The organism is Leclercia sp. UBA5958 (assembly GCF_002430365.1).
Classification (GTDB): domain Bacteria; phylum Pseudomonadota; class Gammaproteobacteria; order Enterobacterales; family Enterobacteriaceae; genus Enterobacter; species Enterobacter pneumoniae.
Map to the genome: position 1 here is coordinate 114579 of NZ_DJCE01000005.1, position 57168 is coordinate 171746.

General features: G+C 56.6%; 52 protein-coding genes and 2 pseudogenes (2 of these 54 running past the window's edge). 23 read left to right on the forward strand and 31 right to left on the reverse strand.

Translation table 11 applies throughout. The annotated features are described in order from the left end of the window. Positions 1 to 748 carry the 5' portion of a high-affinity branched-chain amino acid ABC transporter permease LivH gene (gene livH, locus B2Q93_RS07970; protein ID WP_046886789.1) on the reverse strand. Its footprint begins 179 nt before the window's first position, so the window shows 748 of its 927 coding nt (coding positions 1-748); it begins with the start codon at positions 746 to 748; its stop codon lies off the left edge, out of view. A gap of 46 nt (positions 749 to 794) precedes the next feature. Then, entirely contained in the window at positions 795 to 1904 is a 1110-nt protein-coding gene (gene livK, locus B2Q93_RS07975; RefSeq protein ID WP_040078235.1) for a high-affinity branched-chain amino acid ABC transporter substrate-binding protein LivK, read from the reverse strand. A 423-nt stretch (positions 1905 to 2327) separates the two neighbouring features. On the opposite strand from livK, the gene panM reads away from it, so the two are divergent. Continuing rightward, the gene (gene panM / locus B2Q93_RS07980) at positions 2328 to 2711 is read left to right on the forward strand and encodes an aspartate 1-decarboxylase autocleavage activator PanM (RefSeq protein WP_040078652.1); all 384 of its coding nucleotides are present in this window, start codon (positions 2328 to 2330) and stop codon (positions 2709 to 2711) included. 230 nt (positions 2712 to 2941) lie between these two features. Here panM and livJ read toward each other — a convergent pair whose 3' ends face one another. The 6 genes from livJ to ftsY all read right to left on the reverse strand — a co-directional run bounded on the left by livJ (position 2942) and on the right by ftsY (position 10136). Further along, on the reverse strand, positions 2942 to 4042 hold the full coding sequence (gene livJ, locus B2Q93_RS07985; RefSeq protein WP_072039552.1) for a branched chain amino acid ABC transporter substrate-binding protein LivJ: 1101 nt from the start codon (positions 4040 to 4042) through the stop codon (positions 2942 to 2944). A gap of 229 nt (positions 4043 to 4271) precedes the next feature. Further along, positions 4272 to 5537 (reverse strand): 4-aminobutyrate--2-oxoglutarate transaminase, encoded by a 1266-nt coding sequence (locus B2Q93_RS07990; protein WP_046886790.1) that lies wholly within the window; start codon positions 5535 to 5537, stop codon positions 4272 to 4274. A 258-nt stretch (positions 5538 to 5795) separates the two neighbouring features. Beyond that, complete coding sequence (gene rpoH / locus B2Q93_RS07995; RefSeq protein ID WP_040078232.1) at positions 5796 to 6653, reverse strand: RNA polymerase sigma factor RpoH; 858 nt, start codon at positions 6651 to 6653, stop codon at positions 5796 to 5798. Between the two features lie 255 nt (positions 6654 to 6908). Next, positions 6909 to 7964 carry a permease-like cell division protein FtsX gene (gene ftsX, locus B2Q93_RS08000; RefSeq protein WP_040078231.1) on the reverse strand — a complete coding sequence of 352 codons (1056 nt, stop codon included), beginning with the start codon at positions 7962 to 7964 and terminating at the stop codon, positions 6909 to 6911. Next, positions 7957 to 8622 carry a cell division ATP-binding protein FtsE gene (ftsE, locus tag B2Q93_RS08005; RefSeq protein WP_040078229.1) on the reverse strand — a complete coding sequence of 222 codons (666 nt, stop codon included), beginning with the start codon at positions 8620 to 8622 and terminating at the stop codon, positions 7957 to 7959. The genes ftsX and ftsE overlap by 8 nt, the downstream gene beginning before the upstream one ends. A gap of 2 nt (positions 8623 to 8624) precedes the next feature. After that, entirely contained in the window at positions 8625 to 10136 is a 1512-nt protein-coding gene (gene ftsY, locus B2Q93_RS08010) for a signal recognition particle-docking protein FtsY (protein ID WP_040078228.1), read from the reverse strand. A gap of 137 nt (positions 10137 to 10273) precedes the next feature. Here ftsY and rsmD point away from each other — a divergent pair, with 137 nt between their 5' ends. Next, positions 10274 to 10876, forward strand: coding sequence for a 16S rRNA (guanine(966)-N(2))-methyltransferase (rsmD, locus tag B2Q93_RS08015; protein ID WP_046886836.1), 603 nt, complete (start codon positions 10274 to 10276; stop codon positions 10874 to 10876). Beyond that, entirely contained in the window at positions 10860 to 11141 is a 282-nt protein-coding gene (locus tag B2Q93_RS08020) for a DUF1145 family protein (RefSeq protein WP_040078227.1), read from the forward strand. Before rsmD ends, B2Q93_RS08020 begins: the two co-directional genes overlap by 17 nt. 60 nt (positions 11142 to 11201) lie before the next feature. Here the strand turns inward: B2Q93_RS08020 and B2Q93_RS08025 are convergent, their stop codons facing one another. Then, positions 11202 to 11558: a DUF2500 domain-containing protein gene (locus B2Q93_RS08025; RefSeq protein ID WP_286932467.1), complete on the reverse strand. Its 357-nt coding sequence runs from the start codon at positions 11556 to 11558 to the stop codon at positions 11202 to 11204. 128 nt (positions 11559 to 11686) lie between these two features. Between B2Q93_RS08025 and B2Q93_RS08030 the strand changes: the two genes are divergently transcribed. Together B2Q93_RS08030 and zntA are read left to right on the forward strand one after the other, a co-directional pair. Beyond that, positions 11687 to 12313, forward strand: coding sequence for a lysoplasmalogenase (locus B2Q93_RS08030; protein WP_040078225.1), 627 nt, complete (start codon positions 11687 to 11689; stop codon positions 12311 to 12313). A 75-nt stretch (positions 12314 to 12388) separates the two neighbouring features. Beyond that, positions 12389 to 14563: a Zn(II)/Cd(II)/Pb(II) translocating P-type ATPase ZntA gene (gene zntA / locus B2Q93_RS08035; protein ID WP_286932469.1), complete on the forward strand. Its 2175-nt coding sequence runs from the start codon at positions 12389 to 12391 to the stop codon at positions 14561 to 14563. 74 nt (positions 14564 to 14637) lie between these two features. Here the strand turns inward: zntA and B2Q93_RS08040 are convergent, their stop codons facing one another. The 4 genes from B2Q93_RS08040 to tusA form a co-directional block, all read right to left on the reverse strand. Beyond that, positions 14638 to 15924, reverse strand: a complete 1287-nt coding sequence (locus B2Q93_RS08040; RefSeq protein ID WP_046886794.1) for a TRAP transporter large permease — start codon at positions 15922 to 15924, stop codon at positions 14638 to 14640. 10 nt (positions 15925 to 15934) lie between these two features. Then, positions 15935 to 16444 (reverse strand): TRAP transporter small permease, encoded by a 510-nt coding sequence (locus tag B2Q93_RS08045; protein ID WP_046886795.1) that lies wholly within the window; start codon positions 16442 to 16444, stop codon positions 15935 to 15937. A 12-nt stretch (positions 16445 to 16456) separates the two neighbouring features. Continuing rightward, positions 16457 to 17428, reverse strand: coding sequence for a TRAP transporter substrate-binding protein (locus B2Q93_RS08050; RefSeq protein ID WP_046886796.1), 972 nt, complete (start codon positions 17426 to 17428; stop codon positions 16457 to 16459). 185 nt (positions 17429 to 17613) lie between these two features. Further along, positions 17614 to 17859 (reverse strand): sulfurtransferase TusA, encoded by a 246-nt coding sequence (gene tusA, locus B2Q93_RS08055; RefSeq protein WP_046886797.1) that lies wholly within the window; start codon positions 17857 to 17859, stop codon positions 17614 to 17616. Positions 17860 to 18028: 169 nt separating this feature from the next. On the opposite strand from tusA, the gene B2Q93_RS08060 reads away from it, so the two are divergent. Both B2Q93_RS08060 and B2Q93_RS08065 read left to right on the forward strand, forming a co-directional pair. Continuing rightward, on the forward strand, positions 18029 to 18694 hold the full coding sequence (locus B2Q93_RS08060; protein WP_286932471.1) for a 7-cyano-7-deazaguanine/7-aminomethyl-7-deazaguanine transporter: 666 nt from the start codon (positions 18029 to 18031) through the stop codon (positions 18692 to 18694). A 72-nt stretch (positions 18695 to 18766) separates the two neighbouring features. Beyond that, positions 18767 to 19324: a DcrB family lipoprotein gene (locus tag B2Q93_RS08065; protein ID WP_046886799.1), complete on the forward strand. Its 558-nt coding sequence runs from the start codon at positions 18767 to 18769 to the stop codon at positions 19322 to 19324. 4 nt (positions 19325 to 19328) lie between these two features. On the opposite strand, the pseudogene B2Q93_RS08070 reads toward B2Q93_RS08065, so the two are convergent. Next, positions 19329 to 20577, reverse strand: a pseudogene (locus B2Q93_RS08070) (MFS transporter). Positions 20578 to 20687: 110 nt separating this feature from the next. On the opposite strand from B2Q93_RS08070, the gene B2Q93_RS08075 reads away from it, so the two are divergent. Continuing rightward, positions 20688 to 21737, forward strand: coding sequence for an AI-2E family transporter (locus tag B2Q93_RS08075; RefSeq protein ID WP_046886801.1), 1050 nt, complete (start codon positions 20688 to 20690; stop codon positions 21735 to 21737). 102 nt (positions 21738 to 21839) lie between these two features. Beyond that, positions 21840 to 22460, forward strand: a complete 621-nt coding sequence (gene acpT, locus B2Q93_RS08080) for a 4'-phosphopantetheinyl transferase AcpT (protein WP_286932473.1) — start codon at positions 21840 to 21842, stop codon at positions 22458 to 22460. Here acpT and arnF read toward each other — a convergent pair. The 8 genes from arnF to B2Q93_RS08120 form a co-directional block, all read right to left on the reverse strand. After that, positions 22417 to 22797: a 4-amino-4-deoxy-L-arabinose-phosphoundecaprenol flippase subunit ArnF gene (gene arnF, locus B2Q93_RS08085; RefSeq protein WP_046886802.1), complete on the reverse strand. Its 381-nt coding sequence runs from the start codon at positions 22795 to 22797 to the stop codon at positions 22417 to 22419. The genes acpT and arnF overlap by 44 nt on opposite strands. Continuing rightward, positions 22794 to 23132 (reverse strand): 4-amino-4-deoxy-L-arabinose-phosphoundecaprenol flippase subunit ArnE, encoded by a 339-nt coding sequence (gene arnE, locus B2Q93_RS08090; RefSeq protein ID WP_046886803.1) that lies wholly within the window; start codon positions 23130 to 23132, stop codon positions 22794 to 22796. Before arnE ends, arnF begins: the two co-directional genes overlap by 4 nt. Continuing rightward, on the reverse strand, positions 23129 to 24784 hold the full coding sequence (gene arnT, locus B2Q93_RS08095; protein WP_286932474.1) for a lipid IV(A) 4-amino-4-deoxy-L-arabinosyltransferase: 1656 nt from the start codon (positions 24782 to 24784) through the stop codon (positions 23129 to 23131). Before arnT ends, arnE begins: the two co-directional genes overlap by 4 nt. After that, positions 24781 to 25683 (reverse strand): 4-deoxy-4-formamido-L-arabinose-phosphoundecaprenol deformylase, encoded by a 903-nt coding sequence (arnD, locus tag B2Q93_RS08100; protein WP_046886805.1) that lies wholly within the window; start codon positions 25681 to 25683, stop codon positions 24781 to 24783. Before arnD ends, arnT begins: the two co-directional genes overlap by 4 nt. Beyond that, positions 25680 to 27662 carry a bifunctional UDP-4-amino-4-deoxy-L-arabinose formyltransferase/UDP-glucuronic acid oxidase ArnA gene (gene arnA, locus B2Q93_RS08105; RefSeq protein ID WP_046886806.1) on the reverse strand — a complete coding sequence of 661 codons (1983 nt, stop codon included), beginning with the start codon at positions 27660 to 27662 and terminating at the stop codon, positions 25680 to 25682. The genes arnD and arnA overlap by 4 nt, the downstream gene beginning before the upstream one ends. Continuing rightward, entirely contained in the window at positions 27659 to 28642 is a 984-nt protein-coding gene (gene arnC, locus B2Q93_RS08110) for an undecaprenyl-phosphate 4-deoxy-4-formamido-L-arabinose transferase (protein WP_046886807.1), read from the reverse strand. The genes arnA and arnC overlap by 4 nt, the downstream gene beginning before the upstream one ends. 1 nt (position 28643) lies before the next feature. Then, positions 28644 to 29783, reverse strand: a complete 1140-nt coding sequence (gene arnB, locus B2Q93_RS08115; RefSeq protein ID WP_046886808.1) for a UDP-4-amino-4-deoxy-L-arabinose aminotransferase — start codon at positions 29781 to 29783, stop codon at positions 28644 to 28646. Positions 29784 to 30107: 324 nt separating this feature from the next. Further along, positions 30108 to 30614 (reverse strand): phenolic acid decarboxylase, encoded by a 507-nt coding sequence (locus B2Q93_RS08120; protein ID WP_006177976.1) that lies wholly within the window; start codon positions 30612 to 30614, stop codon positions 30108 to 30110. Between the two features lie 99 nt (positions 30615 to 30713). Between B2Q93_RS08120 and B2Q93_RS08125 the strand changes: the two genes are divergently transcribed. The 3 genes from B2Q93_RS08125 (at position 30714) to B2Q93_RS08135 (ending at position 33191) form a co-directional block, all read left to right on the forward strand. Beyond that, positions 30714 to 31574: a LysR family transcriptional regulator gene (locus tag B2Q93_RS08125; RefSeq protein ID WP_233802631.1), complete on the forward strand. Its 861-nt coding sequence runs from the start codon at positions 30714 to 30716 to the stop codon at positions 31572 to 31574. A gap of 54 nt (positions 31575 to 31628) precedes the next feature. Then, entirely contained in the window at positions 31629 to 32423 is a 795-nt protein-coding gene (locus tag B2Q93_RS08130; RefSeq protein WP_286932476.1) for an SDR family NAD(P)-dependent oxidoreductase, read from the forward strand. 105 nt (positions 32424 to 32528) lie between these two features. After that, entirely contained in the window at positions 32529 to 33191 is a 663-nt protein-coding gene (locus tag B2Q93_RS08135) for an HAD family hydrolase (RefSeq protein ID WP_080346650.1), read from the forward strand. A gap of 52 nt (positions 33192 to 33243) precedes the next feature. On the opposite strand, the gene B2Q93_RS08140 is transcribed toward B2Q93_RS08135, so the two are convergent. Continuing rightward, positions 33244 to 34272: a TerC/Alx family metal homeostasis membrane protein gene (locus B2Q93_RS08140; protein WP_040078198.1), complete on the reverse strand. Its 1029-nt coding sequence runs from the start codon at positions 34270 to 34272 to the stop codon at positions 33244 to 33246. Positions 34273 to 34534: 262 nt separating this feature from the next. Further along, entirely contained in the window at positions 34535 to 35728 is a 1194-nt protein-coding gene (locus tag B2Q93_RS08145) for an NAD(P)/FAD-dependent oxidoreductase (protein ID WP_286932478.1), read from the reverse strand. 230 nt (positions 35729 to 35958) lie between these two features. Between B2Q93_RS08145 and pitA the strand changes: the two genes are divergently transcribed. Next, positions 35959 to 37458, forward strand: coding sequence for an inorganic phosphate transporter PitA (gene pitA, locus B2Q93_RS08150; RefSeq protein WP_040078196.1), 1500 nt, complete (start codon positions 35959 to 35961; stop codon positions 37456 to 37458). 53 nt (positions 37459 to 37511) lie between these two features. Here the strand turns inward: pitA and uspB are convergent, their stop codons facing one another. Further along, the gene (gene uspB, locus B2Q93_RS08155; protein WP_003861224.1) at positions 37512 to 37847 is read right to left on the reverse strand and encodes a universal stress protein UspB; all 336 of its coding nucleotides are present in this window, start codon (positions 37845 to 37847) and stop codon (positions 37512 to 37514) included. A 285-nt stretch (positions 37848 to 38132) separates the two neighbouring features. On the opposite strand from uspB, the gene uspA reads away from it, so the two are divergent. Continuing rightward, entirely contained in the window at positions 38133 to 38570 is a 438-nt protein-coding gene (gene uspA, locus B2Q93_RS08160; protein ID WP_003861223.1) for a universal stress protein UspA, read from the forward strand. 90 nt (positions 38571 to 38660) lie between these two features. Here the strand turns inward: uspA and rsmJ are convergent, their stop codons facing one another. Both rsmJ and prlC read right to left on the reverse strand, forming a co-directional pair. Beyond that, positions 38661 to 39416 (reverse strand): 16S rRNA (guanine(1516)-N(2))-methyltransferase RsmJ, encoded by a 756-nt coding sequence (rsmJ, locus tag B2Q93_RS08165; RefSeq protein ID WP_286932481.1) that lies wholly within the window; start codon positions 39414 to 39416, stop codon positions 38661 to 38663. 8 nt (positions 39417 to 39424) lie between these two features. Then, positions 39425 to 41467, reverse strand: coding sequence for an oligopeptidase A (prlC, locus tag B2Q93_RS08170; RefSeq protein ID WP_286932483.1), 2043 nt, complete (start codon positions 41465 to 41467; stop codon positions 39425 to 39427). Between the two features lie 178 nt (positions 41468 to 41645). Here prlC and B2Q93_RS08175 point away from each other — a divergent pair, with 178 nt between their 5' ends. The 4 genes and pseudogenes from B2Q93_RS08175 to B2Q93_RS08190 all read left to right on the forward strand — a co-directional run bounded on the left by B2Q93_RS08175 (position 41646) and on the right by B2Q93_RS08190 (position 46398). Beyond that, positions 41646 to 42488: a 23S rRNA (adenine(2030)-N(6))-methyltransferase RlmJ gene (locus B2Q93_RS08175; RefSeq protein ID WP_040078190.1), complete on the forward strand. Its 843-nt coding sequence runs from the start codon at positions 41646 to 41648 to the stop codon at positions 42486 to 42488. 71 nt (positions 42489 to 42559) lie between these two features. Next, positions 42560 to 43912, forward strand: a complete 1353-nt coding sequence (gorA, locus tag B2Q93_RS08180) for a glutathione-disulfide reductase (protein WP_046886813.1) — start codon at positions 42560 to 42562, stop codon at positions 43910 to 43912. Positions 43913 to 44262: 350 nt separating this feature from the next. Further along, positions 44263 to 44457, forward strand: a pseudogene (locus tag B2Q93_RS08185) (monooxygenase); the annotation flags it as partial. A 291-nt stretch (positions 44458 to 44748) separates the two neighbouring features. Further along, on the forward strand, positions 44749 to 46398 hold the full coding sequence (locus tag B2Q93_RS08190) for an alpha,alpha-trehalase (RefSeq protein WP_040078186.1): 1650 nt from the start codon (positions 44749 to 44751) through the stop codon (positions 46396 to 46398). 14 nt (positions 46399 to 46412) lie between these two features. Here B2Q93_RS08190 and B2Q93_RS08195 read toward each other — a convergent pair whose 3' ends face one another. Beyond that, positions 46413 to 48002, reverse strand: a complete 1590-nt coding sequence (locus B2Q93_RS08195; RefSeq protein WP_286932499.1) for an STY4199 family HEPN domain-containing protein — start codon at positions 48000 to 48002, stop codon at positions 46413 to 46415. 149 nt (positions 48003 to 48151) lie between these two features. Between B2Q93_RS08195 and B2Q93_RS08200 the strand changes: the two genes are divergently transcribed. Beyond that, the gene (locus B2Q93_RS08200) at positions 48152 to 48685 is read left to right on the forward strand and encodes a GNAT family N-acetyltransferase (RefSeq protein ID WP_046886815.1); all 534 of its coding nucleotides are present in this window, start codon (positions 48152 to 48154) and stop codon (positions 48683 to 48685) included. Between the two features lie 5 nt (positions 48686 to 48690). Here B2Q93_RS08200 and B2Q93_RS08205 read toward each other — a convergent pair whose 3' ends face one another. After that, positions 48691 to 49449 (reverse strand): SDR family NAD(P)-dependent oxidoreductase, encoded by a 759-nt coding sequence (locus tag B2Q93_RS08205; RefSeq protein WP_286932485.1) that lies wholly within the window; start codon positions 49447 to 49449, stop codon positions 48691 to 48693. A 119-nt stretch (positions 49450 to 49568) separates the two neighbouring features. On the opposite strand from B2Q93_RS08205, the gene B2Q93_RS08210 reads away from it, so the two are divergent. The 3 genes from B2Q93_RS08210 (at position 49569) to B2Q93_RS08220 (ending at position 53269) form a co-directional block, all read left to right on the forward strand. Beyond that, complete coding sequence (locus B2Q93_RS08210; RefSeq protein WP_040078179.1) at positions 49569 to 50468, forward strand: LysR family transcriptional regulator; 900 nt, start codon at positions 49569 to 49571, stop codon at positions 50466 to 50468. A 156-nt stretch (positions 50469 to 50624) separates the two neighbouring features. Then, a complete protein-coding gene (yhjD, locus tag B2Q93_RS08215; RefSeq protein WP_046886817.1) occupies positions 50625 to 51674 on the forward strand; it encodes an inner membrane protein YhjD in 1050 nt (349 codons plus the stop codon). Between the two features lie 272 nt (positions 51675 to 51946). Next, entirely contained in the window at positions 51947 to 53269 is a 1323-nt protein-coding gene (locus B2Q93_RS08220; RefSeq protein ID WP_212478370.1) for an MFS transporter, read from the forward strand. A 48-nt stretch (positions 53270 to 53317) separates the two neighbouring features. On the opposite strand, the gene B2Q93_RS08225 is transcribed toward B2Q93_RS08220, so the two are convergent. Further along, on the reverse strand, positions 53318 to 55375 hold the full coding sequence (locus B2Q93_RS08225) for an AsmA family protein (protein WP_212478369.1): 2058 nt from the start codon (positions 55373 to 55375) through the stop codon (positions 53318 to 53320). Between the two features lie 115 nt (positions 55376 to 55490). Further along, the gene (gene pdeH / locus B2Q93_RS08230; protein WP_046886820.1) at positions 55491 to 56261 is read right to left on the reverse strand and encodes a cyclic-guanylate-specific phosphodiesterase; all 771 of its coding nucleotides are present in this window, start codon (positions 56259 to 56261) and stop codon (positions 55491 to 55493) included. A 231-nt stretch (positions 56262 to 56492) separates the two neighbouring features. Between pdeH and B2Q93_RS08235 the strand changes: the two genes are divergently transcribed. Next, positions 56493 to 57168, forward strand: partial view of a sugar kinase gene (locus B2Q93_RS08235; RefSeq protein WP_286932488.1) — the 5' portion only. The gene runs 254 nt beyond the window's last position; only the first 676 of its 930 coding nucleotides appear in the window; it begins with the start codon at positions 56493 to 56495; its stop codon lies beyond the right edge, outside the window.

Here is a 57168-nt window from a genome sequence, read left to right on the forward strand (position 1 = left end):
CGCCCAGTACCGCTGCGGTGAAGGCCTTCATCCCGGCCATAAAGCCGATGTAAGGGTTGATTACGCCGTAGAACTGGCCGAGCAGGACACCTGCCACGGCAGCCATCGCCGCGCCGATCACGAAGGTCAGGGCGATCACGCGGTCGGTGTTAATCCCAAGCAGGCTCGCCATTTTCAAATCTTCCGCGCAGGCGCGGCAGGCGCGTCCCATGCGGGAGTAGCGGATAAAAATAGTCAGGGCGAGCATCGCCAGGAAGGTCACGATCCAGATCACCAGCTGCATGGTGGTGATAGAGGCAGAGAAGTTCTCGCTGGCCCCCACAATCCACTGGCCGTTGAACAGGCTTGGCAGCGCCACATCGCGCGAACCTTCGGTCAGGCTGACGTAGTTTTGCAGGAAAATGGACATCCCGATGGCGGAGATCAGCGCAATCAGGCGTTTGGAGCTGCGCACCGGCCGGTAGGCGACGCGCTCGATGCTCCAGCCGTAGGCGCTGGCGATCACAATCGCGCCGACAAACCCGGTGGCGACCAGCAGCCAGCTGCTGTCGATGCCCATCATCATTAGCGCGGCGATGATCATAAAGGAGACGTAACTACCAATCATGTACACCTCGCCGTGGGCGAAGTTGATCATGCCGATAATGCCGTAAACCATGGTGTAGCCGATAGCGATCAGCGCGTAGGTGCTTCCCAGCGTGACGCCGTTAAACATCTGCTGCAGGAAATAGAGAAACTGCTCGGACATATGCAAACCTTTTTATACCCGCCCGGAGAGCCGGGCGGTGGGATAATTATTTGGCGGCCGAAGACGAACCATCGGCGTGCCACTTAAAGACACCAAACTCAAATCCCTTCAGATCGCCTTTCTCATCCCAGTTCAGCGGCCCAATCACGGTGTTCGCCCCGTGTGCTTTTAAATCTTTCACCAGATCCAGCGGCTCTTTGCTGCCGGTACGCTCCAGCGCCGTGGCCAGAGACTGCACGGCGGCATAGGTGATCCAGACATACGGACCACTTGGATCTTTTTTCTGCGCCTTGAGCGCATCCACGATAGCTTTGTTTGCCGGATCCTGGTCATAGCGTTTTGGCATCGTGACCAGCATGCCTTCGCCCGCATCGCCCGCGATGTTAGAGAGGGAGGCGTTGCCCACCCCCTCTGGCCCCATAAACTGGGTTTTCAGGCCGGTAGCGCGCGCCTGGCGCAGCATCTGACCCATTTCCGGGTAGTAGCCGCCGTAATAGACGAAGTCGATGTTCTCTTTCTGCAGGCGGGCAATCAGCGCGGAGAAGTCTTTCTCACCGGCGGTAATGCCATCGAAGAAGACCACGTTCGCATTGCCTTTTTTCAGGCCGTCCTGCACGGAGCGCGCCAGCCCTTCGCCATACTGCTGCTTATCGTGAATGATGGCGATGCGCTTTGGCTTAACGGTCTCGAGAATGTATTTGGCGGCGGTCGGCCCCTGAGAGGAGTCGAGCCCGGCGGTACGCATAATGTGCTCATAGCCACGCTGGGTCAGCTCCGGGTTGGTGGCGCCCGGGGTGATCATCAGAATGCCTTCATCTTCGTAGATATCAGACGCCGGCTGAGTTGAAGAGGAGCAGAGGTGACCAATCACGTACTGGATACCATCGTTAACCACTTTGTTGGCTACGGCGACGGCCTGTTTAGGGTCGCAGGCATCGTCATATTCGACGGCAACCAGTTTGTCGCCTTTGATACCGCCTTTAGCGTTGATATCCTGGATAGCCTGACGCGCGCCGTTAAACTCCATATCACCCCACTGGGCAACAGGACCGGACAGCGCGCCTACCACGGCAACTTTAATCTCTTCCGCTATCGCTGCCTGCGAAATTGCCAGTGCAACCATCCCCGCGATTAATGCTTTCGCGTTCCTTTTCATCTGTGAATCCCCATTCGTGACGTGATGTTTATATTTTGTTTTATTATGGTTAAAAAGCATTCTGTACTTTTAATGAACAACGCTATTTTTACCAGTGCCTTTAATGGTTTAGCGCAGTTTTTTGGCAAAAACCAGACTAAAATCTCTATTTTTCAGGCGATTAAGCAAAGATAATATTCTGAAATCAGTCGGAGATAAACAAATAAAAGTGGAGTTTGCAGCATAAAATAACGGTACAAAGCGCGGAATAAAACGCTGCCTTACAGGGTAATATTCTGCTTATTTTTCGATCCCTGCGTTTTATCCCTACCCATGCGACTGCTAAAAAAGTAATCACCTGGATAATGGATTAAAAAAGAGGACGCCGGTCAGGATATAAATTGAGTACACTGCCCCTACTTTTTAAATGTGGACATGCTGCTAATGAAACTGACTATCATTCGTCTGGTGACCTTTAGCGACCAGGATCATATCGACCTGGGCAAAATCTGGCCGGAATACTCCCCCTCTTCTCTGAACGTTGATGACACCCATCGTATTTACGCTGCCCGTTTTAACGAACGTCTGCTGGCCGCCGTTCGCGTGACCCTGAGCGGTACGCAGGGCGCGCTGGACTCGCTGCGCGTGCGTGACGTGACCCGCCGTCGTGGCGTGGGGCAGTATTTGATTGAAGAGGTGATCCGCGATAACCCGAGCGTGACGTCATGGTGGATGGCGGATGTCGGTGTGGAGGACCGCGGCGTGATGGCGGCATTTATGCAGGCTTTAGGGTTTACGGCGCAGACCAATGGGTGGGAGAAGCGCTAGATTTTTGCGGTTAGGTATGTGCGGCCTGATGCCCTCACCCCGGCCCTCTCCCACAGGGAGAGGGAGAAAGGCGGTTCCGGCACTCCCTCTCAGCGAGCGGGAAAAAAGCCCCCACCGAACAGTTCCCTCTCCCCATGGGAGAGGGTTAGGGTAAGGGCATCAAACTCCACCGAACAGTCCCCTCTCCCCGTGGGAGAGGGTTAGGGTGAGGGCATCAAACCGCACCAGTCTTACTTAGCGTCGGTCGCCGTACCGTTAGCATGCCAGTCAAACACGCCGAACTCGAAGCCCTTCAGGTCGCCCTTCTCATCCCATGACAGCGGCCCCATCACGGTTTCAACAGAGTTCGCTTTCAGCCAGGTGGCAATCTCAGCCGGATCGGCGGACTGGTTCAGACCCGCCTGCAGAGACTGCAGCGCCGCGTAGGTAGTCCAGACGAACGCGCCGCTTGGATCCTGTTTCTTCGCCTTGATCGCATCTACGATCGGTTTGTTCGCAGGCACCTGGTCGTAGTTCTTCGGCTTGGTCACCAGAAGACCTTCGGCAGACTCACCCGCAATGTTAGACAGGGAGACGTTCGCAACCCCTTCCGGACCCATAAACTGGGTTTTCAGACCGGCAGCGCGTGCCTGACGCAGGATCTGGCCCATCTCCGGGTGATAACCACCGTAGTAGACGAAATCGATATTCTCTTTCTTCAGACGCGCCACCAGCGTAGAGAAGTCTTTCTCACCGGCGGTAATACCGTCAAAGAAGACCACATTGGCGTTGGCTTTTTTCAGGTTATCCTGCACCGCGCGCGCCAGGCCTTCACCGTACTGCTGTTTGTCGTGAACGATAGCGATACGCTGTGGCTTCACTTTTTCCAGAATGTATTTCGCCGCGGTTGGCCCCTGGTCGGAGTCCAGACCGGTGGTACGCAGGGTCAGTTTGTAACCACGTGAAGTCAGCTCCGGTGCGGTAGCTGCCGGGGTAATCATCAGAATGCCTTCGTCTTCGTAGATATCAGACGCAGGCTGCGTGGATGAGGAGCACAGGTGGCCGATAACGTATTTAATCCCATCGTTTACCACTTTGTTCGCTACCGCGACCGCTTGTTTCGGGTCACAGGCGTCATCATATTTTACGATCTGCAGTTTTTCGCCTTTGATGCCGCCTTTGGCATTAATGTCTGCAACCGCCTGCTCTGCGCCCGTAAACTCCTGATCGCCGTACTGTGCTACCGGGCCGGACATGGCGCCCACAACCGCCACTTTGATATCTGCCTGGGCCATGGTGCTGAATGCCAGCGCGATACATCCTGCCAGTAACGCTTTACCCTTCATGTTCATCCTGAGAATCCCCATTGTTATGGTTTTTGCAATTGTTGTGATGTTGTTGTGCGGCACATTATTTTTCTTATCGGCATAAGAAAAGCATATGATAGTTATATTTTGGTATGCTGCCGGCGCCAAAGCAGCATACTCTGCTAAAACATACCCCATTTTCATGGATATGGAATAGCTAATTTGAAATGAATATATGATAAACCCGGCAGTTTTTTCTGCCGGGTAAAAGGCTTTAACGTGTCAGCGCCGCAGAAATAATATCCAGCGCTTTACGGAACTGAGCTTCGGGAAGGGTAAGCGGATAGAGGAAACGAATCACGTTGCCATACACGCCGCAACTTAGCAGCAGTAGCCCCTCTTTCAGGGCGCGCTCCTGGACCTGCCGCGTAAATTCCGGCGAGGGCTGTCCGGTTTGCGGGTCGTTGAACTCCACCGCCACCATTGAGCCCTGAGCACGGATATCAGCGATATAAGGGCAACTCTCTTTGGCGTTGTTCAGCACTTCCACCAGATGATGGCCGAGATGCGCCGCACGTGCGCAGAGATCCTCTTCATCGATCACGTCCAGCACCGCATGGGCTGCAGCAATCGCCAGCGGATTACCCGCATAGGTGCCGCCCAGCCCACCGGGCGCGGGGGCGTCCATCACCTCTGCGCGCCCCGAGACCGCCGAGAGCGGCATCCCGCCCGCCAGGCTTTTCGCCATGGTGATGAGATCCGCCTTCACGCGGTGATGTTCCATTGAGAAGAGTTTGCCGGTACGGGCAAAGCCCGTTTGGACTTCATCGGCAATCAGCAAAATGCCGTGGTTATCGCAGATGGCGCGCAGCCCCAGCATAAAATCTTCGGGGGCCACGTTGAACCCGCCTTCGCCCTGCACCGGTTCAATGATGATGGCTGCCACCTGATCCGGGGCGATGTCGGTTTTAAACAGGCGTTCCACGCTTTGCAGCGCCTCAGCGGTGCTTACCCCGTGCAGTTCGTTGGGAAATTGCGCATGGTAGACCGAGCCGGGGAAAGGACCGAATCCCAGTTTATAGGGTGCCACTTTGCCCGTGAGGGCCATGGTCATAAAGGTGCGGCCATGGAAGGCACCGCCAAAGGTGATAAGGCCTGGACGACGGGTCCAGGCGCGGGCGATCTTCACCGCATTTTCAACCGCTTCTGCGCCGGTTGAGAAGAAGGCCGTTTTGGCCGGCCCGTCGATCGGCACGCGGGCATTAATGCGCTCTGCGAGGGCGACATAGCCTTCGTACGGGATAATCTGGTAGGCGGTATGCGTAAAGGCGTGAAGCTGTTTTTCGATGGCGGCGATGACTTTTGGATGACGATGGCCAGTGTTCAGCACCGCGATCCCGGCGGCGAAGTCGATGTATTCGTTGCCTTCCACGTCCCACACCGTGGCGTTTTCGGCTTTATCGGCATAGAAGTTACACATCACCCCAATGCCGCGCGGCGTTGCCTGCAAGCGCCGGTCATTCAGTTCTTTGTTGTTCACCTTATCCCCCTGAGGATCGCATGCGTAGCGCATCAGTAAGTGTTTGCCAGGGGGTAAAATTTCGCCAGAGCGGGCGTTAAAAAAACAGAACCCCCGGATTCACATCCAGGGGCTTTTATCCTTCATATTTCAAGCCGCAGGTACGTTGGCTGCTCTCGTTCACCCGAATCACTTACTCATGTAAGCTCATCGGGATTCACTCATTTGCCGCCTTCCTGCAGCCTGACCTATTTCGGCTAAACGGGGACTTCGCGGAAATTACGCTTCAATAGCGGCGCGAAGTTTTTTCATGGCGTTCTTTTCAAGCTGACGCACACGTTCAGCGGAGACGCCGTAGCGATCGGCCAGCTCCTGCAGGGTGGACTTGTTGTCTTCATCCAGCCAGCGGGCACGGATAATATCCTGGCTACGCTCGTCGAGGCCTTCCATCGCAAAGCTCAGCTTGTTGGCGGCCTGATCTTCCCAGTTGTCCTCTTCAATGCCGTCAGCAAAGTTAGAGGTTTTATCCTGTAGATACAGAACCGGTGCCATCGGCTGGCTGTCGGACGCATCGTCGTCGGAAGACATGTCAAAGGTCATGTCCTGGGCGGCCATACGGGATTCCATCTCACGCACGTCTTTACTGGTTACACCCAGCTCGCGCGCCACCATTTCCACTTCATCCTGATTAAACCAGCCCAGACGCTGCTTGGTTTTACGCAGGTTAAAGAAGAGTTTGCGTTGCGCTTTCGTCGTGGCGACCTTCACGATACGCCAGTTACGCAGTACGTATTCGTGAATTTCCGCTTTGATCCAGTGCACGGCGAAGGAGACCAGTCGCACACCCACTTCCGGGTTAAAGCGACGTACAGCCTTCATCAGGCCAATGTTACCTTCCTGAATCAAGTCCGCCTGCGGCAGGCCGTAGCCCGAGTAATTACGAGCAACGTGAACAACAAAGCGCAGGTGAGACAGGATCAGCGTCTTAGCTGCTTCCAGATCGCCCTGGTAATGCAGCTTTTCAGCAAGCTCCTTTTCTTCCTCGGCCGTTAACATCGGCCAGGTGTTCGCAGCCCGGATATAAGACTCCAGGTTACCAACAGGGGCTAAAGCTAAAGTTTGCATTTCTTTGGTCATTCATTCCTCTCAATATGATCTCTTCTGGTCCAGGTTATCCCCATCAGGCAATAACCATGCCAAAGCGTTTGAGCAACGAGAATAGCATCCACTCTTGTATCAGACAGTGATTTTATCCACAAGTTCCAGGTGCAACGGTGAATAAATTACGCACAAATTGTGACATGGAGATGATACTGCGGGGAAGAGACAACAGGGAGCTCTTTCCCTGCAGAGCGACAACTCGGTGCAGGGAAAGATTATATCACGCTTTTATTATTCCGGAGTAAAGCGACGTAAATGTTGGACGGTAGCAAGCCAGGCTGCGACCCACCCAATCATTGAGCAAACCAGCAGTAATAACAGGCACTCATCGAACCCTAACCCACTGATATCAAACTTAGTTCCGAAAACCTGCGCCACTTCAGTAACGGCAGAAGAGAGCCGCATCACCAAAATTTCTGACAATATCAGTGAAAGAAATGCGCCGGTAAAACCGAGCAACGCCCCGCCGTAGAGGAATGGACGCAGGATAAAGCCATCCGTTGCGCCGATCAGCTTTTGCACGTTGATGGTATCGCGACGGGCAAAGATGCTCAGACGGACGCTGTTACCAATGACGAGGAACACCGCCGCGACCATTAGCACGCCAATCATCGCCGCCACGCGCCCCACCAGCCCGGTAAGCGCCGCCAGGCGCGCGAACCAGCTATCGTCCATGCGCACTTCATCGATACCGTTAATGCGAGAAACCCGGTCACGCAGCGTGTTCAACGAATCCGTGCCCTGGAAATCGATTTTCGGGATCACCACCGCCACGGCGGGTAACGGGTTCTCTTCCAGCATATCCAGCGCGCCGCCAAAGCCAGACCAGTTACGGAACTCCCCCAGCGCTTCTTCACGCGAAAGGTAGTTAACCTTCTCTACCCCCTGCTCGGCCTGGATCTGCCCCACAACCTGCGCCGCAGCGTTGTCGTCGAGCGCTTTATCAAGGTAGACGGTGATTTGCGGCGATGGGTAATACTGCGACGCCGCCTGGTTTACGTTTTTGTAGACCATGTAGCAGACGCTGGGCAGCGTCAGGGAGATGGCAATCACCATCACCGTGAGGAAGGTCGCCAGCGGCTTGCTCTTCAGATCCTGCAGTGCGCCCTGGAAGGCGTAGCGGACCTGCTCGTTAAAGACGTTAGTTTTTCGCGAGTTTGGTTTCGGGGCGGCTTTCGCACGTCTCGGTTGATTGCGATTGCCGTCACCTCCGCTATGCGGTTTGCGGAAACGGTCGAATTTGCTGCCAAACTGGCGGATCTGGTTGATTGCGTCGCGCTTATTCACCAAGGCCTCCGTGCAGGTGCCCGTCGCTGAGCGTCAGCATGCGGTACGAACGACGGGAGATAAGGCCCAAATCGTGCGTCGCCATCAATACCGTCACCCCAACGCGGTTAAACTCCTCAAACAGACGCAAAATCCCTTCGGAGAGGGCTTCGTCCAGGTTTCCGGTCGGTTCATCCGCCAGCAGAACGGCAGGTTTGTTCACCACCGCCCGGGCGATGCCCACGCGCTGCTGCTCACCGCCGGAAAGCTGAATCGGAAAGTTCTTCGCTTTGTCCAGCAGCCCAACCTTGTCCAGCGCCGCAGAGACGCGACGACGGATATCATCATAGCTGGCCCCGGCAATAATCAGCGGGATCGCCACGTTATCGAAAACGGTGCGATCCATCAGCAGATGGTGATCCTGGAAAATCATGCCGATCTGACGACGCAGAAACGGCACTTCACGGTTTTTCAGACGGCTAATATCGTGGCCGCTAAACCAGATTTTCCCGGCGCTTGGCCGTTCGATCCCACAGATCAGCTTGAGCAGGGTACTTTTCCCCGCGCCGGAATGGCCGGTCAGGAATGCCATCTCGCCCGGCTGCAGGTGGAAGGTAACTCCCTGCAGCGCTTGTCTCCCACCGAGATAGGCCTTGCTGACGTGTTCAAAGCGAATCATTGTTAATCCTCTCGGGCAAATAGTGCCTCAATAAAGTCGTCCGATTTAAACGGACGCAAATCCTCGATACGTTCGCCAACACCAATGTAGCGGATAGGAATACCGAACTGATCTGCCACGGAGAAAATTACCCCGCCTTTTGCGGTGCCGTCCAGTTTTGTCAGCGTAATACCGGTCAACCCTACCGCTTCATGGAACAATTTCGCCTGACTAATGGCGTTCTGTCCGGTGCTGGCGTCAATGGTCAGCATAATTTCATGCGGTGCGTCTTCATCCAGCTTCTTCATGACGCGAACAATCTTCTTCAGCTCTTCCATCAGGTGCGATTTGTTCTGCAAGCGCCCGGCGGTATCGGCAATCAGCACATCCACGTTACGCGCCTTCGCGGCCTGGATGGCGTCGAAGATCACGGAGGCGGAGTCTGCGCCGGTATGCTGAGCAATGACCGGAATGTTGTTGCGCTGGCCCCACACCTGCAGCTGCTCAACCGCGGCCGCACGGAAGGTATCGCCCGCCGCCAGCATCACCGATTTGCCCTGCTGCTCGAACTGACGCGCCAGCTTACCGATGGTGGTGGTTTTCCCTACGCCGTTAACGCCAACCATCAGAATAACAAAGGGCATTTTGCCTTCAATATTAAGCGGTTCGTCAACTTTTGCGAGGATTTCACCCATCTCGTCTTTCAGCAGACCGTACAGCGCTTCAGCATCGCGCAGCTGTTTGCGGTTTGCGCCTTCGGTGAGACTGGCGATGATTTTTCGCGTGGTCTCAACACCGACGTCAGCAATCAGCAGCTGTTCTTCCAGCTCTTCAAACAGATCATCGTCGATTTTTTTGCCGCGGAACAGGCTGATAAATCCGGAACCGAGGTTTTCTTTAGTTTTAAGCAAGCTGCGCTTCAGACGGGCGAAGAACCCCTCTTTCGTCGGTTTTTCTTGCTCCTGCACGGCCTCATCTTCTGGCTGCGCTTCCACTGGCACGACCATGACCGCTTCTTCAGCGGCCTCGGCTGCCAGCGCCTGGGCTTCCAGCTCTTCGTCGGTGAGTTCCGGTTCGCGTTCTGCTTCCTCTTCCACCGCGTCGACAATCTCGACAGTTTCCGCTTCGGCCTGCCACTCTTCGGCTGAGACCGCTTCGGCTTTCACCTCTTCCGGCAGCGGCAGCGCTTCGTGTTCGATAACCGCCTGCGGGGTTGGCTCAACCTTCTTCTCGGTTACCGGCTCTGGTTGTTCGACAGGCTCAACGTCAGGGAGAGGCTCAGGCTCAACCGGCTGCGGTTTTTCGCTCTCCTGTACCTGCTCCGTGACCTCGACAACCTCTTCGGCAAAGGCCTCTGTCTCTTCTTTCGAATGAGCGTGCTCTTCCGCTGCGGGTTCAGCAATCGCTTCTACTGGCGTTTCAGGCTCGGGCTGCGCGTCAACAGCCTGCTGCTCTTCAACCTGCTGTTCGGTTTCCTGCTCTTTCTGCCCAAAGCCCAGCCAGGAAAAGAAGCCACGTTTTTTCTCTTTTGCCATTTGCGACTACACCCCTCGCGGTTAATTTCCGGCGCTATATACATGGAAGCTAAAAAAATGATGAAATAGTTTATCACTTAACTTAACGCACATCACCGCCTGCAAGCGCAGGCCCAATGAGTGACCTGAGCAAAGATATGAAGAAACCCAACCGTGCTGCGGCCGGTCAGATACGTATCATCGGCGGCCAGTGGCGAGGCCGTAAACTTCCGGTGCCGGATAGTCCCGGCCTGCGCCCCACCACCGACCGCGTGCGTGAGACGCTGTTTAACTGGCTGGCACCGTCGATGGCCGATGCCCGTTGCCTGGATTGCTTTGCCGGCAGCGGCGCGCTGGGGCTGGAAGCCCTCTCCCGCTATGCCTCCAGCGCCATTCTGCTGGAGATGGAGCGCGGCGTAGCGCAGCAGCTACAGCAAAACCTTGCAACCCTGAAGGCGAGCCATGCCAAAGTGGTGAATACCAACACGCTCACCTTCCTCGCGCAACCCGGCACGCCGCACGATGTGGTCTTTGTCGATCCGCCGTTTCGTAAAGGGTTGCTGGAAGAGACATTAGCATTACTGGAAAACAACGGCTGGCTGGCAGATAACGCGCTAATCTACGTAGAGAGTGAAGTGGAAAACGGCCTGCCGCCGGTGCCCGTACACTGGGATCTGCACCGGGAAAAAGTGGCCGGTCAGGTGGCTTATCGTCTTTATCACCGACAATCACAAGGAGAGACCGATGCCGGTTCTGATTAATCTGGGGCGTTTGCTGATGCTGGGGGTCTGGGCATTTTTGATTCTCAATCTGGTGCACCCTTTCCCGCGTCCAATGAACATCTTTGTTAACGTAGCGCTGATTTTCACTTCGTTTATGCACGCCCTGCAGATGGTGATGCTGAAAAACGGCCTGCCAAAAGATGGCCCACAAATGACTGCCTGGCAGCAGGTACGGGTCTTTATTTTCGGCGTGTTTGAACTGCTGGTGTGGATGAAGAAGTTTAAGGCGCAGGTGAAGAAGTAAGGTGCGGCCTGATGCCCTCACCCTAACCCTCTCCCACAGGGAGAGGGGACCGATCGAGCATTACTCAGCCCTGAATCCTTCAAACCGCGATCCTTTGTAGCTCAACACCCCTTTCTCCCCCACCGTCAGCTGATGATACTGCTGCGCCTCCAGGCGGAAGGTCATCTCCAGCCCTCCGGTCTGCGGCCTGAAGCTCGCTTCATAGCGCACGGCGGTTCCGGCAGGCGTCACCTGCTGCTGGCGTGAACGGCGATCGTTAATGGGTTTCTCACGTTTATTGCTCACCACCACGCGCTTTTGCAGCAGTGACGCAGCATCATTATCCGCCTTCTCGCGGCGCTGCTGCACGAAGCGAAACGAGGCGGCAATGACAATAATCGCCACCACGATAATGAAAAAAAGCGGGATCTTGCTCATCAACGCATTCCATCAGATTAGACGGAATTGAGGATACCTTGCCTTCCCCGCATTGCCAAACGCCCGCCCGCGTCACTACACTAAATCAGAAACTGATTATTCAGCCGTAACAGATACAGGGAGTTAATATGCTTTGGTCATTTATCGCTGTCTGTTTTTCCGCATGGCTTTACGTCGATGCGTCTTACCGTGGCCCAGCCTGGCAGCGCTGGTTGTTTAAACCCGTCACGCTGCTGCTGTTATTACTCCTTGCCTGGCAGGCGCCTATGTTCAACGCCGTCAGCTATCTGGTGCTCGCCGGACTGTGCGCCTCGCTGGTGGGTGATGCGTTAACACTTCTTCCGCGCCAGCGGCTGCTCTATGCCGTAGGGGCGTTTTTCCTGTCGCATCTGCTCTATACCATCTATTTCGCCAGCCAGATGACGCTCTCCTTCTTCTGGCCGCTACCGCTGGCGCTGCTGGTTATTGGGGCGCTGTTGATTGCGGTGATCTGGACGCGGCTGGAGGAGATGCGCTGGCCCGTTTGCACCTTTATTGCCATGACGCTGGTGATGGTCTGGCTGGCGGGTGAACTGTGGTTCTTCCGTCCAACGGCCCCGGCAATGTCAGCCTTCTTCGGTGCGACCCTGCTGCTTATCGGGAATATCGTCTGGCTGGGCAGCCACTATCGTCGCCGTTTCCGGGCTGATAACGCGATTGCTGCCGCCTGCTACTTCGCCGGGCACTTCCTGATCGTGCGTTCGCTCTATATTTAAAAACGCTTGACTCTGGAGTCGACTCCAGAGTGTATGCTGCGGTTAATGAGAAAATTATCATTACCGGAGAGTGCCATGTCGACTCCAGAAACGTCAAAAAAAGTGCCACAATTCTCGGCACTTAAGCTTACGCCCGCCCAGCCCGAAGCGCCCTGCTGTTGCGATAGCGCCTGCAAAACAGAAGCGCTAACCCCGCAGACTGAAAGCGGAAAACGTTATAGCTGGGTCGTTAACGGCATGGATTGTGCCGCCTGCGCGCGCAAAGTCGAAAATGCGGTGAAACAGGTGCAGGGGGTTAATCACGTCCAGGTGCTGTTCGCCACGGAAAAGTTGCTGGTCAGCGCCGACAGCGATGTCACTTCCCGGGTTGAGGCCGCCGTCGTCAACGCCGGTTACTCCCTGCGCAGTGAATCCGCCCCGGTCGTACACACCTCCTTCCTGCGGGAAAATCTGCCGCTTATCACGCTGATTGTGCTGATGGCGCTGAGCTGGACGCTGGAGCAGTTTAACCACCCTCTCGGTAACCTGGTCTTTATCGCTACCACGCTGGTGGGGCTATATCCCATTGCCCGTCAGGCGCTACGCCTGATGAAAAGCGGAAGCTGGTTTGCCATCGAAACCCTGATGAGCGTGGCGGCCATAGGTGCTCTGTTTATCGGCGCGACGGCAGAGGCCGCCATGGTGCTGCTGCTATTTCTGGTGGGTGAACGCCTGGAAGGATGGGCAGCGAGCCGGGCGCGCAAAGGGGTAAGCGCGTTGATGGCGCTCCGCCCTGAAACCGCCACTCAGGTCGTTAATCACGAACGTAAAACCGTGGCCATCAGTGCGCTACGTCCGGGCGATGTCATCGAAGTGGCCGCAGGCGGGCGCCTGCCCGCCGATGGCACCCTGCTAAATGCAATGGCAAGTTTCGATGAAAGCGCCCTGACCGGTGAGTCGATTCCGGTAGAACGCAAGACCGGAGAACGAGTTCCGGCAGGGGCCACCAGCGTGGATCGTCTGGTACAGCTTACCGTTCTCTCAGAACCCGGCGACAGCGCCATCGACCGCATTCTGAAGCTCATTGAGGAAGCCGAAGAGCGCCGCGCCCCGGTTGAGCGATTTATCGATCGCTTCAGCCGGATTTATACCCCGGCCATCATGCTGGTCGCCCTGCTGGTGGCCCTTATTCCGCCGCTGTTCTTTGGCGCGCCGTGGCAAGCGTGGATCTACAAGGGGTTAACGCTGCTGCTGATTGGCTGCCCCTGCGCACTGGTGATCTCCACGCCTGCGGCTATTACCTCTGGCCTTGCCGCTGCCGCGCGTCACGGGGCGCTGATTAAAGGCGGTGCCGCGCTGGAACAGCTGAGTCAGGTACAGCACGTCGCCTTCGATAAAACCGGCACGCTGACCGTCGGAAAGCCGCAGGTGACCGGTATCTATCCGCAGGAGAGCAGTGAGAACGAACTGCTTGCGCTGGCGGCGGCCGTTGAGCAAGGTTCCACGCACCCGCTGGCGCAGGCCATTGTTCGTGAAGCTCAATCCCGCGGGCTGACGATCCCGGCGGCAACCGCGCAGCGTGCGCTGCCAGGATCGGGCATTGAAGCCGAGGTCGAAGGTAAAAAGGTCGTGATTATCGCGGCGGGCGGCACCCCTGACGCACAGGCTCAGGCTTTAGAGGAGGCCGGGCAAACGGTTGTGGTTGTGCTGCAGGATGGCGTGACCAAAGGGGTTCTGGCGCTACGCGATACCCTGCGCGAGGATGCGAAACAGGCGGTCGCCGCACTGCATCAGATGGGCATTCAGGGCGTCATCCTCACCGGGGATAACCCTCGCGCCGCCGCAGCCATCGCGGACGAACTGGGGCTGGCCTACAGGGCCGGATTACTGCCTGCCGATAAAGTGCGTGCCGTGGCGAAGCTGAAAGAAGATGCCCCTCTGGCGATGGTGGGAGATGGCATTAATGATGCCCCGGCGATGAAAGCCGCGACGCTGGGCATCGCGATGGGTAGCGGCACCGACGTGGCGCTGGAGACCGCCGATGCAGCCTTGACCCACAATCGCCTGACCGGGCTGGCGCAGATGATCGCCCTTGCCCGCGCCACCCGCGCCAATATTCGTCAGAACGTCGCTATCGCGCTGGGGCTGAAGGCTATTTTTCTGGTCACAACGCTACTCGGCATAACCGGTCTGTGGCTGGCGGTGCTGGCAGATACCGGAGCGACGGTGCTGGTCACCGCGAACGCATTGCGACTTTTGCGTCGTCGGTAAAACATCCAAATGGCGGCTGGGGTGGGTTTGCTGCCCCACCCCAGTCCTCACCCACGATGCTGGGGGAAACGGCATCAATGCATCCCCAACACTCCCGGTAACCACAATGAGATGGCCGGGATATAGGTCACCATCCCCAGTACGATCACTAACATGGCGTAGAAGGGCAGCATGGCGCGGACCACGCTTTCGATCTTCTGTTTGCTCACCGCGCTGGCAACGAACAGCACGGATCCTACCGGCGGCGTAATCAGCCCGATCCCGAGATTCACCATCATGATCATGCCGAAGTGCACCGGATCAATCCCCAGAGAGTTGGTGACCGGCAGCAGCACCGGCGTCAGGATCAGGATGATCGGTGCCATGTCCATGAGGGTGCCGATCAGCAGCAACATGATATTGAGGTACATCAAAATCACGTATTTGTTGTCCGAGAGCGCGGTAAAGAACTCGGTGATGCGCATCGGCAACTGCATGTAGGTCATCACCGCGCCAAATGCCGCGGCAAAGCCAATCAGGATCATCACAATGGTGACCGTCTTGACCGTGCGGCACATCAGCTTCGGCAGCTCGCTCCATTTATAATCGCGGTAGATAAACATGGTGACGAAGAAGGCCCAGAGACAGGCCACCGCCGCTGATTCGGTCGCGGTAAAGATCCCGGACAAGATCCCGCCAAGGATAATCACCACCGTCATCAGCCCCCACAGGGCATCGACAAAAATCTTCAGTGCCTGTTTAAAGGGGATTTTTTCCCCTTTTGGATAGCCGCGTTTATGGGCAAATCCGAGGCAGAGGATCATCAGACTTAATCCCAATAGCAACCCCGGCAAAACGCCTGCGATAAACAGGGTGGCGATAGAAACCGTGCCGCCAGCCGCCAGCGAATAGATCACCGAGTTATGGCTGGGCGGGATTAAAATCGCCTGCACCGATCCGCTGGCCGTGACCGCCGCCGCGTATTCTCGCGGATAGCCCTTCTTTTCCATCTCCGGGATCATCACGCTGCCGATAGAGGCGGTATCCGCCACCGACGACCCCGAAATAGCGCCGAAGAAGGTCGAGGCCACAATATTTACCAGCGACAATCCGCCGCGAATAAACCCGACAAAAATATAGGCAAAGTTCACCAGCCGCCGCGCAATGCCCCCTTCCGCCATGATCGCCCCGGCGAGGATAAAGAACGGGATCGCCAGCAGGGTAAATTTGTTTACCCCGCTGGTGATCTGAATCATCAGCGCCTCCAGCGGCAAATCAATCCACAGCGCCCCGGCAACGGCGCTTAACCCTACGGCAAAGGCCACCGGCATCCCCAGTGCCAGCAAAATGGCGAGGGTGAATAACAAAACAAAAGCGTCCATCGTTCACCCCTTAACTGTGGTTACCGATCATCACGACCGGGCGGTTTTCCTGGGAGCCAAAGAACAGCCGCTCCAGCACAAAGAGAATCAACATTGCCGATCCCACCGGCAGCGGCAGGTAGCTTTCGCCGGAGGTCAGTAAAGGAAATTCCGCCACGGGCTGTTCCCACAGTTCCATGCACAGCAGGTAGCTGTACCAGAAGATGATGAGCGAAATCAGCAGCATCAGAAGATCCACCACCCTGGCGCAGAGCATTTTAAGCCCGGCGGGAAGGCGGTCGGTGAGCATGTTGACCGCGATGTGGGAACCGGCGCGGTAACCCACCGCCGCGCCGATAAAGGTGAACGTCACCATGCAGATAATGGCAACCGGCTCGGGCCAGGATTCACCGCGATTGAGCACATAGCGAGAGAAGATGCCGATCGGAATAACAATGGTCATGACCAGCAGCGACAGCCCGGCAATCGCCATCGCCAGCAGGTAGAGACGGTCCATCCACTTCAGGTAGATTTCGGACATACATACTCCGGTTTACTGAACGTCAGCGATGGCTTTCATCAGATCCTGGTGCTTGTCACCGTACTGGGCGCGCACCGGCTCTGTCGCTTTCACAAAGACCGCTTTATCGATATCGTGGAACTGCACGCCGCCCGCTTTCATTTTCGCCAGCGCCTGATCGTTATATTCTTTCCACAACTTGCGCTGTTCCATCTGAGCTTCGCGGGCCAGGGTCAAAATCTTCTGCTGCTCGTCGGCGCTGAGCTTGTCCCACTTCACTTTCGAGTAGAGCAGCATTTCCGGGGTGATGAAGTGACCGCTCAGGGTGTAGTTCTTGGCGACCGGCATGTAGTTGTGGGCGATATAGGTCGGTGGGTTGTTCTCTGCGCCGTCGATGACGCCGGTCTGCATACCGCTGTAAACCTCACTCACCCCCATCGCGACCGCGTTAGCGCCCATATCTTTCAGCGTGGCCAGCGCGACAGGGCTCCCCTGCACGCGAATCTTCAGCCCTTTCAGATCTTCAGGTTTCGCTACCGGGGCCTTGGTGATCAGGTTGCGGGTACCGGAGTCCATCCAGCCGAGGAAGACCAGACGCGATTTCGGATTAGCCGTGAGCTTATCGCCAATCTGCTTGCCGATATCGCCATCAATGACCTTGTGCATATGGTCTTCATCGCGGAAGACGTACGGCAGGGTAAAGACTTCGATATCCGGCAGGATGGCGGCAACCGGCGCCATAGAGACGCGAATCATATCAATGGCCCCCATTTGCGCCTGCTCAATCATCTGCTTTTCATCGCCCAGTACGCCTCCGGGGAAGACTTTAATCTCCAGTTTGCCGTCGGTTTGTTGTTTGAGTTTTTCGCCCATGTGCTGAACCGCCACCACGTTCGGGTAGCCCTCGGGATGCACATCGGCAGCTTTGATAGTTTGAGCAGAGACGGATGCAGCAACGGCAGACAGACACAGCGCGGCCAGCAACGGCTTGAGGGTCGTTTTCATCGAGTCAACTCCAGGGTAGTGAGGTAAGCGTTAAAACGTTGTTTTAGTTTTCCGCTTAAAAACTAGACTACGCCCTGAAAAGCGAAGGTGAAGCGCCTCACAAAAACGCTTAATTTTGAAACGATGGTTTGAAAATGTGATGGGCGTTCTGCCGGGAGGCAGTCACGCCCTGTCGGGCGAGAGGACTACTGGCCTTTACGGATGAGGTAGCGGTACGGCAGCGCGCCGGTATCTTGTGCTACCAGCTGGTGTTCCATAAAGGTGCAAAAGCCAGGAATATCGCGGGTTGTCGCCGGGTCGTCAGCGATGATCAGCAACGTTTCGCCGGTCTGCATGTTACGCACGGTTTTGCGCACCATCATTACCGGCTCCGGACAACGCAGGCCCTGGGCATCAAGGGTGTGGTCTGGGGTAGAAAACAGATCGGTCATCTTCATCTCGTTCACAGAAAAACGGCAGTAGTTTACGCCGCGTTTCAGGCAAAGCAAACCAGGTTAACGATTGCGTGAAAATTAGCCATTGCAAACGCCTGTCAAAGCAGTATCATGCGGCGGCTTTATTGGGTTCCCTCACCCCAAATATTAATCAAAAAGGTACAATATGAACTCCTTTACACAATCGCAGCGCGTAAAAGCGTTGTTCTGGCTTTCGCTTTTTCATTTGCTGGTGATTACCTCCAGTAACTACCTGGTGCAGCTCCCCATCTCCATTTTTGGTTTCCACACCACCTGGGGCGCATTCAGTTTCCCGTTTATCTTCCTGGCAACCGACCTTACCGTGCGGATCTTTGGCGCGCCGCTGGCTCGTCGCATTATTTTCGCGGTAATGCTGCCTGCGCTGTTTATCTCATATGTGATCTCCTCCCTGTTTTATATGGGAAGCTGGCAGGGATTTGGCGCGCTGGCGCACTTTAACCTGTTTGTGGCGCGTATCGCCGCCGCCAGCTTTATGGCCTATGCGCTGGGGCAGATCCTCGATGTGCACGTCTTTAACCGCCTGCGGCAGAGTCGTCGCTGGTGGCTGGCTCCCACCGCCTCCACGCTGTTTGGCAATGTGAGCGATACTCTGGCCTTCTTCTTTATCGCCTTCTGGCGTAGCCCGGATGCGTTTATGGCGCAGCACTGGATGGAAATCGCGCTGGTGGATTACGCCTTTAAGGTGCTTATCAGCCTGGCATTCTTCCTGCCGATGTATGGTGTATTGCTGAATATGTGTATGAAAAAGCTGGCAGATAAATCTGAAATCTCGGCATTGCAGGCAGGGTAAAGGTTCCCCAGAGCAGTTGTGATAAGATGGAAGAATGAGCCGTTATGGCCGTTTATCGAAAGGAAGAAGTTAATGCGCAATCTGGTTAAATATGTCGGGATTGGCCTGCTGGTAATGGGGCTTGCAGCTTGTGACAACAGCGATACCAAATCTGCCGCTCAGGCCGCGTCTGCTGAAAGCAACGCAACGAGCCAGCCGATCAGCCTGATGGATGGCAAACTCAGTTTCTCTCTGCCGGCGGACATGACCGATCAGAGCGGTAAACTGGGCACCCAGAGCAACAATATGCACGTTTATTCCGACGCGACGGGGCAAAAAGCCGTGATCGTGATTGTCGGCGACGACACCTCAGAAGATCTGGGCGTGCTGGCGAAGCGCCTTGAAGATCAACAGCGTACCCGTGACCCGCAGCTGCAGGTGGTGACCAACAAGTCCATTGAACTGAAAGGCCACAAGCTGCAGCAGCTGGATAGCATTATCTCGGCCAAAGGCCAGACCGCGTACTCATCCGTGGTGCTCGGCAAGGTCGATAACAAACTGCTGACTCTGCAGATTACGCTGCCTGCCGACGATCAGCAGAAAGCGCAAACTGCCGCTGAAAATATCATTAACACTCTCGTGATTCAGTAATCCATCACGTTGAAGTGGCCTCCGGCGCTGGCGTCGGGGGCCTTTTTTTTAGCCGCCAGGTCAATAACAACGCCACCGTGACCAGCCCCGCCGCCGCAAGATAAATCACTGGCACCCCTGCCCATGCCATCACCAGTCCGGCCAGCGGCCCGGTGATCCCGAGCGACATATCCATAAACACCGTATAGGTCGCCAGCGCTGCGCCCTGATTTTGCTGCGGCACGGCCTTCACCGCCACCACGCCCAGCGCCGGGAAGACCAGCGAAAAACCAGCCCCCGCCAGGAAAACGCCAATTTTCGCGACCCACGGCTCGTTAGCGATCCCGGTCAGCAGCAGGCCGATAATTTCCACGGCAAAGCAGATCATCGCCACGTTCAGCCCGCCCAGGCGGTTAATGCCGTTGGGGAACAACAGGCGGGTGCCGACAAACGCACAGCTAAACAGCGTTAAGGCAAAGGCGGCACCGTCCCAGCCTTTAGCATCGTAAAACAGGGTGATAAAGGTGGCGATGACGCCAAACCCTGCCGAGGCCAGCGCCAGCGCCATGCCGTAAAGCCAGACGCGTCCCAGCACCGCCCGAAACGGCATCGGTTTTCCTTTGCTGGCTTTCACTTTCGGGCGCGGCAGCGCGAAGAGAATGGCGAGTAACGCCACTCCCATAATCGTGAGTGCCAGCCCCTGCAGGCCAATATAGCGATAGCAGAGCACGCCAAGCGGCGCACCTATCGCCATCGCACCGTAAGTGACAATCCCGTTCCATGAAATCACCCGGCCAATGTGCGGCGCGCCGACGACGCCAACGCCCCACAGCGTTGAGCCGGTTCCCGCCAGGCTCTGGCCGATACCGAGAATCACGCGCCCCAGGCAGAGCAGCGCCAGGCTTGCCATCGGCCAGGCGTGGGTCCAGTCGGCCAGCAGGTAGCTCACGCCACTGAGAAAACAGCCGCACAGCCCCAATACCACAATGCTCTTTGGCCCGAAAAGATCGGCGTAGCGGCCCGCGTGCGGGCGGCTCATCAGGGTGGCAAAGTATTGCAAGCTGATCACCAGCCCCGCCCAGAATGCGCTAAAGCCCATGGTTTCATGGACATAACCTGGCAGTACCGCAAGCGGCAGGCCGATGGTGAGATAGCTGGCAAAGTTAAAAATAACGACAGAGACAATACGCAGATTGAGGCGCAATCCGCTCAGCGCCAGTTCGGCGGCAGGTTCGGGCATGGATATCACCAGGATTTTTACAACAGTGTTTCACTATTACCACGTCAGGGGCAGAAAATCAGCAGCGACTTTTCAGAATATCAGCGTCTAACGAAGCGTCTGCCGCGCACTACACTCTATATGCATACAACAAAAGGAATCGTCATGACGCCCACGCCTCCCGATAAAGCAGGACTTCACATTTTACTCAAGCTGGCCTGCCTGGTGGTGATACTGGCCGGGATCCACGCCGCGGCGGATATCCTTGTCCAGCTCTTGCTGGCGCTCTTCTTCGCAATTGTCCTTAACCCTCTGGTGACCTGGTTTTTACGGCGCGGGGTCAGTCGCCCAATCGCCATTACCATTGTGGTGGTGGTAATGCTGATTGTCCTCATCGCCCTCTTCGGCGTACTGGCGGCCTCGATGAATGAATTTGTCGCAATGCTGCCAAAATACAACCGGGAATTGACGCGCAAACTGGTGGATTTACAGCAGATGATGCCTTTTCTTAACCTGCACATTTCGCCAGAACGCATGCTGCAGCGAATGGATTCCGAGAAGGTGATGACCTTCGCCACCGCATTCATGACCCAACTTTCCGGGGCGATGGCGAGCATTGTGCTGCTGGTGATGACGGTCGTCTTTATGCTTTTCGAGGTGCGCCACGTCCCCTATAAAATGCGCTTTGCCCTGCACAATCCGCAGATCCACATCGCCGGCCTGCACCGCGCCCTGAAGGGGGTGTCGCACTATCTGGCGCTGAAAACGTTACTGAGCCTGTGGACGGGAGCCATCGTCTGGCTGGGGCTCGCGCTACTGGATGTCCAGTTTGCACTGATGTGGGGTGTGCTGGCCTTTCTGCTTAACTATGTTCCCAATATTGGCGCGGTCCTCTCCGCCGGGCCGCCCATGATCCAGGCCTTTTTGTTCAATGGTTTTTACGAATGCATGATGGTCGGTGCACTTTTCCTGGTCGTGCACATGGTGCTGGGAAATATTGTCGAACCCCGCATGATGGGCCACCGTCTGGGGATGTCGACGATGGTGGTCTTCTTGTCGTTATTAGTCTGGGGCTGGCTGCTGGGGCCGGTCGGCATGTTGCTTTCCGTACCGCTCACCAGCGTCTGTAAAATCTGGATGGAGACGACTCAGGGCGGCAGCAAGCTGGCGATACTGCTCGGACCAGGGCGGCCAAAAAGTCGATTGCCGGGGTAATCCGCTTCCCGGTTAGCTATTGTGAGCAGCAATAGATTATAGTAATGGTTTCGCCGCGCAACTGTGCGGATATCTCTATTTCGACTGAAGGCCAGACCTCTTATGTACCAGGTTTTTCTGGGAAAAATCTCCTCGCTCAGTACCGATAACTGGGCCGAAGCCCTTACCCGTTATGCCCCTGAGGGCGCACAGCGCGCCCGCTGGCTGGCGGGCCGCGGGCTGCTCTCGCGCCTGTTTGCGCCAGAGCCGTTGCCGGAGATTATTTACAGTGATCAGGGAAAACCGGGCTTTGCCGACCACTACCCGCTGTGGTTCAGCGTCAGCCACTGTGAGGATGATATTGCCCTGATCGTCAGCGATGAAGGTGACGTGGGCTGCTCGCTGGAACATATTCGTGCGCAGGATAACTGGCGGACGCTCGCCAACGCCGTGTTCAGCAGTGCCGAACATGCCGAACTGGAAAATGAAGCGCCGGATAACCAGCTTGCGGCGTTCTGGCGCATCTGGACGCGAAAAGGTGCCATCGTTAAACAGCGCGGCGCGCACTCGTGGCAAATTGTCAGCATCGACAGCGCGGCCCACGCGCTGCATTCGGTCAGTCAGTGTCAGATTGCGTCGCTGAGCCTTGCCGTCTGCACCGCCACCCCTTTTGCGCTTACCGCGGCGGCGGTCCATTCTGTTAACGACGCGTCGGGCGAAAAATTGTCAGCACACCCGCAATAATCAACCCGACGCCAGCCAGCCCGTGCCAGGAAAATGGTTCGTCCCAGCCGGGGAGCACAATGGCTGCGCCCCACACCAGCACATAGCTGAGGCTCAGCAGGGCATAAGCTTTGCTGAGCGCCAGACGGTGCAGCGCCAGATACCAGCAGCCCATTGATACCACATAGCCCATCAGGCCCAGCACCAGCGAACCGGTTCCCGGCGCACGGTACCAGAGCGCCAGCATAAATACCGCGAGATCGCTGACGGGGGGCAAGGCCACCATCGCCGCGCGCAGCAACAGCTGCGCCGCGCTGACCAGAATCACGCTGCATAATGCCCATAACACGCCCTTCACAGGCTTCCTCCCAGCACAATAATCCCGACGATAATCAAGCCCACGCCCAGCCAGTGGCGCGGCGAAATGTGCTCACGCCAGAGGGTTTTTGCCGCCAGCGTCACCCAGACAAAATTGAGGCTCAGCATTGGGTAGGCAATCCCGACCGGCAGATGCTGTAACACCACCAGCCAGACCAGCATCCCGCTGCCCAGCGCCAGCAGCGCAAGGCCAAGCCAGAGCGCACGGTGCGCGCCGCGCCGCCCGGTTGTTGCCGGACGGGTCGCCTGTTTCTGGCAAAGCTGGCCTGCGCAGCTCAGCAGGCTCGCCAATATCAGCCCGATCCAGGTCATCATTGCGGGAAATACTGCAAATAAGCCAGGCGGCCCTGAACGTACAGGCTGTCCGGTTCAGGCAGCTTCGCGCGAACAAGATCGTCATTTTTAGACAGCAGAAGCACCAGCGACACCGGACCCTGCTGGCGATGCTCCTCCAGCCACTGGGCGATCGCCTCTTTGCTCACGAAGCGCCCCTGTGCGTCGGGGTAGTTCAGACCGTAGCGGAGTTCCCCTGCCTGACCGTAAAGAATGATGTCGTTACGCTTAAGCTCCCAGGCCAGTCCGGACGCCACACCCACGTTGTTTGCAAGCACGAACCGGCTCTCCTGCAGCGGCACGCGCACGGTCTCGATTAGCAACTGAGGCTGCTTTGAATCCTCCACCTTGCTGGGGATGGCGAACCCAACCAGCAGCGCCAGCCCGGCCGGACAGAGCGCCGCCAGCCACCAGCGCCGCGGGCTGTCGCGCAGGGTGTACTTGCCCACCGCCGCCCAGACGAGGAACGCCATGACCGCACAGAAAATTTTATACAGCTCAACGGGAGCCCAGACGGGATGCGCTGTCGGCCCCCACGGTGACACTACCAGCGCGGCCACCACGCCAAGCGCGCCGAATGCCAGGTTAATGCCCGCGTTGACGCGCAGCACCCGGACGCTTTTTTCCGCCACGGTGCAGGCATAGCGTGCCATCAGGATCGCCAGAGGCGCAAAGCACGGCAGAATGTAGGTCGGCAGCTTGCCTTTGGCGATGCTGAAGAACAGCAGCGGCATCACTACCCAGCCCAGTAAATACCACCCCTGCCCCGCCTCTTGCCTGTCGCGCCAGCCCAGACGCAGCGCCCCGGGCAGCAGCGCCAGCCACGGCAGGCTACCGGCAATCAGGAACGGCAGGTAATACCAGAACGGCGCTTTATGCTGGGCATCGCTCTGTGCAAAGCGCTGGATATGTTCCACCCAGAAGAAGTAGCGCCAGAAGTCAGGTTCACGGTGCGCAATCGCCAGTCCCCAGGGCAGGACAATCAGCACGCAGCTCAGGACAGCGAGCCAGCCAAACAGCAGCACCTCTTTCCAGCGTTTTTGCACAATCACCCACGGCAGCACGCCGATGACCGGTACCGCCAGGGCGAGAAAGCCCTTGGTCATCACGCCCATGCCGCAGGCCAGCCCCAGCAGCAGATAGCCCGCCGCTTTCCCGCCAGGGCTTTTTGCCTGCGCGGCCAGCCAGAAGCTACACATCGCGGCCACCAGCCAGAGGGTAATCATCGGGTCCAGCACGGCATAGGTCCCGATACCGTAGACCAGCAGCAGGGTTAAAAAAATCACGCCGGATAACAAGGCGACGCGCTTATCGCGCCAGAGATGCCAGGCCAGCCACATCACCAGCAGCGACGTCAGCCCGGTGGAGAAAATCGATCCGGCGCGAACGGCAAAGTTGCCGTCGCCAAACAGCCACTGCCCGATGCTATTGATCCAGTATCCGGCAATCGGTTTTTCGAAGTAGCGAAGCCCCAGAAAATGCGGCACCACCCAGTCGCCCGAGGCCAGCATTTCGCGGCTGATTTCCGCGTAGCGCGTTTCGTCTGGTTGCCACAGCAGGCGCAGATCGACCGGAATGAGGTAGTAAACGATAAACAGAGCGAGAAGCGCTGCGCCATAACGGGCTGTTTTCATAGTCCCGAACTCACGGTTTGTTGATAGCCAAGCCAGCCTTCCCGGCCAGCCATTTCACGACGAACGATTTTGCCGGGCGGCAGGCTCTGGAGGTCGTCCGGTAACAGCGCGCTCAGCGGGCAAAACTGAATGCCCTCCCGCGCCGCCATCGTCAGGAGCGCATCGAAATCCTGCTGATACGCAATGCCTTCGACCTCGGCGTGGATGGTGTAGACCGGCGTCCCGGCATCGCGATGCATGGCGTCCAGAATGAAGCGATTAAAGCCGTCGGCACTGACCTCGCACCCGACCACCTCGTCCCAGGTGGGAAGCGTGACCGGGATTTGCACGGTGCCGAAGCGGTTCTCGCCTAACAGCGGCAAAAACGGACCGGTACCCCGGCAGTCGCTGTTGTAGTGAAAGGCGAACGGCTCTTTGGCTTTCACCACCCGCTGATCGGCCCGCCACCCGGCCACCGCCGAGCAGCGAACAGGCTGGCCGGTAATCGCTTCCAGCTCCAGCATGCCGCGATCCACCTCGCGCGTCAGACGCGGTATGTCCCAGACCCCGGCCCATGCCTGCCAGGCGTGGTGATCCCAGGCGTGAAGCCCCACCTCATGATCGCGCGCGGCGTCGCGGATAACCGCTTCATTGCCTGCCCCGATACGTCTGCCGGGCCAGGCGGTGCCAGCCAGTAAAATATCCCAGCCGTAGAGAGAGGCCGCGCGCGAACGCAGCATTTTGAACAGAAAGGCCGGTTTAACCAGGCGCCACAGGTGACGCCCCATGTTGTCTGGCCCGACGCTGAAGAAAAAGCTGGCCTGCACGCCGTGCTTGCTCAACAGCGCCAGCAGCCGTGGCACGCCGTCACGCGTGCCGCGAAAGGTGTCGACATCAATGCGTAAACCGACTTTTTTCATGAGGCCTGTTCCGATAGCTCCACGGTGCGCAGGAAGAAATCGAGCGTTTCATCAATGGTTTGTTCCATCTGAATGGTCGGCGTCCAGTTCAGACAACGCTTCGCATTGCGGATGCTGGGCTTGCGGTGCTCAACGTCCTGATAGCCTTTGCCGTAATAGCTGCTGCTTTCCACTTCGCGGAAGCCCGCAAACGGCGGGAAGCGATCGCGCAGCGGGTGGCGCTCAAAGCTCGCCAGCAGCATCTCGGCCAGCTCACGAACGCTCGCTTCGTTATCCGGATTACCGATGTTGATGATCTCGCCGTTGCAACGGTTATCTTTGTTTTCAATGATGCGGAACAGCGCCTCGATGCCATCGCTGATATCGGTGAAGCAGCGCTTCTGCCTACCGCCTTCAATCAGCTTGATAGGCGACCCTTCCACCAGGTTAAGGATCAGCTGGGTGATGGCGCGCGAGCTGCCGATGCGCGCCGCGTTGAGGTTGTCCAGCCGCGGCCCCATCCAGTTAAACGGACGGAACAGGGTAAAGCGCAGCCCCGCTTTTTCGCCGTAGGCCCAGATCACGCGGTCCAGCAGCTGTTTGGACACGGAGTAGATCCAGCGCTGCTTGTTGATCGGCCCGACCACGAGGTTCGAGGTGTCTTCGTCGAAGTTGTTGTCGGTGCACATGCCGTACACTTCCGAGGTCGACGGGAAGATGATGCGTTTATCGTATTTCACGCAGTCGCGGATAATCTTCAGGTTTTCTTCGAAGTCCAACTCGAACACGCGCAGCGGGTTACGGGTGTACTCGATCGGGGTCGCAATCGCCACCAGCGGCAGCACTACGTCGCATTTCTTAATGTGATATTCGATCCACTCGGAGTGGATACTGATATCCCCCTCGACGAAGTGAAAACGCGGGTTGTCGAGGAAGCGGCCGATCGCATCGGATCCAATGTCCAGACCGTAGATCTCGTAGTTGTCGTCCCTGAGCAGGCGCTCGGTCAGGTGGTTGCCGATAAAACCGTTCACCCCAAGGATTAACACGCGCGTGCGGCGCTTAATAGCGACAACCGGCGCGCTGGTGATCAGTGCCCCGGCAACCAGACCGAGAGACTGCGCCAGCTGCGCGCCCTGCACGTACAGGCCGCTGTCAGTTTGCCCGGTGACGATCTCCAGGGACTGCTCACCGCAGCTGATGATCAGCGGTGAGGCGGAGACAACGGTGCCCGGCCTGGCGGCAGGTATGTCGTCACGCACCCGGGATTTCCAGACGATAAATTTGCTGACCCCGGCGAAGCTGTACGCCCCCGGCCACGGGTCGGTCACGGCGCGCACCAGGTTGTGCAGCTGTCGCGCCGGTTTATGCCAGTCCAGACGCCCGTCTTCCGGGGTGCGGCGGCCAAAGCAGCTGGCCTTGCTCTCGTCCTGGGCGATTTCGCTGAAGGAGCCGTTCAGAAGCGTCGGCAACGTATCACGCAACAGCGTTTGCGCCGCAGCACAGAGCTTATGATGGAGTTCCAGGGCGGTATCGTCAGGGCCGATGGCCACACGCTGCTGCGCGACGATCGCCCCGGCATCGGCGCGGTTGACCATGCGGTGCAGGGTTACGCCGGTTTCCGTTTCGCCGTTGACCAGCACCCAGTTCAGCGGTGCGCGGCCGCGATAGGCGGGCAGCAGGGAGCCGTGAAGATTAAACGCCCCGTTTGTCGCCACGCTCAGGATCTCGTCGCACAGCAGGCTGCGGTAGTAGAACGAGAAGATCATCTCCGGGGCGATCTTGCGGATGCGGTCAACCCACAGCGGATGGTTTACGTCATCCGGGGCGTAAACCGGGATGCCGCGCTCGGCCGCAATACGCGCCACCGACCCGAAGAAGGTGTTTTCACCGACGGTATCCGGATGCGTAAAAATGGCAGCAATGTCATAGCCTGCTTCCAGCAGGGCCAGTGTGCCCGTGCACCCCATATCGTGATAGGCAAAGACGACAGCTTTCATGGGTGTTTTTCCTCTTGAGACGCTTCGTGTTCCTGACGGACAACACGTTGAATAAAGTAGCGCGGACGCGCGCGAACATCGTTGTAGATTCGGCCGATATACTCCCCCAGCAGCCCCATACCGATAAACTGGGCGCCGATGAACGTAAACAGCACGGCAAATAGCATAAAGACCCCTTCCGCCGCCCACTGCGGGCCAAAGACCAGACGCAGAACGACCAGCAACACGGAAAGCGCAAACCCGGCGAGCGCGATCACGCTGCCGAAGACGCTCAGCAGACGCAGCGGCGTGGTGGTCAGGCAGGTGATCAGGTCGTACATCAGGTTGATCAGACGCATGAAGCTGTACTTCGACTCGCCGTGCTCGCGCTCGGCGTGCAGCACCGGGATCTCCGTGGCCTTACGGGCAAAGGTGTTCGCCAGAATGGGAATGAACGTACTGCGCTCGTGGCAGTGCAGCATGGCGTCGACAATATGGCGGCGATAGGCGCGCAGCATACAGCCGTAATCGCCCATCGCCTTGCCGGTGGTGCGCTGGATCAGGCGGTTGATGGTGCGTGATGCCAGCTTGCGTAAAAGACTGTCCTGGCGGTTCTGCCGCACGGTGCCAACCACGTCATAACCTTCATCGGCTTTGGCAACCAGGCGCGGGATCTCCTCCGGCGGGTTTTGCAGGTCGGCATCCAGAGTGATGACCAGATCGCCCGTCACGTGGCTGAAACCGGCCATGATCGCCGAGTGCTGGCCGTAGTTACGGTTCAGCAGCACGGCGACAATGTGGCTCCCCGGCTCGTTCGCGGCGTCGGTGAGCATGTGGGCGGAGTCGTCGCTGCTGCCGTCATCCACCAGCAAAATTTCGTATGCCTTGCCCAGCGTCTCGCAGGCAGCCGTGGTGCGGCGCAGAAGCTCAGGCAGGCTCTCCTGTTCGTTATAGACCGGGATCACCACGGAAACTTTCTGTATGGTCGGGGCGCTGAACATATCAATGTCCTGCAAGCTGATGGAGCGCGGTAATGACGCGGGTTGTGTCGTCATGGGTCATGTCCGGGAAAAGAGGGAGGGAACAAATGCGCGCGCTATTCCATTCGGCGTTCGGCAGTGAGACATCCGGGAAACGCTCGCGGTAGTATTTTTGCGTGTGTGCCGCGCGAAAGTGCAGGCCGGTGCCAATGCTCTTCTCTTTCAGCCCGGCCATCAGGCCATCGCGGGATATCCCACAGCGCGCTTCATCCACGCGAATGATAAACAGGTGCCAGGCATGCAAGTGCGGCCATTCCGGAATACGCAGCGGCTGAAATGGCGTATCAGAGAGTTCATGCAGGTAGCGGTCGGCAATGTCGCGGCGACGCCGGTTGGCCTCCCCGAGCTTGCCCAGCTGCACCAGCGCCAGCGCGGCGTTGATATCCGCCAGGTTGTATTTGAAGCCGGGGGTAATGACCTCCGCCTGCGGCGCGCGGCCATGGGTCTGCCGGTCATAGGCATCCACGCCCAGGCCGTGAAACTTCAGGCTGCGAATGCTCTGCGCCAGCTGTTCATCGTCCGTGACCACCAGCCCGCCCTCGGCGCAGGTCATGTTTTTGATGGCGTGGAAGGAGAAGATCGCCGTGCCCTGATGGCCGACGTGCTGGCTTTTGTAGTAGGTTCCTGCGGCGTGTGCGGCGTCTTCCACCACCGGAATACCGTGGCGTTCAGCGATGGCACGGATCCCGTCGATATCACACGGCGCGCCGGCATAATGGACCGGCACAATCGCTTTGGTACGGGGCGTTATCGCCGCCTCGATCGCCTGGGGCGTGACCATCAGCGTATCCCGGTCGACATCGATCATCACTGGCGTCGCGCCCAGCAGAACGATCATGTTCAGCGTCGACACCCAGGTCAGGGAAGGGGTGATCACCTCGTCGCCGGGGCCAATGCCCAGCGCCATCAGCGTGACGTGCATCCCGGCGGTGGCGGAGCTGACGGCAATAGCGTGGCGGTTGCCCGTCAGCGTGCAAAATGCCTCTTCAAGCGCCTGGTTTTTGGGGCCTGTGGTGATCCAGCCAGAGGTTAATACCTCCTGCAGCGCCGCTAATTCCTCCGGCCCCATCGACGGGCGGGAAAAAGGCAAGAAATCACTCATCTTTAATTTCCTTGAGATGTGAAAAGCTTTTTTTGGATATTAACCAAAAGCCGGTCCGTTTATTTCAACGAACCATAAACTCATCTCAAGGTAATGCTGATTTGTTAGGAAAAAATTAAGAAGGGAATTATTTAAAGACAGTAATTCAATTTAAACCCTTATCAAACAATAAGTTATTATTAATATGAATTATTTAATTTGTGCGCTGCGTTAACATTAGAAAATATTTTCCTAAACCGAAGGTCAACCAATAAAAGAAAATCCCGGCCATTTGAATAAATAACAAATGCGCCGGGAACTTTTCATTTACGTTAATTGTCGCGCTTAGTTTAAATTAGCGGGAAAGTTTTCTGGCAGCTCGCTGGCCGCGCAGGCAATAACGCTGTCATCATTTGGACCACAGTCTCGCACAAAGGTGATGGTCGCAAATTCATCGATAACCTCTGTCGGATAGGCCGGGCCGGCATCGCGATAGGCATTCATCTCTGGTATGTGATCGTTCTGGAAGCAGACGGTTTTTTCCGGATTGTTCATCACCCAACGCGGGAAGAAGATGGTGCCGTGGAACAGTTTGTCGCCCAGGTTCGCAATCAGGCTGACGTCGGTACCGGTAGGTTCGGTCCAGGAGATTTTGTAGATGCTTTCCCCAACACGGACGATATACGCCTGCTGATCTTTAACCCAGCGGTTGCCCACCAGACCGCTGTGGATACGGTAGTCGAGGGTATTTTCGTTTTTGACGTAAATTTCGTAGTTCCAGCCGTTATCGTAGGTATAGACCAGGTGTTTACCCACAAAGCCGCTTAAGTCGTGTTTGTCGAAGTTGCTCATAATGTGTCTCCTTTGTTTTGATGAACGTATCGTACCCCTTCAAAAATTAAATGAATAACGCTATGTTTGAATCAAATTAATTCAAAATTTAGATGAGTTATGCACAAGACAACGCTTGAACAGTGGTCATTACTGGAAAAAGTGGTGGAGGCTGGCAGCTTTGCCAAAGCGGCAGAGCTGACAAACCGCAGCCAGTCATCCGTCAGCTACAACCTCTCTTTACTGCAAGAGCGCATCGGCGTGGCGCTGCTGGTGGCGGAAGGGAGACGGGCCGTACTGACGCCCGCCGGGGAGCAACTGCTGAGCCAGGTGAAACCCCTGCTTAAAGGCTTTACCTACCTTGAGACGCGCGCGGCCACCCTGCGTAGCGGAATGCGCACCCGCATCGACTTAATGGTAGACAGTATTTTCCCCCGCCGTCGCCTGTTTGCCATTTTGCGTCAGTTCCAGCAGCGCTATCCGCACACGCAGGTCCGGCTGACCGAGGTGCTGGAAAACGCCAGCATTGACGTGGCCGCCAGTGAAGCCGACATCATGGTGTTAACACGTCGTCAGGACATCACCGGGCTGGGCGAATGGCTGATGAACATCGATTTTGTCGCCGTCGCCCATCGTGACCATCCGCTGTTTACCCTCGACGCACCGCTTAACGATGACATGCTGCGCCCGTGGCCGCTGATCCAGATTGCCGATAGCCACACAGCGGCGCGGGACACGGGCGGCTCCTGGACCTTCTCCACTATCGATGCCGCCATCGAAGCGGTGATTTCACAGGTGGGCTACGGCTGGCTGCCGGATGAGCGCATCCAGACCCAGCTTGAACAGGGGGTGCTTAAAACGCTGCCGCTTAGCCACGGCTTACGTCGCGCCACGCCGCTGCATCTGATAGTGAAACGCACCCTCACCCCGCTCGATGAACAGGTCGATACCTTACTGCGCCTCTTCAGCCAGCCGTCATAACGCTGAACTGCTACGCTTATGGGTCTGAACTTCAATCATGACAAGGAGCAGACCGTGAAAATTGATCTTACGGGGAAAGTGGCGCTGGTAACGGCTTCTACCGGTGGAATTGGCTTCGCCATTGCCAGAGGACTGGCCGAAAGCGGTGCCGAAGTGATCATCAATGGCCGCAGTACCGAATCAGTCAACGAGGGGATTCAGCAGTTACAGCAGGTGATCCCCGGCGTAACGGTACGTGCGGCGGTTGCCGATCTGAGCACCCAGGAAGGGGTAGAGGCGGTTCTGCGGACGGCATCGAACGTTGATATTCTGGTCAATAACGCCGGCATTTACGGCCCGCAGGATTTCTATGCAACCGACGATGAAACCTGGGATCGCTACTGGCAGACCAACGTGATGTCTGGCGTGCGTCTTTCACGCGCCCTGCTGCCCGGCATGGTGCGCAAGGGCTGGGGCCGGGTGGTGTTTATCTCCTCCGAGTCCGCCTGCAATATTCCGGCAGATATGATCCATTACGGGGTGAGCAAAACGGCGCAGCTGTCGCTGGCGCGCGGGCTAGCGAAATTTGTGGCCGGTAGCGGCGTAACGGTCAACAGCGTGCTGCCAGGGCCGACGCTCTCTGACGGCTTTGCCGACATGATGAAAGATGAGATCGAGAAGACAGGCAAATCGCTCGAAACGCTGGCGAAAGAGTTTGTAATGGCCAACCGCCCCAGCTCCGTGATTCAGCGTGCCGCCACGGTAGAGGAAGTGGCGAACATGGTGGTGTATGTCTGCTCGCAGCAGGCTTCAGCCACCTCCGGCGCGGCGCTGCGCGTGGACGGCGGCGTAGTGGATGACATTATCTGATCCTGAGCGCAATCGGGCTGTAAAAAACGCCCGTCGGTTTAAGAAATAGTCGGTTAAAACAGGTAAACTGACGGGCAGAAACTTTTCTATCGCTAAGACGTAGTTATGACCAATATGATTGCCGACGAGACCACGGCAAAGTCCACCGTGCTCTCTGTCTTCGACTTTGATGGAACATTAACCCATCACGACAGCTTTATTCCCTTCCTGCGCTTTGCTTTTGGCAAACGCTATTTTGCGGGTCGCCTGGTGCGCATGGCGTTGCCTACGCTCCACTGTGTGCGCCGCAAACTGACCCGCGACGAACTGAAAGAGGTGTTAATCAAAACCTTCCTCACCGGGGTAGATGAACACTGGTTACGTCAGCAGGCGGAAGCATTTTGTGAAAAGTACTGGAAAAAGCTGATGCGTCCGCAGGGCGTGCTGGCGGTTGCCGCGGAAGTGAACGCTGGCGCTGAAGTGACGATCTGCTCTGCCTCTCCGGCGCTGGTATTGCAGCCGTGGGCCGACAAACTCGGTATCAAATTGATTGGCACCCAGCTGGAAGTGAAAGAGGGTAAGCTGACCGGGAAGATTACCGGCCACAATTGCCGCTGTGCACAGAAGGTCGCCAGACTGGAGAAGGTATATGGCGATCTCACCCAGTACCATCTGCGCGCCTGGGGCGATACCCGTGGCGATCACGAGCTGCTGGCTGCGGCACAAGATCCGCACTGGCGGCACTTCCATCCGGCGCGCGCGCGCAGGAATTCGCCCATCAAAAATTAAGCTCCTTTTGGGCAGAGACGAAAACGGCAACCCAGAGGTTGCCGTTTTGCGTTTAACTTGCGTTCCGTTTCCCGGGGAACAACAGACTCGCCACAATACCGAGCGCCAGTACCCCCAGTACCACAAACAGGCTGGCGGTTGCCCCAATGCCATAGCCGTGATGCCAGAAATGGTCGGTGGCGTTAAGCCCCAGCTTAAAGGCCACAAAGAACAGCAGCAGCACCACCGCTTTTTCCAGGTGCACCAGATACTGCTTCAACGCTTCCAGCACAAAGTAGAGCGTACGCAGGCCGAGGATGGCAAACATCATGGCGCTGTAGATAATCAGCGGTTCGCGGCTTACGGCGATAATGGCCGGCACCGAATCGAACGCAAACATCACATCGGAAAGCTCAACAACTGCCACACAAAGCAGCAGCGGCGTGGCATAGCGCTTCGCCTTCTTCACGCGTCCGACCATCACCTCCTGGTTTTCCGGTTTTTCCAGTTCAGCATCCACCTCTTTCTGCGTCAGAAGAAACTTGTGGCTGCTGATCTTTGGCCAGACGGGATAGAAGCGTTTCACCAGACGGTAGGCCAGATGGTTGGAATAATCTTCCACTTCATCCTGCTCTTCGCCACGTTTAAGCATCATCACCGCCGTCCAGGCAACGATGAGCGCAAAAACCACCTCCACGTAGGGCCCCAGGCTCAACAGGCTGGTGCCGATTGCCACGAAGATCCCACGGAACACGATCGCCCCTAACACGCCCCAGTAGAGCACGCGGTGGCGATACTTATCCGGCACGCCGAACCAGGCGAAGATCGCCATCATCACAAACAGGTTATCGACCGAGAGGACCTCCTCGAGCGCATAACCGGTGAGGAACAGACTGGCCATCTCCGCGCCGTGGTGAACATAGAGAAAACCGGCGAAGGCCATCGCCATCATGACCCAGAAGATGGACCACATCGCGGCGCTTTTTAACGAGATCGGTTTGTCGTGACGGTGCATGAAGAGGTCGATAAACATCGCCCCGACAGCCATCACAACAAAGACAACAACGGTTTCCGTAGGGAAACCGAGATGAGCAGATGCCATATACAACCCTTTTTGAGAACCAGACACACCATGCAGCAAAGAAAAGGGCGGACCGTTAAATGGTCTCTTTACCCTTAATAAAATAAAAATCCCGCTCGGGGGCGGGAATTCACTACCCTGCATCATTCAAGCTGCGGACTAAAACGCTTGTGCTGGCCTTAAAAGACAAGCTCCGGGGAGGAGCAGGGTAACAAAGCCAACGCAGCTGCAGCTTGAAGGATAACGGGTATATTTTATCTCACAACGGGGCGTCTGGCAGGTTTTACTTTTCCGCCAGCGCCTGCGCGCAGGCCCAGGCGCTGGCCCATGCCCACTGGAAATTGTAACCGCCCAGCCAGCCGGTAACGTCCATCACTTCGCCAATAAAGTAGAGGCCTGGCACATTACGGGCTTCCATCGTTCTGGAAGAGAGTTCATGGGTATCTACGCCGCCGAGGGTAACTTCTGCGGTGCGATAGCCTTCGGTGCCGTTAGGCTGCACTCGCCACTGCGTAAGGGTATCGACAAGCGTCTGTTGATCGCGACTGTTGAGCTGTTTTAACGTGATATCAGGAATCTGGCCCAACAAGATCAGGCACTCCACCAGCCGTTTCGGCAAGTGAATGGCAAGGGTATTTTTGAGGCTCTGATTCGGATGCGCCGCACGCTGCTCATCGAGAAACGCCGCCAGGTCGCACTCCGGCAGCAGGTTCACCGTTACGAACTCACCGGGCAGCCAGTAGCTGGAAATTTGTAATACCGCCGGACCGGAAAGGCCACGGTGGGTAAAGAGCAGATTTTCACGAAAAACGGTACCGTCTTCGGCGGTGATCACCGACGGCACCGAAACGCCAGAGAGGGTTTGCAACTGCTCGAGCAGCGGCTTATGGAGAGTAAACGGCACCAGCCCGGCGCGGGTCGGTAAAACTTTCAGGCCAAACTGCTCGGCGATTTTGTAACCAAATGGCGACGCCCCCAGCCCTGGCATCGACAGGCCGCCGCTGGCAATGACCAGACTCGCCGCCTGAACGGTTTCACCGTTCAGTTGCAGGGTGTAGCCCTGCTCATCGCGGGTTACTTCTAACACTTCGGCGCGTAAACGGAGAGTAACGCCGCCTTTATTACACTCAGCGACGAGCATATCGACAATTTGCTGCGCAGAATCGTCGCAAAACAGTTGACCGAGCGTCTTTTCATGCCAGGCGATATTATGTTTACCCACAAGGTCGATAAAGTCCCATTGGGTGTAGCGCGCCAGGGCAGATTTGCAAAAATGACGGTTTTGGCTGAGATAGGCAGCAGGCTCAACATAAAGGTTAGTAAAATTGCAGCGCCCACCGCCTGACATCAGGATTTTACGCCCAGGTTTTTTGCCATTGTCCAGCAGCAAAATGCGACGCCCTGCCTGTCCGGCCATTGCCGCACAGAACATTCCCGCCGCACCGGCACCAATAATGATGGCATCAAACCTTTCCACGTCTTAATCCTCCAGATTCACAGGGCGCGAATTGTAAAGTTTCGTCGGTGGCCCTACCAGCGTTAATAACCTGATTTTTATTCATTTCGTTGAAATGTAATAAAATATTGTTTTAGTGCTACGCTTAATTCAGTCAGTAAATCAAAAAAAAGCTATATTTCACTTTGCCCGTTGCGCATTTGTCCTGGATAATGCGCCGCGTTCATGTCCCCAAGATGGCGTAACGTCCTATGCTACATTTGTTTGCTGGCCTGGATCTGCATACCGGGCTTTTATTATTGCTTGCTCTGGCATTTGTTTTGTTCTACGAAGCGATTAACGGCTTCCATGACACGGCGAACGCAGTGGCAACGGTTATCTATACACGTGCTATGCGCTCGCAGGTTGCGGTTGTCATGGCGGCGGTGGCTAACTTCTTTGGCGTTCTGCTTGGAGGTCTGAGTGTAGCTTACGCAATCGTGCATATGCTGCCAACAGATCTCCTGTTGAACGTCAGCTCCGGCCATGGCCTTGCCATGGTATTCTCCCTGCTGTTTGCCGCAATTATCTGGAACCTCGGTACCTGGTATTTTGGCCTGCCAGCCTCCAGTTCACATACCCTGATTGGCGCGATTATCGGTATTGGTTTAACCAATGCACTGATGACGGGCACCTCGGTGGTGGACGCGCTGAACATCCCCAAAGTCGTGGGTATTTTCGGCTCCCTGATTATCTCTCCTATCGTTGGTCTGGTGGTCGCAGGTGGCTTGATTTTCCTGCTGCGTCGTTACTGGAGCGGCACCAAAAAACGGGCCCGTATCCACCTGACGCCGGCCGAGCGTGAAAAGAAAGATGGCAAGAAAAAGCCACCATTCTGGACACGTATCGCCCTGATCATTTCTGCCATCGGCGTTGCGTTCTCTCACGGCGCTAACGACGGTCAGAAAGGCATTGGTCTGGTGATGCTGGTCCTGATTGGCGTGGCACCGGCGGGCTTTGTGGTGAATATGAACGCCACGGGCTACGAAATCACCCGTACGCGCGATGCGGTCAACAACGTGGAAACCTTCTTCCAGCAGCGTCCTGAGCTGCTGAAACAAGCGACCGGCGTGGATCAGTTAATCCCTTCTCCGGACGCGGGGGCAACTACGGCACCGGGTGAGTTCCACTGTCACCCGGCTAACGCGGTAAGCGCGCTGGAACGGGCGAAAGGCATGCTGACGGATGTCGAAAGCTACGACAAACTCTCTGTCGAGCAACGTAGCCAGCTGCGCCGCATTATGCTGTGCATCTCCGACGTGACCGACAAAGTGGGCAAGCTGCCTGACGTGAACGCTGACGATAAACGTCTGCTGAAGAAACTGAAAGGCGACATGCTGAACACCATCGAATACGCGCCAATCTGGATCATCATGGCGGTCGCGTTAGCGTTGGGCGTGGGTACGATGATTGGCTGGCGCCGCGTGGCAACCACCATCGGCGAGAAGATCGGTAAGAAAGGCATGACCTATGCGCAAGGGATGTCGGCGCAGATGACCGCCGCCGTTTCTATCGGTCTGGCGAGTTATACTGGTATGCCGGTCTCTACAACCCACGTACTCTCTTCGTCCGTGGCAGGTACCATGATCGTTGATGGCGGCGGTTTGCAGCGCAAAACCGTGACCAACATCCTGATGGCCTGGGTGTTTACCCTTCCGGCGTCTATCCTGCTCTCTGGCGGTCTGTACTGGATCTCCCTGCAGTTCCTCTAATCGCAGGCAGAGACAAAAAAAGCGGGTCAGGAAACTGACCCGCTTTTTTTTGTTCAGTGCCAGATCATCAACGCAATCATACTCACCACAACCAGGCCACACAGCGCACTGGTTAAAATGAACTGACGACGCAGGCGCTCGCAGCGCCGGATGAACTCTTCATCATGATGATCGCGGTAACGCTGGTAGTAGATATACCCCACCAGACGCATCTGTTTGCTGGGCTGTCCATGCGAGGTGAAGAACCCTCCACCGTCCACATACTGATAAAGCAATGGATCGCAACCACGAAGAACGACCAGTAGCGCGCGTAGCGATGAGAAGTAGCGCGCCATATTTACGATGCAAACTACACATAACGCCCAAAATAATGCGACGGTGCTAATCATACCTCCTCCCCGGCGACACGCCCACGAAGCAACGCTTCGGGACTACCGCTCCCCGATACCCTGACAGACCGCTCAGTGAAAGAGTCACACGAAACCGGACGGGTTAACGTTTTAATATCCGACCGGCTTAATCAATAGTGTAGGAGATCCGTTAATTTTTTTGCCACAAGGTTAATCGTTATCAACACCAATGCTTGAAAAATTTGTTCAACTGGGCCGTAATGAGAGCAGGTAGACAGCGGCTGAATGCGCTGGTCATCGATCACTTAAGGAAGGAGTAACACTATGGCTTACAAACATATTCTTATCGCAGTCGATCTCTCCCCGGAGAGCAAAGTGCTGGTCGATAAAGCCGTATCCATGGCACGTCCGTATAATGCGAAAGTTTCCCTGATTCACGTCGACGTTAACTACTCCGATCTCTATACCGGCCTTATCGATGTCAATCTTGGGGATATGCAGAAGCGTATTTCTGAAGAGACTCACCACGCCCTGAGCGAGCTTTCAACGAATGCGGGTTACCCGATTACCGAGACCCTGAGCGGTAGCGGCGACCTCGGTCAGGTGCTGGTTGATGCGATTAAGAAATACGATATGGACCTGGTGGTTTGCGGTCATCATCAGGACTTCTGGAGCAAGCTGATGTCTTCCGCGCGCCAGCTGATCAATACCGTGCACGTGGATATGCTGATTGTTCCGCTGCGTGACGAAGAAGACGAGTAAATAAAACGTTTGCCCCTCTCCCACAGGAGAGGGAATGATCGAGCCCCTCTCCCCGTGGGAGAGGGGTTGGGGTGAGGGCATCAGACCGCACTATACGTCCGGCGTACCAGAATAAATATCAAACCGATGCCCTTTCGTGGTCACCGCGTTGGTGGTCGCCACATCCGCCAGCGGCGGTGCGTAGTCCGGACGTTTCACCACCACACGCTTTGTCGCCAGCAGCCGGGCAGGTGCCAACAGCCCATCCGCATCCAGATCCGGACCCACCAGCGACTGAAACACCCGCATCTCTTTCTTCACCAGCGCACTTTTCTGCTTATGCGGGAACATGGGGTCGAGATAGACCACCTGTGGGCGTGGTGTGATGTCGGTCAACGCCGTCAGGCTGGAGGCGTGGATCAATTGCAGGCGCTCTTGCAGCCACGGACCAATCTCCGGGTCCGCATAGCCGCGCGCTAATCCATCGTCCAGCAATGCTGCCACTACCGGGTTACGCTCCAGCATTCGCACTCGACAGCCCACCGAGGCCAGTACAAACGCATCGCGCCCTAACCCTGCCGTGGCATCCACCACGTCCGGCAGATAACTGCCTTTGATGCCGACCGCTTTGGCAACCGCTTCGCCGCGACCGCCGCCAAACTTGCGCCGGTGCGCCATCGCCCCGCCGACAAAATCGACAAAAATGCCGCCGAGCTTCGGTTCGTCGCGCTTGCGCAGTTCCAGATGCGTTGTCGTCATTACCAGCGCCATCGGGTTTTCATCATCGTGCTCCAGCCCCCAGCGGGCGGCCAGAACAGATAAGGCGCCGTCTCCGGCGCCTGTTTCATCAAACAAACAAATTTTCACTGCGGCAATTAACCCTTAATACCGTAATGCTCCAGCATCGCATCCAGCTGCGGCTCACGGCCACGGAAGCGTTTGAACAGCGCCATCGGCTCTTCAGACCCGCCGCGCGTCAGGATGTTATCGAGGAACGACTGACCGGTTTCGCGGTTAAAAATGCCTTCCTCTTCGAAGCGAGAGTATGCGTCTGCAGCCAGCACGTCGGCCCACAGGTAGCTGTAGTAACCCGCTGCGTAGCCGCCCGCAAAGATGTGGCTGAACGCGTGCGGGAAGCGACCCCAGGTTGGCCCCGGAATAACGGCGACCTGCTTTTTAATCTCGGCCAGCGTTTCAAGGATTTTCGCCCCCTGCTCCGGGCTGAACTCGGCGTGCAGACGGAAATCGAACAGGCCGAACTCCAGCTGGCGCAGAATAAACATCGCCGCCTGATAGTTTTTCGCCGCCAGCATTTTATCCAGCAGTTCTTTCGGCAGCGGTTCGCCGGTCTCATAATGGCCGGAGATAAACGCCAGCGCGTCCGGCTCCCAGCACCAGTTTTCCATAAACTGGCTCGGCAGCTCGACCGCATCCCACGGCACACCGCTGATACCGGCGACACCCGCGGTTTCGATGCGGGTCAGCATGTGGTGCAGACCGTGACCGAACTCGTGGAACAGGGTGATCACTTCATCGTGGGTAAAGAGCGCCGGTTTGCCGCTCACCGGACGGTTGAAGTTACAGGTCAGGTAGGCAACCGGCTTCTGCAGAGTACCGTCCGCTTTACGCATCTGGCCCACGCAGTCATCCATCCACGCCCCGCCGCGCTTGTTTTCACGCGCATAGAGATCGAGGTAGAAGCTGCCGCGCAATTCATTTTTCTCGTCATACAGCTCGAAGAAACGCACATCCGGATGCCAGACGTCGATATCTTTGCGCTCTTTGGCGGTGATGCCGTAGATACGCTGCACCACTTCGAACAGGCCATTCACGGCTTTGTTTTCCGGGAAGTACGGGCGCAGCTGCTCATCGCTGATGCTGTAGAGGTGCTGTTTCTGTTTTTCGCTGTAGTAAGCAATGTCCCACGGCTGCAGTTCGTCCACGCCGAACTCCGCTTTCGCGAAGGCGCGCAGCTGGGCCAGCTCTTTCTCACCCTGCGGACGGGCGCGTTTGGCGAGATCGGTCAGGAAGTCCAGCACCTGCTGCGGGTTCTCCGCCATTTTGGTGGCGAGAGATTTGTCGGCATAGTTTTCAAAGCCCAGCAGCTGCGCCAGCTCGTGACGCAGGGCAAGGATTTCGGCCATCACCGGGCTGTTATCCCATTTACCGGCATTCGGCCCCTGATCGGACGCACGCGTGCTGTAGGCGCGGTACATCTCTTCACGCAGAGCCTGGTTGTCGCAGTAGGTCATCACTGGCAGGTAGCTCGGGATATCCAGCGTCAGCAGGAACCCTTCCTGCTCTTTCGCTTCGGCCTGGGCTTTTGCTGCAGCCAGCGCGCTTTCCGGCATCCCCGCCAGCTCCGCTTCGTCGGTAATCAGCTTCGTCCAGCCCATGGTGGCATCGAGCACGTTGTTGCTGTACTGGTTACCCAGCTCGGACAGACGGGCGGCGATTTCGCCATAGCGTTGTTGTTTCTCTTTTGGCAGCCCGATACCGGACAGTTCAAAATCACGCAGGGCATTATCGACCGATTTTTTCTGGGCAGTATTCATGGCGGCGTAATGGTCGCCGTCGCGCAGGTCGCGGTAGGCTTTATACAGTCCTTCGTGCTGACCAACCCAGGTGCTGTACTCGGAGAGCAGCGGCAGGGTTTGTTCATAGGCTTCGCGCAGTTCCGGGCTGTTTTTCACCGAGTTCAGGTGGCTCACCGGCGAGAAAATGCGCCCCAGCACGTCGTCCACCTCGGCCAGCGGCTGACACAGATTTTCCCAGGTGTACGGCCCGCCCTGCGCCACCACGCTCTCTACCGCTGCGCGGCAGTTGCCCAGCGCTTCGGTAACGGCAGGCACCACATGCTCAGGGAGAATTTTAGAAAATGGCGGCAGGGAAAAAGGCGTCAGTAATGGATTGGTCATAAACGCTGTCCTGTTAAATAGGGTAAGTGAAGCGCGCATCCGGCGCTGTGCATATGGGTCAGTAATGGGGGTAAGTGTAGAGGATTTCAATACCGGGCGTTGCGCTTTCGCGGCGGTGGCGACTTTTCTGTATACTGTGGCGATACGCTTTTTTTTACCTGATGGAACACCTTTACCCATGCTCAGTTATCGCCATAGCTTCCACGCGGGCAACCACGCCGACGTCCTTAAACACACTGTTCAGAGCTTGATCATTGAAGCGCTGAAAGAGAAAGATAAACCCTTTCTCTATCTGGACACCCATGCCGGCGCGGGCCGCTATCAACTGAGCGGCGAACATGCCGAGCGCACCGGTGAATATCTGGAAGGTATTGCCCGCATCTGGCAGCAGGACGACCTGCCTGCCGAGCTGGAGCCCTATATCGGCGTGGTTAATCATTTCAACCGCAACGGCCAGCTGCGCTACTACCCCGGTTCCCCGCTGATTGCCCGCCAGTTGCTGCGCGAGCAGGACAGCCTGCAGTTGACTGAGCTGCACCCGAGCGACTTCCCGCTGCTGCGCTCTGAATTCCAGAAAGACAACCGCGCCCGGGTAGATAAGGCTGATGGCTATCAGCAACTGAAGGCTAAACTGCCGCCGGTCTCCCGTCGCGGTCTGGTACTGATCGACCCGCCGTACGAAATTAAAACCGATTATCAGGCGGTGGTAACCGGCATCAACGAAGGTTACAAACGCTTTGCCACTGGCACCTACGCCCTGTGGTATCCGGTGGTATTGCGCGCGCAAATTAAACGCATGATCAAAGACCTCGAAGCGACCGGCATCCGCAAAATCCTGCAAATTGAGCTGGCCGTCCGTCCGGACAGCGATCAACGCGGTATGACCGCCTCCGGCATGATTGTCATTAACCCGCCGTGGAAGCTCGAAGCGCAGATGAACAATGTGCTGCCGTGGCTGCACAAAACCCTGGTGCCAGCGGGAACCGGCCACGCCACCGTCAGTTGGATCGTGCCGGAGTAATTGCAGGCATCGGTGGAAACTATTGATTTCAGGTATACAATCGCGCCAACCAGATATTAAGGATAAGACTCATGAGCAAGCATTATGACTACATCGCCATTGGCGGCGGCAGCGGCGGCATCGCCTCTATTAACCGTGCGGCCATGTATGGCCAGAAGTGTGCGCTGATTGAAGCCAAAGAGTTAGGCGGCACCTGCGTAAACGTGGGTTGTGTACCGAAGAAAGTGATGTGGCACGCGGCGCAGATCCGCGAAGCTATCCATATGTATGGCCCGGATTATGGCTTTGACACGACCCTTAACCACTTCGACTGGGATAAGTTGATCGCCAGCCGTACCGCCTACATCGACCGTATTCACACCTCGTACGATAACGTGCTGGGCAAGAACAACGTTGACGTAATCCGCGGTTTCGCCCGCTTTGTAGATGCAAAAACGATCGAAGTGAACGGCGAGACGATCACCGCCGATCATATCCTGATCGCCACCGGCGGCCGTCCGAGCCACCCGAACATTCCGGGCGTGGAGTACGGTATCGACTCCGACGGCTTCTTCGAGCTGCCTGCTCTGCCTAAGCGCGTTGCCGTTGTCGGTGCGGGCTACATCGCCGTTGAGCTGGCTGGCGTAATTAACGGCCTGGGCGCAGAAGCGCACCTGTTCGTGCGTAAACATGCGCCGCTGCGCAGCTTCGACCCGCTGATCGTTGAGACCCTGGTCGAAGTGATGAACGCGGAAGGGCCAACCCTGCACACCAATGCCGTACCGAAAGCGGTAGTGAAAAATGCCGACGGTAGCCTGACGCTGGAGCTTGAAGATGGCCGTAGCCAGACCGTAGATTGCCTGATCTGGGCAATTGGTCGCGAACCCGCCAATGACAACTTCAACCTGGCGGTAACTGGCGTTAAAACCGATGAAAAAGGTTACATCGTTGTCGATAAATTCCAGAACACCAGCGTATCGGGCATCTACGCCGTTGGCGATAACACCGGCGCGGTTGAGCTGACGCCGGTTGCCGTTGCAGCGGGCCGTCGCCTCTCTGAGCGTCTGTTTAACAACAAGCCGGACGAGCATCTGGATTACAGCAATATCCCGACCGTGGTCTTCAGCCATCCGCCTATCGGCACCGTTGGCTTAACCGAGCCGCAGGCGCGCGAGCAGTATGGTGACGAGCAGGTCAAAGTCTACAAATCGTCGTTTACTGCCATGTACACGGCGGTCACCTCTCATCGCCAGCCTTGCCGTATGAAGCTGGTTTGTGTTGGTCCGGAAGAGAAAATCGTCGGCATTCACGGTATTGGCTTCGGCATGGACGAGATCCTGCAGGGCTTCGCGGTGGCGCTGAAGATGGGCGCAACCAAGAAAGACTTTGATAACACCGTTGCGATTCACCCGACGGCGGCGGAAGAGTTCGTTACCATGCGCTGATTGTTTGCGCAGGAGAGTCCTTTACCCAAACTGGCCGCGCAACGGCCAGTTTTTTTTTGGCGTGATGAAATAAAAGACAACGCATCATCCTTGTGGGCTGCCACAGGGGATGGGGAGATCACGCCCCCTCCTTCGCCCCGTCTTCTCCACCCGCTGCCAGGTTGCTAACAGCGTTAATCCACTTTCCCTCCGGGTAAAGCGGGTGACGTTAGCGGCAAAGGCACGCCTCATGGACTTATGTACAAACGGTAACAAAATAGCCCGTTGCCGGCCAGGGAGTTGGCTAATCTTAAAAGGCGCTAAGCCGTGCCCTTCAGAAAATAATTTAAGACTGAGTAGAGAACATGCATCTGAAAATTACCGCGACGTTTATGTCGAAGATACACCTCGTCCTGGCCCTCGCCTGGACCATACTGACGATACCTACCCTGCTGTGGTGGAAAAACAGCATCCTGTGGGTGTCACTAATGAGTATCTACGCGATTGTGATTTCGCATCTCGCCGCGTACAGTGCCGCACATGCAGAAAAAGCGGCCAGTAAGGCGCTGGGCGAGAGCGCTAACGCGAACCAGAAAGCCAGTCACACCGCAGCCACGGTTCATGAGAATGCGCGACAACGAATGCTCTGATTTTTCATTCCCCGCTTAACGTCCTTAAAATACCTTTTAACGTTGTAAATTCATTGGGTTAATGTGTTTTTTGCGCGTCGTTAGCGGGGAAAAAAGCGTGATCAACCGCACACTTCGCACCGCATTCACCGAAGCGAATGTCTACGCTTAAAAGACGACCGGGAAAAACCCGTATTTGTTACGACAAAACCGGAGGTCCACACCACCATGTTCAACCAGAAATTACAGGCAGCAGAGGTTATCGAGTTCGAGATTGCGGAAGAGATTCGCTACGAAACCGATCCCTGCGAGTTAAAACTGGATGAGATGATTGAGGCGGAGCCGGAACCGGAAATGATCGAGGGGTTGCCCGCATCTGATGCGCTGACCCCGGCCGATCGTTACCTTGAATTGTTTGAGCACGTTCAGTCGACGCGACTCTTTGCAGACAGCAAAACGTTCCCCGACTGCGCGCCAAAGATGGATCCGCTGGATATCCTTATCCGCTACCGTAAAGTCAGACGCCACCGGGACTTTAACTTGCGCCAGTTTGTGGAGAACCACTTCTGGCTGCCGGAAGACTACAGCAAAGAGTACATCTCTGACCCTGGTCTATCCCTGAAAGAGCACATTGATAACCTGTGGCCGGTGCTGACGCGCGAGCCGCAGGATCATATCCCGTGGTCATCACTGCTGGTATTGCCGCAGGCCTATATCGTGCCGGGCGGCCGTTTCAGCGAAACCTACTACTGGGACTCCTATTTCTCCATGCTGGGGCTGGCCGAGAGCGGCCGCAACGATCTGCTGAAATGTATGGCGGATAATTTTGCGTGGTTGATTGAGCGCTACGGTCACATTCCGAACGGCAACCGTACTTACTACTTGAGCCGCTCCCAGCCGCCGGTCTTCGCCCTGATGGTCGAGCTGTTCGAAGAGGACGGCGTGCGCGGCGCGAAGCGCTATCTGGACCACCTGAAGATGGAATACGCGTTCTGGATGGACGGCGCCGAGTCGCTGCTGCTCAACCAGGCTTATCGTAGCGCAGTGCGTATGCCAGACGGCTCTCTGCTCAACCGCTACTGGGATGACCGTGACACTCCGCGCGATGAATCCTGGATCGAAGACGTGGAAACGGCCCGCCACTCTGGCCGTCCGCCAAACGAAGTTTATCGCGACTTGCGCGCCGGGGCGGCCTCGGGCTGGGACTACTCCTCCCGCTGGCTGCGCGATCCGTCACGGCTGGCGAGCATCCGCACGACGCAGTTTATCCCTATCGATCTGAACGCGTTCCTCTTCAAGCTGGAGAGCGCCATCGCTAATATTTCGGCGTCGAAAGGGGATAAAGAGACCGCAGAGATTTTCCATCAGAAGGCGAGCGATCGTCGCGCGGCGGTGAACCGTTATCTGTGGGATGAAGAGACGGGCTGCTATCGTGACTACGACTGGCGACGCGAGGAGATGGCCCTGTTCTCTGCAGCCAGCATCGTGCCGCTGTACGTAGGAATGTCGACGCATGAGCAGGCCGAACGTTTGTCCGATGCCGTAAAAGCGCGTCTGTTGACGCCAGGCGGCATCATGGCCACGGAGTATGAGACCGGCGAACAGTGGGATAAACCCAACGGCTGGGCCCCGCTGCAATGGATGGCGATCCAGGGGTTCAAACAGTATGGCAACGACTCGCTCGGCGATGAAATTGCCTGGAGCTGGCTGCAAACGGTGAACCACTATTACAAGGAGCACCACAAGCTGATCGAGAAGTACCACATCGCCAGCAGTACGCCTCGTGAAGGTGGCGGGGGGGAGTACCCGCTGCAGGATGGCTTTGGCTGGACAAACGGCGTGATTCGTCGCCTGATTGGGCTATATGGGGAGCCGTAGCTCCCCTCAGCGCGCTAGCGAATCACTTCATAAATTTCCGTCTGGATACCCTGCCACTTTTTGCTGCTGGCATCCGGCTGCGCCTGCGCCCGGCGGGTGGCCTGCTCAACCTCGTAACGTTGACGCGCCACTACCGCCGGCACGGTGCAAAAGGCCTGTAGCCAGGTTTTGCGCGTGCTCGTGAGCTTCTCGCCGGATGACATGGCATGGCTCAGGGTAGTGATAAATCGCCGACAGGGCTTCTGCTCCGTCATTTGCAGGCGATAGCGCATCAACATCTCCAGTACGGCAACGTTACCCGCCGAGTGCGCCTGCTCAGTCCAGGAGACTTTCCAGTCCATCCCCCCTTTCAGAAAGAGCTGCACCACGCGGGCATCATTACGATCGATGGCCGAACGGAAGTTGTTCTCATCCCAGGTGATGCCCATCCGCGTCAGCGTGTCCCGCGATGAAGGGGTGTCACGCATATCTTCGGGCTGCTGGGTCTGAACGACCACTTCCGCGGCCCGGGGCTGCGAATCGCCAACGAAGAGCCAGACGCCCCCTGCCAGCATCGCCAGCACCATAACCCCTACTGCCCCCCAGAGTAGCCCGGAGATAAGCTGATCGCGCTGCTCCGGCGTGCGCTCCGCCCGTCGCTGCGGTTTATCGATATTCTCACCAATTTCATCGCTATCGCCGCCGGCCGCCTTGTTTTTCTGCTGCGCATGCTCCCAGAAGCGGTGCAGGTCGTTGGTCTCCACCGCCAGCAAGGCTGCCGGATTAACCCGGGTACGCCCCTGCTCAAAGGCACGCTGCACCGGGCTGGCAATCTGGTCGTAGTAGCTGTCCATTAAGACAATCTGTGCCGGGGTCAAGGCCTCTCCGGCCAGCAGCGTATTACGGATCTGGCGTATATCGTCGAGGAAGGTTTGCAGCGTTTTTCGCGGCTCCACCAGCAGGGTGAGATGGTGCTGATCGCTGAAAAGCGCAGCGTAATAGCGGGAAAACTCCTTTTTATCCACGACCATCAGCGCCAGCTCGCTGAATTTCATGCCGCTCAGCACATCGTTGCGTTCGCCCTGTCGTAGCCAGCGTCGAACCTGATCGGCGCTGAACAGGGTTTTCAGGTGATTGTTCAGACGCGTAGGATCGGGCCAGGCTTTCAGCACCAGCGCTTTCAGCATCATCTCGACTGCGCGCACCTGCTTTTGCGCCTGCAGCTGTTGCGCCTCATCCGCCGGGGCAAGCTCGGTACTGTAGGTCAGCAGGGGCTGTTGCTGGCGCACATGCTCAAGGGCCGTGACAAAACGCGTCGCCGCAATCAGCTGGTTGTCGCTGACATCCTGTCCACTCTCATACTGTGGTACACGCTGTTGCAGCAGACGCAGCTGGAGCGTGAAGTTCGACATTTCAGCGTCGTTCAGGTGTAGCCGCTTCGCCAACGCCGCCCAACCTCCCAGGCCGAGGCGCGCGTTATCCAGCTGTTCCAGAAACCAGCGGGGATCCTTGCCTTCCGATACATGCACTTTCAGGAGCAGCAGGATCTCCACCGACGCCTGACGAATGATACCCAGACAGTGTTCAAACTGTTCCCGGACGTGATGCGTTTTGCTGAGGGTCATCATTTTCCTTTCCGTAAAATGAAAACAGATATGGGGTCGTCTCTATGCGACTTTTTTCTTTTATTTATACAGGCTTAACCATACCTGAGAATCTATGGTATTACAGTGACAGCCGTATAATCATTAACACAATTTATGGGATAAGCCTGATGCCGGTACTGCATACCCCGCGTTTAACCTGCTCGCCGCTGGGCGAAGCGGATTGGTCCTTTTTCCTGGCGCTTCAGCAAGACCCGGACGTGATGCGCTACGTTGCAGATAACCGCCCGGAAACGGCGATCCGGGAGGCCTTTGAATCCCGCCTGCCCGAGTGGACGCCTGGCAGCGCGCACTGGTTATGCTTGCTGGTTCGGGACACCCTCAGCCAGACGCCACTGGGCGTAACGGGATATCTGCATCATGAAGAGGATATTGCCGAGGTGGGATTCTTATTCGCCCCGCAGGCGCAGGGTCTGGGATATGGCTTTGAATCGTTAAAAGCGGTGTGTGATTTTGCCTTTAACGAGGGGGGAATTCGCCGGTTAACTGCCACCGTGACGGCCGGAAACCTGCCCTCCAGGCGGCTGCTGGAGAAGCAGGGTTTTGTGCTGGAAGGCGAGCTGCGAGAAAATTATCAGTTGGCTGGCCGGTGGCATAATGACTGGCTGTTTGGCCTGCTGAAAAAAGAGTATCAGCAGGCGTAACCGGCTTACAGGAACATACCGCCCGAGACTTCAATGCGCTGGGCGTTCATCCAGCCCAGCTCATCGCTGAGCAGCGCGGCGATAGCATCACCAATATCATCCGGCAGACCTACGCGCCCCAGCGCGGTTTGCGCGGCGATCTGCTGATTAAGCTCGGCATTATCACGTACCATGCCGCCACCGAAATCAGTTTCAATCGCCCCTGGCGCGATGATATTGGCGCTAATGCCGCGTTCCCCCAGCTCTTTCGCCTGATAGCGGGTTAACACCTCCATCGCCCCTTTCATCGCTGCATAGGTGCTGGACCCGGGGAGCGCAAAGCGTGCCAGCCCGGAAGAGACGTTCAAAATCCGTCCCCCGTCTCTCATCAGCGGCAGGAGACGCTGCGTCAGGAAAAACGGACCTTTTAAATGGATGTTCATGACGTTATCAAATTGCGCTTCGCTGGTTTCAACATAGGGGGCATATAAACCCACCCCAGCATTGTTCAATAAATAGTCGAAGCTGTCGCGCTGCCAGTACTGCCTGAGGGTCTCCCCGACCTGCTGAGCAAAATGTTCGAAGCCGGCAACTTCGCCGACGTTCAGCTGTAACGCTGCGGCTTTCACCCCTTTTTGCTCAATTTCGCGAACAACATCGAGCGCTTCCTGTTGGCTGCTATTCCAGGTGAGGATAATTCCGACACCTTTCGCAGCCAGCTTCAGCGCCGCGTTTTTCCCCAATCCCCGGCTGCCGCCAGTCACAATGGCTATACGTTCACTCATAAGAAACCTCGTTTCGGCTGTTGTGGTCGTTGAGAAAGAGCTTATTAGGTGATAGAAAATCAATAAAGGTAGTCAGTAACGCTTTACTGTTTCTATTTGAACAACAATGAGCGCAACCTATGGATAAAATTCACGCAATGCAGCTCTTCATCCGCGTCGCGGAACTGGAGAGTTTTTCTCGCGCAGCGGACTCTTTAGGCCTGCCTAAAGGGAGCGTATCCCGGCAAATTCAGGCGCTGGAGAACGGGCTTGGCACGCAATTGCTGCACCGGACCACGCGCCGCGTCAGCCTTACGCAGGACGGAATGGTCTATTACGAGCGGGCAAAAGATCTGCTGGCAAACCTCGACGAACTGGATGGTCTTTTTTTGCTCGACCCTGCCAGCATCAGCGGACGACTGCGGGTGGATATGCCGGTGGCCATTGCACGAAATTTAGTCATTCCGCGACTGCCACAGTTTTTACAGCAGTATCCCGGTATCGAACTGGAGTTGAGCAGTAGTGACCGTCTGGTGGATGTGATTCGGGAAGGATTCGACTGCGTGGTGCGCGTCGGCACTCTGAAAGATTCTGGTCTTATTGCACGCCCGCTGGGCAAACTGTCAGTCATCAACTGCGCCAGCCCCGATTATCTGACGCGTTTTGGCTATCCCGAGACGCTGGACGATTTAGCCTCTCACGCGGTGGTGCATTATGCGCTCAATCTGGGGAGTCGCCCGCAGGGCTTTGAATATTATGACGGTGAGAGCACCCGCTGGGTTAAAACCGGCGGCATCCTGACGGTGAACAGTACCGAAACCTATCACGCCTCCGCTCTGGCGGGTCTGGGGATTATTCAGGTGCCACGCGTCGGGGCTCGCGACGCGCTGCGCGCCAAAAAGCTGCTGGAGATCCTGCCACAATATCGTCCGGGCCCGATGCCGGTTTCGCTAATTTATCCCCACCGCCGCAACCTCTCCCGCCGGGTTCGCCTGTTTATGGAGTGGCTAACAGAATTAATGAAGGCGTACGTAGACTAGACTGAATCTGTACCCGTGATACTTCACGCGGCTCAGGCGTTGGCCTGTGATTCGCTCTCCCGAGCCTTAGCCGCCGGGGCCGTGGCAAGCAGCATGAATTATTTAGGGTATATAATTTCAGGAACATCCTGCGTACCGAAAAGGAAAACGTCACCGATGCCGGACAACAACCAGCAACGCCCTGTACAGGAACTGGATTACGAACCAGTCAAAAAAATGGACACCACCCCGCCTTCCGCGGCATCAGAAAACGCGGAAGTGACAAGCCACGATGTAAGCAGTGCGGGAAGCCTGGTCGAAAAAGCGAAGCTGCTGGTTCAGCTCGTACAGCAGCGCCCAATGATTGCCCACATCCTGCGAGCCACCGAGCGATTTAACGATCGGCTGGGTAACCAGTTTGGCGCCGCCATTACCTACTTCTCGTTTTTATCGATGATTCCCATCCTGATGGTCTCCTTTGCGGCAGCAGGCTTTGTGCTCGCGTCGCATCCGACCCTGCTGCAGGATATCTTCGGTAAAATCTTGATGAACGTTAGCGATCCGACGCTTGCCTCCACCCTGAAAAGCACCATTAATACTGCGATCCAGCAGCGCACCACGGTAGGGATTGTCGGGCTATTGATTGCCCTCTACTCGGGTATTAACTGGATGGGGAACCTGCGCGAGGCGATCCGCGCCCAGTCGCGTGACGTCTGGGAGCGCACGCCGCAGGACCAGGAGAAGATCTGGCTGAAATACTTCCGTGATTTTATCTCGCTGATTGGCCTGCTGGTGGCGCTGATTGTCACTCTCTCTATCACCTCGGTGGCCGGTTCGGCACAGCAGATGATTATCTCAGCGCTCTATCTTGATAATATCGAGTGGCTAAAACCCGCCTGGCGACTGATTGGATTAGCTATTTCAATCCTGGCGAACTATCTGCTCTTCTTCTGGATCTTCTGGCGCCTGCCACGCCATCGGCCCCGTCGTAAGGCGTTGATGCGGGGTACGCTGATTGCCGCTATCGGTTTTGAGATCATCAAAATCGTGATGACCTATACGCTACCTTCGCTGGTGAAATCCCCCTCTGGCGCCGCCTTTGGTTCGGTGCTGGGGCTGATGGCATTCTTCTACTTCTTTGCGCGTCTGACCCTGTTCTGCGCAGCGTGGATCGCCACCGCCGAGTACAAAGATGACCGGCGAATGCCGGGCAAAACCCACCGCTAGTGACATCATCGGGCTGAATAAAAACGCAAAATTTCAGCCCGATCCATCATTTCAGCATATAAATCCAGCCTGTAACTTTTATTTAACCAAAAACCAGTTTTTTCCACCAAGTTTAAATTTATGTGAAGCATTTCATAGAAGCTATTTTAGCAGGCTGAACATTATCCCCTTTTTGCTGCTTTTTTGCCCTCCCGCCGGGTTTGTTACAGATTGAAATGTCGCTTTTGCTGTGCGTAATATGGCCGTTCGTTCGCCAAAAATAAGAAAAGTTTATGCAGGCCACAACCACAACTCTCGATTCACAACAGGAAAACGCCCCGGTTAACTCACGTAACAAAGTCGTTGTCGCCTCTCTGATTGGCACCGCCATCGAGTTTTTCGACTTCTACATTTACGCGACCGCTGCGGTTATCGTCTTTCCACATATCTTCTTCCCGCAGGGCGACCCGACCGCCGCGACGCTGCAGTCCCTGGCGACCTTTGCCATCGCCTTTGTGGCGCGGCCGATTGGTTCCGCGCTCTTTGGTCACTTTGGTGACCGTATTGGCCGCAAAGTCACGCTGGTTGCTTCGCTGCTGACCATGGGGATCTCTACCGTCGCCATCGGCCTGCTGCCCACTTACGAGACCATCGGCATTCTGGCGCCGGTGTTGCTGGCGCTGGCGCGTTTTGGTCAGGGTCTGGGTCTGGGCGGTGAATGGGGCGGCGCGGCGCTGCTGGCCACCGAGAACGCCCCCGCACGTAAACGTGCACTGTACGGCTCCTTCCCGCAGCTGGGTGCCCCGATTGGCTTCTTCTTTGCTAACGGGACCTTCCTGCTGCTCTCTTGGCTGCTGAATGATGAGCAGTTTATGAGCTGGGGCTGGCGTATTCCGTTTATTTTCTCTGCCGTGCTGGTGCTGATTGGCCTGTATGTGCGCGTCTCACTGCACGAGACGCCAGTATTCGCCAAAGTCGCAGCGGCCAAAAAGCAGGTAAAAGTGCCGATGGGTACCCTGCTGACCAAACACGTCCGCGTGACCGTGCTCGGCACATTTATCATGCTGGCAACTTATACCCTGTTCTATATCATGACCGTCTACTCCATGACCTACAGCACCGCGCCTGCGCCGGTCGGCCTGGGGCTGCCGCGTAATGAAGTGCTGTGGATGTTGATGATGGCGGTGATTGGCTTTGGCGTGATGGTACCTATCGCTGGCCTGCTGGCGGATAAATTTGGCCGCCGCGCGAGCATGATCACCATCACCTCGCTGATTATCCTGTTTGCGCTGTTCGTCTTCCCGCCGCTGCTGGGTTCCGGCAGCCCGGCGCTGGTGATGGCCTACCTGCTGATTGGCCTGAGCCTGATGGGGTTGACCTTTGGCCCGATGGGTGCGCTTCTGCCTGAGTTGTTCCCGACTGAAGTGCGTTATACCGGTGCCTCGTTCTCCTATAACGTCTCGTCGATTCTGGGGGCTTCCGTGGCGCCCTACATCGCCACCTGGTTACAGGCAAACTACGGACTGTTCTACGTGGGTGTCTACCTGGCCGCGATGGCAGCTCTGACGCTGATTGCCTTGCTGCTGACGCACGAAACGCGGCATCAGTCGCTGTAAACGTAAAACGGCAACCTCTGGGTTGCCGTTTTTTTTACGTCCTGCGCCTTACTTTTTCATCTGTGCCAGTATATTCCGACACTGATTCGCATCCCCTTCAGACGGCGAAATCAACGCCAGCAGCGCCGCCGCCGGCGTTACCAGCGTTGCCAGCGCCGCGGCCACCGCACCACGGGCAATCAACGGCCCGGCTTTCACCCCCGCATCCGGATTTTTAAAGGTTCCGCGTACGTACAGCGGCGAGCGCAGCGTAACGATACGGATGCCCTTACTTTCCGGATTGATGGTGAGGTCGAGCTGCTCAGAGGCCATGCTGGCGGTGCCCGTCACGTTGATGACCGCATTCTCCGTATCGAAGGCGAAGATCTGCGGTCGGGCAACGCCGTTGACCAGATCGATATTGGCCGCCGCGCAGTTCACCCGCACTTCATCATCGCCAAAAATCTGACCAATGATAAAGTTGCCCACATTCAGGCCGAGGATCTCCATCAGGTTACGGCTGATCAGTCCATCGTTCATCAGTAGCTTCAGGTTACCGTTGCCGTTACCCAGCAGAGCAGCCACGGAATTACCGGTACCGCGGATCTCAGCATCACCGTTCATTTCACCGAGGGTTTTCTGCATCAATTCGACGTCAGGCATCAGCTCTTTTAACTTCAGCCGCCGCGCCTGAATATCTGCCCGCCCACGCATAGGGCTCTTATCCCCTTCCAGATGAATATTTGATGAGATGGTTCCGCCCGCCATGCCGAACTTCAGCGGCTGCAGGCGCAGGTCGGCATTTTTCAACAGGATATGGGTCGAGAGATCGCTAATGGGCAGGCTGCTGCCATGTTCAATACGGCGGCCTTTGAAACGCACATCGGCATCCATCACATCCCATTTATCTGTTTCAAAACGATCGTTTGGTAGCACCTTGCCGGCAGGCTGAGCGCTTTTCTCACCCTTTTTCTGCTCGGCGCGTTTCGCGCGCTCGGCACCCTTGCCCGAATCCACCCCGATCAGCGGGCCCAGGTCGGCGAGGCGCAGCTGCCGGGACTCCAGATCCCCTTCAAGCTTCGGCCGCGGCTTGCCGGTGGTATAGGTTAGCGAGCCGTGGATATCACTGTCGCCGATGCGGCCATTAAAGTCGCGATAGTCATAGACCGACGACTTTTCAGCATCAATTTTCGCGACCAGATGACCGTCGGTTTCAAACGGTGGAGTATCGGGCAGCAGCACGCCAGTCAGCTCATAGAGCTCGCCCAGCGAATCCCCGGCAAATTTCAGTTGGAGATCAACACCACCCATTTTCATCGGGTCGTTTACCGTGCCAACGAAGGCCACCCGCGTATTGCCAGAGCGGAAATCAGCCTGTACCGGGAACGGCGTGCCTTCGCTTCGCAGGGCCAGCATACCGCCAATTTTACCCTTGCCGCTTAAAGGCTGGTCGTTGTAGCGCCCTTCCGCCTTCAGGCCAAAGACGTAATCACCGACCTTATCTTTTTTGCCTTTGTTCCCCGTCACTTCGCTAAAGGGCAACGGTTTACCCAGCGGATCGACAAAGATCTCAATATCTGCCTTCGTCACCGCATCGTTGATATCGATCCGTCCGCGATCGAAGAGGATATTATCCAGGCGGAAAGACCAGGAGGACGGTTTGGCGTTGGGATCTTTTTCTTCGTCACTCCCCGCCAGATCAAAGGTCCAGTTGTTCTTTTTTTCCGACAGACGGATCAGCCGGGCATCCGGCTGTTGCAACTTGATCCACGGTAGATAGACCGTTTTAGTGAACAGCGCCAGCGGCGCCAGCGTGGCCTCTACGCGCGGCAGATGCACCATGGTAATTTCGGGGATATCCGGCGGGTTGCCGAGGATGATGTCGTTAGCATGGATGTGTGGCCATGGAACCCAGCTGCGCCAGCCGGTTTCCTCTTTCTGGCGCTCCCACACTACGCCCAAATCACCACGAATGGCGAAGGGCCGGTTTAACTCAGTCGAGACTTTCTGGTTGATGGTCGGTTTGAGGCGATTCCAGTCAAACGTCGCAATAATGACGATTATCACCACAATCAACAACAAGAAGATCCCTAGCGACCAGGTGATTATCTTTGTTGTCTTGGTCATTCCGCACTCCCTTTTTCGCTTGCCTTTCTAGAATATAGCGCAGGCAACGGGAAAGCGGCGGCTGCGTCCGGTAATAGCGCGTCATTCACGCACTATTATGGGAAGCAGCCAAAACCTACAGAGTAAGGATGACGTTTTCGAGCGTGTCCATCGGGACGGGGCGAGAGAGGAAGTAACCCTGCGCAGCAGCGGCCGGAGAGCTTTGCACGTCTCGCCACTCTTCCAGCGTCTCGATGCCCTCGACAATGACCCCCTGGCAGTAGCGGTTCATCAGCTGAAGCAACAGGGTGAACAGGTTTCTCCCTTCCGGTGTTTGGCGCAGCATGATGAAGAGATCGCGCGCCACTTTGATGTAGTCATAGCGCACTTCGCTCAGAGCCGAGAAGTTGGCCATGCCGGTACCGAAGTCGTCCAGCCACAGCGGAGCAAACTCGCACATTGCAGCGAAGGTCGAATCTTGCGGTAAGCGTATATGCTCAACCAACTCAAAGCGGATCCACGGCAGCGTAGCGATGAGCTGCTTTAACGTCTCATCCTGACGCACCGCCATCAGCGTAGGGCCATCGACGTTTACCGAGGCGAGGATCTTATGCTGCATGAAAAAGGGCTGCTTTTCCGCCAGCATGGTGAGCTGTTCTTCCAGCACATCCAGACGTTTGCGCACCGGAATTTCCGCAAAGTAGCGATCCGGCGCGATACGCTGATCGGGCGTTGACGGATGCGTCACGATGGTCAGGATCTCAACGGCCATCAGCGTGCCATCAATGCGATAGATGGGCTGCCAGGTGTAAGCGCGCTCACATTGCAGCCAGTAGCGATGCTCCTGCAAGTTCTCAATACTTGCCTGAGGAACAACTAGCCGCTGGATATCCTGCTGTAACTTCATTTCAGATGTCCTGTTGAATGGGAGATGAGCTGACGGGACTCGTCAAAGGTTATCGGCGCAGGAGATAAGAACTTTAAGGCTGGTTGCAGGCGAAAATGAAATTCTGATGACAGAAACTGAAGCGGAACCTGTTCCAGTTCAAAAAAATAATGGAACGTCGTTTTAATATGGTTGACCACTAAACGGTGCCAGAGCACACTACCTCTAATTTCACTCTTCAGGTTCAAGATTATGTCCAAAAAGATTGCCGTCATTGGCGAATGCATGATTGAACTCTCCCAAAAAGGCGCGGAAGTGAGCCGCGGCTTTGGTGGCGATACATTGAACACATCGGTTTACATTGCCCGTCAGGTCTCCCCTGATGCGCTGTCAGTGAACTATGTCACGGCACTGGGTACCGATAATTTCAGCCAGCAGATGCTGGAGAGCTGGCAGGCGGAGAACGTCGATACCTCCCTGACTCAGCGCATGGAAAATCGCCTGCCTGGCCTCTACTACATCGAAACCGACAGCACTGGCGAGCGTACCTTCTACTATTGGCGCAATGAAGCGGCGGCGAAGTTCTGGCTGGAGAGCGAGGACGCGGCGCGCATTTGCGAAGAGCTGGCTACGTTCGACTATCTCTATCTGAGCGGCATCAGCCTCGCCATCCTGAGCCAGAGCAGCCGTGATAAGCTGCTCTCTCTGCTGCGTGAATGCCGGGCTAATGGTGGCAAAGTAATCTTCGATAACAACTACCGTCCACGTCTGTGGGCCAGCCGCGAAGAGACGCAGCAGGTCTACTCCCAGATGCTGCAATGTACCGATATCGCTTTCTTAACCCTCGACGACGAAGATGCGTTGTGGGGCGAAAAGCCGGTGGATGAGGTGATTGCCCGGACGCAGGCGGCAGGCGTCTCTGAGGTGG

Excerpts from the sequence above, each read along its gene's own strand:
- B2Q93_RS08020 (WP_040078227.1), top strand. The coding sequence starts at position 10,860 with ATGCCGGTTCTGATTAATCTGGGGCGTTTGCTGATGCTGGGGGTCTGG.
- tusA (WP_046886797.1), bottom strand. The coding sequence starts at position 17,859 with ATGACCGATCTGTTTTCTACCCCAGACCACACCCTTGATGCCCAGGGC.
- ftsE (WP_040078229.1), bottom strand. The coding sequence starts at position 8,622 with ATGATTCGCTTTGAACACGTCAGCAAGGCCTATCTCGGTGGGAGACAA.
- B2Q93_RS08050 (WP_046886796.1), bottom strand. The coding sequence starts at position 17,428 with ATGAAAACGACCCTCAAGCCGTTGCTGGCCGCGCTGTGTCTGTCTGCC.
- uspA (WP_003861223.1), top strand. The coding sequence starts at position 38,133 with ATGGCTTACAAACATATTCTTATCGCAGTCGATCTCTCCCCGGAGAGC.
- rsmD (WP_046886836.1), top strand. The coding sequence starts at position 10,274 with ATGAAGAAACCCAACCGTGCTGCGGCCGGTCAGATACGTATCATCGGC.
- arnE (WP_046886803.1), bottom strand. The coding sequence starts at position 23,132 with ATGATGACCTGGATCGGGCTGATATTGGCGAGCCTGCTGAGCTGCGCA.
- B2Q93_RS08225 (WP_212478369.1), bottom strand. The coding sequence starts at position 55,375 with ATGACCAAGACAACAAAGATAATCACCTGGTCGCTAGGGATCTTCTTG.
- B2Q93_RS08120 (WP_006177976.1), bottom strand. The coding sequence starts at position 30,614 with ATGAGCAACTTCGACAAACACGACTTAAGCGGCTTTGTGGGTAAACAC.
- yhjD (WP_046886817.1), top strand. The coding sequence starts at position 50,625 with ATGCCGGACAACAACCAGCAACGCCCTGTACAGGAACTGGATTACGAA.
- arnA (WP_046886806.1), bottom strand. The coding sequence starts at position 27,662 with ATGAAAGCTGTCGTCTTTGCCTATCACGATATGGGGTGCACGGGCACA.
- rpoH (WP_040078232.1), bottom strand. The coding sequence starts at position 6,653 with ATGACCAAAGAAATGCAAACTTTAGCTTTAGCCCCTGTTGGTAACCTG.
- B2Q93_RS08030 (WP_040078225.1), top strand. The coding sequence starts at position 11,687 with ATGCTTTGGTCATTTATCGCTGTCTGTTTTTCCGCATGGCTTTACGTC.
- arnD (WP_046886805.1), bottom strand. The coding sequence starts at position 25,683 with ATGAAAAAAGTCGGTTTACGCATTGATGTCGACACCTTTCGCGGCACG.
- B2Q93_RS08140 (WP_040078198.1), bottom strand. The coding sequence starts at position 34,272 with ATGGCATCTGCTCATCTCGGTTTCCCTACGGAAACCGTTGTTGTCTTT.
- B2Q93_RS08200 (WP_046886815.1), top strand. The coding sequence starts at position 48,152 with ATGCCGGTACTGCATACCCCGCGTTTAACCTGCTCGCCGCTGGGCGAA.
- B2Q93_RS08125 (WP_233802631.1), top strand. The coding sequence starts at position 30,714 with ATGCACAAGACAACGCTTGAACAGTGGTCATTACTGGAAAAAGTGGTG.
- B2Q93_RS08190 (WP_040078186.1), top strand. The coding sequence starts at position 44,749 with ATGTTCAACCAGAAATTACAGGCAGCAGAGGTTATCGAGTTCGAGATT.
- B2Q93_RS08045 (WP_046886795.1), bottom strand. The coding sequence starts at position 16,444 with ATGTCCGAAATCTACCTGAAGTGGATGGACCGTCTCTACCTGCTGGCG.
- B2Q93_RS08210 (WP_040078179.1), top strand. The coding sequence starts at position 49,569 with ATGGATAAAATTCACGCAATGCAGCTCTTCATCCGCGTCGCGGAACTG.
- arnT (WP_286932474.1), bottom strand. The coding sequence starts at position 24,784 with ATGAAAACAGCCCGTTATGGCGCAGCGCTTCTCGCTCTGTTTATCGTT.
- ftsY (WP_040078228.1), bottom strand. The coding sequence starts at position 10,136 with ATGGCAAAAGAGAAAAAACGTGGCTTCTTTTCCTGGCTGGGCTTTGGG.
- pdeH (WP_046886820.1), bottom strand. The coding sequence starts at position 56,261 with ATGAAGTTACAGCAGGATATCCAGCGGCTAGTTGTTCCTCAGGCAAGT.
- B2Q93_RS08060 (WP_286932471.1), top strand. The coding sequence starts at position 18,029 with ATGAACTCCTTTACACAATCGCAGCGCGTAAAAGCGTTGTTCTGGCTT.
- zntA (WP_286932469.1), top strand. The coding sequence starts at position 12,389 with ATGTCGACTCCAGAAACGTCAAAAAAAGTGCCACAATTCTCGGCACTT.
- B2Q93_RS08205 (WP_286932485.1), bottom strand. The coding sequence starts at position 49,449 with ATGAGTGAACGTATAGCCATTGTGACTGGCGGCAGCCGGGGATTGGGG.
- B2Q93_RS08220 (WP_212478370.1), top strand. The coding sequence starts at position 51,947 with ATGCAGGCCACAACCACAACTCTCGATTCACAACAGGAAAACGCCCCG.
- B2Q93_RS08040 (WP_046886794.1), bottom strand. The coding sequence starts at position 15,924 with ATGGACGCTTTTGTTTTGTTATTCACCCTCGCCATTTTGCTGGCACTG.
- uspB (WP_003861224.1), bottom strand. The coding sequence starts at position 37,847 with ATGATTAGCACCGTCGCATTATTTTGGGCGTTATGTGTAGTTTGCATC.
- prlC (WP_286932483.1), bottom strand. The coding sequence starts at position 41,467 with ATGACCAATCCATTACTGACGCCTTTTTCCCTGCCGCCATTTTCTAAA.
- arnC (WP_046886807.1), bottom strand. The coding sequence starts at position 28,642 with ATGTTCAGCGCCCCGACCATACAGAAAGTTTCCGTGGTGATCCCGGTC.
- pitA (WP_040078196.1), top strand. The coding sequence starts at position 35,959 with ATGCTACATTTGTTTGCTGGCCTGGATCTGCATACCGGGCTTTTATTA.
- B2Q93_RS08065 (WP_046886799.1), top strand. The coding sequence starts at position 18,767 with ATGCGCAATCTGGTTAAATATGTCGGGATTGGCCTGCTGGTAATGGGG.
- B2Q93_RS08175 (WP_040078190.1), top strand. The coding sequence starts at position 41,646 with ATGCTCAGTTATCGCCATAGCTTCCACGCGGGCAACCACGCCGACGTC.
- B2Q93_RS08135 (WP_080346650.1), top strand. The coding sequence starts at position 32,529 with ATGACCAATATGATTGCCGACGAGACCACGGCAAAGTCCACCGTGCTC.
- livJ (WP_072039552.1), bottom strand. The coding sequence starts at position 4,042 with ATGAACATGAAGGGTAAAGCGTTACTGGCAGGATGTATCGCGCTGGCA.
- B2Q93_RS08025 (WP_286932467.1), bottom strand. The coding sequence starts at position 11,558 with ATGAGCAAGATCCCGCTTTTTTTCATTATCGTGGTGGCGATTATTGTC.
- gorA (WP_046886813.1), top strand. The coding sequence starts at position 42,560 with ATGAGCAAGCATTATGACTACATCGCCATTGGCGGCGGCAGCGGCGGC.
- arnB (WP_046886808.1), bottom strand. The coding sequence starts at position 29,783 with ATGAGTGATTTCTTGCCTTTTTCCCGCCCGTCGATGGGGCCGGAGGAA.
- panM (WP_040078652.1), top strand. The coding sequence starts at position 2,328 with ATGAAACTGACTATCATTCGTCTGGTGACCTTTAGCGACCAGGATCAT.
- acpT (WP_286932473.1), top strand. The coding sequence starts at position 21,840 with ATGTACCAGGTTTTTCTGGGAAAAATCTCCTCGCTCAGTACCGATAAC.
- B2Q93_RS08075 (WP_046886801.1), top strand. The coding sequence starts at position 20,688 with ATGACGCCCACGCCTCCCGATAAAGCAGGACTTCACATTTTACTCAAG.
- B2Q93_RS08195 (WP_286932499.1), bottom strand. The coding sequence starts at position 48,002 with ATGACCCTCAGCAAAACGCATCACGTCCGGGAACAGTTTGAACACTGT.
- livK (WP_040078235.1), bottom strand. The coding sequence starts at position 1,904 with ATGAAAAGGAACGCGAAAGCATTAATCGCGGGGATGGTTGCACTGGCA.